The sequence below is a fragment of the Pseudoalteromonas sp. H71 genome, assembly GCF_001468485.1.
Taxonomy (GTDB): domain Bacteria; phylum Pseudomonadota; class Gammaproteobacteria; order Enterobacterales; family Alteromonadaceae; genus Pseudoalteromonas.
Map to the genome: position 1 here is coordinate 39,185 of NZ_LODI01000002.1, position 57,671 is coordinate 96,855.

53 protein-coding genes, 2 tRNA genes and 1 pseudogene (1 of these 56 cut by a window edge) are annotated in these 57,671 nt (G+C 40.6%); 26 read left to right on the forward strand and 30 right to left on the reverse strand.

What is annotated here, in order from left to right; genetic code table 11:
* Nucleotides 1–2 precede the first annotated feature (2 nt).
* Nucleotides 3–77 (forward strand) — tRNA-Gln (locus ATS71_RS02325).
* Between the two features lie 145 nt (nt 78–222).
* On the opposite strand, the gene ATS71_RS02330 is transcribed toward ATS71_RS02325, so the two are convergent.
* Nucleotides 223–1,404, reverse strand: coding sequence for an FAD-dependent monooxygenase (locus ATS71_RS02330; RefSeq protein ID WP_058403555.1), 1,182 nt, complete (start codon nt 1,402–1,404; stop codon nt 223–225).
* A 244-nt stretch (nt 1,405–1,648) separates the two neighbouring features.
* Here ATS71_RS02330 and miaB point away from each other — a divergent pair, with 244 nt between their 5' ends.
* Genes miaB through lnt form a run of 5 tightly spaced genes read left to right on the forward strand, consistent with a single transcriptional unit; the run spans nt 1,649 to nt 7,108 of the window.
* Entirely contained in the window at nt 1,649–3,097 is a 1,449-nt protein-coding gene (miaB, locus tag ATS71_RS02335) for a tRNA (N6-isopentenyl adenosine(37)-C2)-methylthiotransferase MiaB (protein WP_058403369.1), read from the forward strand.
* A gap of 51 nt (nt 3,098–3,148) precedes the next feature.
* Nucleotides 3,149–4,207 (forward strand): PhoH family protein, encoded by a 1,059-nt coding sequence (locus ATS71_RS02340; RefSeq protein WP_058403370.1) that lies wholly within the window; start codon nt 3,149–3,151, stop codon nt 4,205–4,207.
* Nucleotides 4,208–4,211: 4 nt separating this feature from the next.
* Entirely contained in the window at nt 4,212–4,670 is a 459-nt protein-coding gene (ybeY, locus tag ATS71_RS02345) for an rRNA maturation RNase YbeY (protein ID WP_058403371.1), read from the forward strand.
* 22 nt (nt 4,671–4,692) lie between these two features.
* The gene (gene corC / locus ATS71_RS02350) at nt 4,693–5,577 is read left to right on the forward strand and encodes a CNNM family magnesium/cobalt transport protein CorC (protein ID WP_058403372.1); all 885 of its coding nucleotides are present in this window, start codon (nt 4,693–4,695) and stop codon (nt 5,575–5,577) included.
* Nucleotides 5,558–7,108 (forward strand): apolipoprotein N-acyltransferase, encoded by a 1,551-nt coding sequence (gene lnt, locus ATS71_RS02355; protein WP_058403373.1) that lies wholly within the window; start codon nt 5,558–5,560, stop codon nt 7,106–7,108. Before corC ends, lnt begins: the two co-directional genes overlap by 20 nt.
* 66 nt (nt 7,109–7,174) lie before the next feature.
* Here lnt and ATS71_RS02360 read toward each other — a convergent pair whose 3' ends face one another.
* The 3 genes from ATS71_RS02360 to ATS71_RS02370 are packed head-to-tail and all read right to left on the reverse strand — an operon-like array spanning nt 7,175 to nt 9,621.
* Nucleotides 7,175–7,666, reverse strand: a complete 492-nt coding sequence (locus tag ATS71_RS02360) for a hypothetical protein (RefSeq protein WP_058403374.1) — start codon at nt 7,664–7,666, stop codon at nt 7,175–7,177.
* A gap of 54 nt (nt 7,667–7,720) precedes the next feature.
* The gene (locus tag ATS71_RS02365; protein WP_058403375.1) at nt 7,721–8,569 is read right to left on the reverse strand and encodes an alpha/beta hydrolase; all 849 of its coding nucleotides are present in this window, start codon (nt 8,567–8,569) and stop codon (nt 7,721–7,723) included.
* A 41-nt stretch (nt 8,570–8,610) separates the two neighbouring features.
* Complete coding sequence (locus ATS71_RS02370; RefSeq protein ID WP_058403376.1) at nt 8,611–9,621, reverse strand: RDD family protein; 1,011 nt, start codon at nt 9,619–9,621, stop codon at nt 8,611–8,613.
* A 220-nt stretch (nt 9,622–9,841) separates the two neighbouring features.
* Between ATS71_RS02370 and ATS71_RS02375 the strand changes: the two genes are divergently transcribed.
* Entirely contained in the window at nt 9,842–10,366 is a 525-nt protein-coding gene (locus tag ATS71_RS02375; RefSeq protein ID WP_058403377.1) for a CIA30 family protein, read from the forward strand.
* A gap of 49 nt (nt 10,367–10,415) precedes the next feature.
* On the opposite strand, the gene ATS71_RS02380 is transcribed toward ATS71_RS02375, so the two are convergent.
* From ATS71_RS02380 to ATS71_RS02390, 3 genes are all read right to left on the reverse strand, one after another.
* A complete protein-coding gene (locus tag ATS71_RS02380; RefSeq protein ID WP_058403378.1) occupies nt 10,416–10,892 on the reverse strand; it encodes an FKBP-type peptidyl-prolyl cis-trans isomerase in 477 nt (158 codons plus the stop codon).
* Nucleotides 10,889–13,333, reverse strand: coding sequence for a Lon protease family protein (locus tag ATS71_RS02385; protein ID WP_235591399.1), 2,445 nt, complete (start codon nt 13,331–13,333; stop codon nt 10,889–10,891). The genes ATS71_RS02380 and ATS71_RS02385 overlap by 4 nt, the downstream gene beginning before the upstream one ends.
* A 76-nt stretch (nt 13,334–13,409) precedes the next feature.
* Nucleotides 13,410–13,868, reverse strand: a complete 459-nt coding sequence (locus ATS71_RS02390; RefSeq protein WP_010555995.1) for a zinc ribbon-containing protein — start codon at nt 13,866–13,868, stop codon at nt 13,410–13,412.
* Between the two features lie 290 nt (nt 13,869–14,158).
* Here ATS71_RS02390 and leuS point away from each other — a divergent pair, with 290 nt between their 5' ends.
* The 13 genes from leuS (at nt 14,159) to lipA (ending at nt 26,926) form a co-directional block, all read left to right on the forward strand.
* Nucleotides 14,159–16,747 carry a leucine--tRNA ligase gene (gene leuS / locus ATS71_RS02395; RefSeq protein WP_058403379.1) on the forward strand — a complete coding sequence of 863 codons (2,589 nt, stop codon included), beginning with the start codon at nt 14,159–14,161 and terminating at the stop codon, nt 16,745–16,747.
* A gap of 1 nt (nt 16,748) precedes the next feature.
* Complete coding sequence (locus ATS71_RS02400) at nt 16,749–17,240, forward strand: LPS-assembly lipoprotein LptE (RefSeq protein WP_058403380.1); 492 nt, start codon at nt 16,749–16,751, stop codon at nt 17,238–17,240.
* Nucleotides 17,240–18,277 (forward strand): DNA polymerase III subunit delta, encoded by a 1,038-nt coding sequence (gene holA, locus ATS71_RS02405; RefSeq protein WP_058403381.1) that lies wholly within the window; start codon nt 17,240–17,242, stop codon nt 18,275–18,277. Before ATS71_RS02400 ends, holA begins: the two co-directional genes overlap by 1 nt.
* A 24-nt stretch (nt 18,278–18,301) precedes the next feature.
* A complete protein-coding gene (nadD, locus tag ATS71_RS02410; protein ID WP_058403382.1) occupies nt 18,302–18,937 on the forward strand; it encodes a nicotinate-nucleotide adenylyltransferase in 636 nt (211 codons plus the stop codon).
* A gap of 54 nt (nt 18,938–18,991) precedes the next feature.
* A complete protein-coding gene (gene rsfS / locus ATS71_RS02415) occupies nt 18,992–19,309 on the forward strand; it encodes a ribosome silencing factor (RefSeq protein ID WP_006793397.1) in 318 nt (105 codons plus the stop codon).
* A gap of 37 nt (nt 19,310–19,346) precedes the next feature.
* The gene (gene rlmH, locus ATS71_RS02420; RefSeq protein ID WP_058403383.1) at nt 19,347–19,817 is read left to right on the forward strand and encodes a 23S rRNA (pseudouridine(1915)-N(3))-methyltransferase RlmH; all 471 of its coding nucleotides are present in this window, start codon (nt 19,347–19,349) and stop codon (nt 19,815–19,817) included.
* An 8-nt stretch (nt 19,818–19,825) separates the two neighbouring features.
* Nucleotides 19,826–21,706, forward strand: coding sequence for a penicillin-binding protein 2 (mrdA, locus tag ATS71_RS02425; RefSeq protein ID WP_058403384.1), 1,881 nt, complete (start codon nt 19,826–19,828; stop codon nt 21,704–21,706).
* Nucleotides 21,703–22,809: a rod shape-determining protein RodA gene (gene rodA / locus ATS71_RS02430; protein WP_058403385.1), complete on the forward strand. Its 1,107-nt coding sequence runs from the start codon at nt 21,703–21,705 to the stop codon at nt 22,807–22,809. The genes mrdA and rodA overlap by 4 nt, the downstream gene beginning before the upstream one ends.
* On the forward strand, nt 22,809–23,573 hold the full coding sequence (locus ATS71_RS02435) for a septal ring lytic transglycosylase RlpA family protein (RefSeq protein ID WP_058403386.1): 765 nt from the start codon (nt 22,809–22,811) through the stop codon (nt 23,571–23,573). The genes rodA and ATS71_RS02435 overlap by 1 nt, the downstream gene beginning before the upstream one ends.
* Nucleotides 23,574–23,673: 100 nt before the next feature.
* The gene (locus tag ATS71_RS02440) at nt 23,674–24,834 is read left to right on the forward strand and encodes a serine hydrolase (protein ID WP_058403557.1); all 1,161 of its coding nucleotides are present in this window, start codon (nt 23,674–23,676) and stop codon (nt 24,832–24,834) included.
* A gap of 178 nt (nt 24,835–25,012) precedes the next feature.
* Nucleotides 25,013–25,291, forward strand: a complete 279-nt coding sequence (gene ybeD / locus ATS71_RS02445) for a DUF493 family protein YbeD (protein ID WP_006793392.1) — start codon at nt 25,013–25,015, stop codon at nt 25,289–25,291.
* Nucleotides 25,292–25,310: 19 nt separating this feature from the next.
* Nucleotides 25,311–25,964 (forward strand): lipoyl(octanoyl) transferase LipB, encoded by a 654-nt coding sequence (gene lipB, locus ATS71_RS02450; RefSeq protein ID WP_058403387.1) that lies wholly within the window; start codon nt 25,311–25,313, stop codon nt 25,962–25,964.
* On the forward strand, nt 25,961–26,926 hold the full coding sequence (lipA, locus tag ATS71_RS02455) for a lipoyl synthase (RefSeq protein ID WP_004585911.1): 966 nt from the start codon (nt 25,961–25,963) through the stop codon (nt 26,924–26,926). Before lipB ends, lipA begins: the two co-directional genes overlap by 4 nt.
* A gap of 84 nt (nt 26,927–27,010) precedes the next feature.
* Here lipA and ATS71_RS02460 read toward each other — a convergent pair whose 3' ends face one another.
* Entirely contained in the window at nt 27,011–28,288 is a 1,278-nt protein-coding gene (locus ATS71_RS02460) for a VCBS domain-containing protein (RefSeq protein WP_058403388.1), read from the reverse strand.
* Between the two features lie 218 nt (nt 28,289–28,506).
* Between ATS71_RS02460 and ATS71_RS02465 the strand changes: the two genes are divergently transcribed.
* Nucleotides 28,507–28,749: an RNA recognition motif domain-containing protein gene (locus tag ATS71_RS02465; protein ID WP_058403389.1), complete on the forward strand. Its 243-nt coding sequence runs from the start codon at nt 28,507–28,509 to the stop codon at nt 28,747–28,749.
* A gap of 162 nt (nt 28,750–28,911) precedes the next feature.
* Here ATS71_RS02465 and ATS71_RS02470 read toward each other — a convergent pair whose 3' ends face one another.
* The 17 genes and pseudogenes from ATS71_RS02470 to ATS71_RS02550 form a co-directional block, all read right to left on the reverse strand.
* The gene (locus ATS71_RS02470; protein WP_058403390.1) at nt 28,912–29,127 is read right to left on the reverse strand and encodes a TIGR02450 family Trp-rich protein; all 216 of its coding nucleotides are present in this window, start codon (nt 29,125–29,127) and stop codon (nt 28,912–28,914) included.
* A gap of 192 nt (nt 29,128–29,319) precedes the next feature.
* On the reverse strand, nt 29,320–29,652 hold the full coding sequence (locus ATS71_RS02475) for a Na+/H+ antiporter subunit G (RefSeq protein ID WP_058403391.1): 333 nt from the start codon (nt 29,650–29,652) through the stop codon (nt 29,320–29,322).
* A gap of 9 nt (nt 29,653–29,661) precedes the next feature.
* Entirely contained in the window at nt 29,662–29,931 is a 270-nt protein-coding gene (locus ATS71_RS02480; RefSeq protein WP_006793386.1) for a K+/H+ antiporter subunit F, read from the reverse strand.
* Entirely contained in the window at nt 29,925–30,461 is a 537-nt protein-coding gene (locus tag ATS71_RS02485) for a Na+/H+ antiporter subunit E (RefSeq protein ID WP_058403392.1), read from the reverse strand. Before ATS71_RS02485 ends, ATS71_RS02480 begins: the two co-directional genes overlap by 7 nt.
* Nucleotides 30,461–31,978, reverse strand: a complete 1,518-nt coding sequence (locus ATS71_RS02490) for a monovalent cation/H+ antiporter subunit D (protein ID WP_058403393.1) — start codon at nt 31,976–31,978, stop codon at nt 30,461–30,463. Before ATS71_RS02490 ends, ATS71_RS02485 begins: the two co-directional genes overlap by 1 nt.
* Nucleotides 31,975–32,328 (reverse strand): Na+/H+ antiporter subunit C, encoded by a 354-nt coding sequence (locus ATS71_RS02495; RefSeq protein WP_058403394.1) that lies wholly within the window; start codon nt 32,326–32,328, stop codon nt 31,975–31,977. Before ATS71_RS02495 ends, ATS71_RS02490 begins: the two co-directional genes overlap by 4 nt.
* Nucleotides 32,328–35,120 (reverse strand): monovalent cation/H+ antiporter subunit A, encoded by a 2,793-nt coding sequence (locus ATS71_RS02500; protein WP_058403395.1) that lies wholly within the window; start codon nt 35,118–35,120, stop codon nt 32,328–32,330. The genes ATS71_RS02495 and ATS71_RS02500 overlap by 1 nt, the downstream gene beginning before the upstream one ends.
* A gap of 200 nt (nt 35,121–35,320) precedes the next feature.
* Complete coding sequence (locus ATS71_RS02505; RefSeq protein ID WP_058403396.1) at nt 35,321–36,430, reverse strand: hypothetical protein; 1,110 nt, start codon at nt 36,428–36,430, stop codon at nt 35,321–35,323.
* 1 nt (nt 36,431) lies between these two features.
* The gene (nlpI, locus tag ATS71_RS02510) at nt 36,432–37,310 is read right to left on the reverse strand and encodes a lipoprotein NlpI (RefSeq protein WP_058403397.1); all 879 of its coding nucleotides are present in this window, start codon (nt 37,308–37,310) and stop codon (nt 36,432–36,434) included.
* Between the two features lie 209 nt (nt 37,311–37,519).
* Nucleotides 37,520–39,631 (reverse strand): polyribonucleotide nucleotidyltransferase, encoded by a 2,112-nt coding sequence (gene pnp, locus ATS71_RS02515; protein ID WP_058403398.1) that lies wholly within the window; start codon nt 39,629–39,631, stop codon nt 37,520–37,522.
* Between the two features lie 515 nt (nt 39,632–40,146).
* On the reverse strand, nt 40,147–40,416 hold the full coding sequence (gene rpsO, locus ATS71_RS02520) for a 30S ribosomal protein S15 (protein ID WP_004585888.1): 270 nt from the start codon (nt 40,414–40,416) through the stop codon (nt 40,147–40,149).
* A 109-nt stretch (nt 40,417–40,525) separates the two neighbouring features.
* Nucleotides 40,526–41,465, reverse strand: a pseudogene (truB, locus tag ATS71_RS02525) (tRNA pseudouridine(55) synthase TruB).
* 14 nt (nt 41,466–41,479) lie between these two features.
* Entirely contained in the window at nt 41,480–41,920 is a 441-nt protein-coding gene (gene rbfA / locus ATS71_RS02530) for a 30S ribosome-binding factor RbfA (protein WP_058403399.1), read from the reverse strand.
* 109 nt (nt 41,921–42,029) lie between these two features.
* A complete protein-coding gene (gene infB / locus ATS71_RS02535; protein ID WP_058403400.1) occupies nt 42,030–44,687 on the reverse strand; it encodes a translation initiation factor IF-2 in 2,658 nt (885 codons plus the stop codon).
* A 25-nt stretch (nt 44,688–44,712) separates the two neighbouring features.
* A complete protein-coding gene (gene nusA, locus ATS71_RS02540; protein ID WP_008128091.1) occupies nt 44,713–46,212 on the reverse strand; it encodes a transcription termination factor NusA in 1,500 nt (499 codons plus the stop codon).
* Nucleotides 46,213–46,251: 39 nt separating this feature from the next.
* A complete protein-coding gene (gene rimP / locus ATS71_RS02545) occupies nt 46,252–46,707 on the reverse strand; it encodes a ribosome maturation factor RimP (protein WP_006793371.1) in 456 nt (151 codons plus the stop codon).
* Between the two features lie 282 nt (nt 46,708–46,989).
* Nucleotides 46,990–47,066 (reverse strand) — tRNA-Met (locus tag ATS71_RS02550).
* A gap of 503 nt (nt 47,067–47,569) precedes the next feature.
* Between ATS71_RS02550 and ATS71_RS02555 the strand changes: the two genes are divergently transcribed.
* Together ATS71_RS02555 and ATS71_RS02560 are read left to right on the forward strand one after the other, a co-directional pair.
* Nucleotides 47,570–47,920 (forward strand): globin, encoded by a 351-nt coding sequence (locus ATS71_RS02555; protein WP_235591400.1) that lies wholly within the window; start codon nt 47,570–47,572, stop codon nt 47,918–47,920.
* 491 nt (nt 47,921–48,411) lie between these two features.
* Nucleotides 48,412–49,968, forward strand: a complete 1,557-nt coding sequence (locus tag ATS71_RS02560) for a cryptochrome/photolyase family protein (protein ID WP_058403402.1) — start codon at nt 48,412–48,414, stop codon at nt 49,966–49,968.
* A gap of 67 nt (nt 49,969–50,035) precedes the next feature.
* Here ATS71_RS02560 and ATS71_RS02565 read toward each other — a convergent pair whose 3' ends face one another.
* Both ATS71_RS02565 and ATS71_RS02570 read right to left on the reverse strand, forming a co-directional pair.
* On the reverse strand, nt 50,036–50,482 hold the full coding sequence (locus ATS71_RS02565) for an Hsp20 family protein (RefSeq protein ID WP_010555978.1): 447 nt from the start codon (nt 50,480–50,482) through the stop codon (nt 50,036–50,038).
* Nucleotides 50,483–50,791: 309 nt separating this feature from the next.
* Nucleotides 50,792–51,319, reverse strand: a complete 528-nt coding sequence (locus tag ATS71_RS02570; RefSeq protein ID WP_058403403.1) for a redoxin domain-containing protein — start codon at nt 51,317–51,319, stop codon at nt 50,792–50,794.
* 301 nt (nt 51,320–51,620) lie between these two features.
* Here ATS71_RS02570 and ATS71_RS02575 point away from each other — a divergent pair, with 301 nt between their 5' ends.
* The 3 genes from ATS71_RS02575 to ATS71_RS02585 all read left to right on the forward strand — a co-directional run bounded on the left by ATS71_RS02575 (nt 51,621) and on the right by ATS71_RS02585 (nt 54,468).
* Complete coding sequence (locus tag ATS71_RS02575; RefSeq protein WP_058403404.1) at nt 51,621–52,115, forward strand: TlpA family protein disulfide reductase; 495 nt, start codon at nt 51,621–51,623, stop codon at nt 52,113–52,115.
* A gap of 127 nt (nt 52,116–52,242) precedes the next feature.
* The gene (locus tag ATS71_RS02580; RefSeq protein WP_058403405.1) at nt 52,243–52,506 is read left to right on the forward strand and encodes a GrxA family glutaredoxin; all 264 of its coding nucleotides are present in this window, start codon (nt 52,243–52,245) and stop codon (nt 52,504–52,506) included.
* Between the two features lie 159 nt (nt 52,507–52,665).
* A complete protein-coding gene (locus tag ATS71_RS02585) occupies nt 52,666–54,468 on the forward strand; it encodes a DEAD/DEAH box helicase (RefSeq protein ID WP_058403406.1) in 1,803 nt (600 codons plus the stop codon).
* 216 nt (nt 54,469–54,684) lie between these two features.
* On the opposite strand, the gene ATS71_RS02590 is transcribed toward ATS71_RS02585, so the two are convergent.
* The 3 genes from ATS71_RS02590 to ATS71_RS02600 form a co-directional block, all read right to left on the reverse strand.
* On the reverse strand, nt 54,685–56,241 hold the full coding sequence (locus ATS71_RS02590; protein ID WP_058403407.1) for an AbgT family transporter: 1,557 nt from the start codon (nt 56,239–56,241) through the stop codon (nt 54,685–54,687).
* Between the two features lie 145 nt (nt 56,242–56,386).
* On the reverse strand, nt 56,387–56,662 hold the full coding sequence (locus ATS71_RS02595; RefSeq protein WP_006793362.1) for a YfcL family protein: 276 nt from the start codon (nt 56,660–56,662) through the stop codon (nt 56,387–56,389).
* A protein-coding gene (locus ATS71_RS02600) for an ATP-NAD kinase family protein (RefSeq protein WP_058403408.1) crosses the window boundary here: on the reverse strand, nt 56,659–57,671 show its 3' portion. Its footprint extends 151 nt past the window's final position; only the last 1,013 of its 1,164 coding nucleotides appear in the window; its start codon lies off the right edge, out of view; its stop codon occupies nt 56,659–56,661. The genes ATS71_RS02595 and ATS71_RS02600 overlap by 4 nt, the downstream gene beginning before the upstream one ends.

Genomic DNA, 57,671 nt, shown 5'->3' on the forward strand with positions numbered 1-57,671 from the left:
GTTGGGATATCGCCAAGCGGTAAGGCACCAGGTTTTGATCCTGGCATTCCCAGGTTCAAATCCTGGTATCCCAGCCAATTTTATAAAAGCTATCTCTATTTCCCCATCACTCACATAAACTTCATAAAAACATCAAGTAAAAATTAAAAACATATAAATTAGTCGCCTTATCACGTAAAAAAAAAGACTCATAAAAGAGCCTTTATATTACTTTACTGTTTTCTAACCAATTTCACCGCTAATTGCATATTTTAATACCCAGTTTTTTACCACTCCAGTACTGTTAGCCATTTTCAAAAATTGGCTACGCGCCCATTTTAGCGGCGCTATTTGGTTTGAAAAACCAAAGTAACAAGCATCCATCATACTCATCATTAATAAGTTGGCCTTTCGACGGGTGCGTTCGTACTCTTGCAGCGTTAACGCGCAACCAACGTCGCTTGCATCGTTCAATGCAGTAGCTAAAGCGACTACGTCTTGGAAACCCAAATTAACGCCCTGACCGGCAAGTGGATTAATGGTATGCGCAGCATCACCAACTAATACTAAACGACCACTAGAATACGTATTTGCATGCTGGCGGGTAATTGGAAACACAGCATGACTTTGTACTTCAAAATCACCAGCAAGCTTTGGAAACTGTTCAATAATATGGGCTTTTAATGCGCTAGGCGATAGGTCTTTAAATGCCTTGAGGGTATTTGCATCGTCGTACCAAATTAAATTAGCATAAGGTGCTTGCATAGGTAGAAAAGCCAGTGGCCCTGATGGCGTAAACTGTTGCCACGTTTTAACCTGTTGAGGTGCATCCAATTTAATCAGCACCCCCATACACTGCTGCTGATACTGCCAACCAGTTACACCAATATTTGCTTTAGTTCGCAATTGCGATTGTCCACCGTCGGCTGCAATTACTAAGCTCGCGGTATAACGTTGCTCGCCATAGACCAAGGTAATTGAGTCAGCATTTTGCTCTATTTTACTCACAGCCTGTTTTTGCTCGATGACTTCAATATCGTACTGCTCAAACTGCACCCATAAACTAGCTTGTATTAAACTGTTTTCGATTAAGTGGCCCAAATGCGAGGTATTAATGTCGGCACAATCAAATAACAAGTTATCGTCGCCGCGCTCGAAAGCTTCTAACTGTTGGTATGGTGCAATCCGGCCTTTTCTTAAAATGGGCATGGCCCCTAACTCATCAAGTAAGTTTTCTGAAAAACGATTAATAGCCGACACTCTTATATCAACCTTGTCATTACTCAAAATATGAGGCGGATCTATTAGGTGCTTTTCTATGATACGCACTGACTTTCCTTGTTGCGCTAACTTTATTGCCATTGCCGCACCAACCATGCCGCCGCCAACCACTATCACATTATTTTTAGTCATGTTTTTCATCATTTTATTAATACGTGAATCTATTTTTATTGTACCGTAACTCGCCGCTTTAGTGCGAGAGTATATAACTATCAAGCTATTAAACTCGTCTGAGTTTGATTTGAGATCACAAACATGAAAACTATACTTGGATCTGGGCGGGTATCCAGCTAAAATACGCGTCCTTTAAGTGAGCAAGCTTGCTCCTTAATTCTGTTTCAAGCACATATTTGTGCCATTATCGAATTGAACACGAGGCTAAATTTCAATGAGCAAAAAGCTGCATATCAAAACCTGGGGTTGTCAGATGAACGAATACGACTCTCAGAAAATGGCTGAACTTTTAGATGCCACCAATGGCTACCAGCTAACTGAAGATGCAACAGATGCCGACGTAATCTTACTTAACACCTGTTCAATTCGTGAAAAAGCACAAGAAAAAGTATTTCACCAATTAGGCCGTTGGAAGCTGTTAAAAGACGACAAACCAGAGCTGGTTATTGGTGTTGGCGGCTGTGTTGCCTCGCAAGAAGGTGACTCTATCCGCCAACGTGCACCATTTGTTGATGTTATTTTTGGCCCTCAAACACTGCATCGTTTACCTGAAATGATTAAGCAAGTGCAAGGTAATAAAGGCTCATCGGTTGTTGATATTTCATTTCCAGAAATTGAAAAGTTTGACCGCCTACCTGAGCCAAAAGCAGAAGGCCCAAGTGCATTTGTATCAATTATGGAAGGGTGTTCTAAATACTGTACTTTTTGTGTTGTACCTTACACCCGAGGCGAAGAAGTAAGCCGCCCAGTTGATGACGTACTTCTTGAAGTGGCACAACTTGCAGAGCAAGGCGTTCGCGAAGTAAATCTATTAGGCCAAAACGTAAACGCATACCGTGGTGATACTCACGATGGCGACATTTGCTACTTCTCAGATTTAATTCGTTTAATAGCAGCTATTGATGGCATTGACCGTATTCGTTATACCACCTCACACCCAGTAGAATTTACGCCAGACATCATCGACGTATACGCTGATGTGCCAGAGCTTGTCGATCACTTACACTTACCAGTGCAAAGTGGTTCAGACCGTATTTTAAACTTAATGAAACGTGGTCATACCGCACTTGAATACAAATCAACAATTCGCAAGCTGCGTAAAATTCGCCCTAATTTAAGCATGTCGTCAGATTTCATTATCGGTTTCCCGGGTGAAAGTAAAGCTGACTTTGAAGCTACTATGAACCTTATAAACGATATTGGTTTTGATATGAGCTTTAGCTTTATTTACAGCGCACGCCCTGGTACGCCTGCGGCCGATTTACCAGACGATGTAACTGAGCAAGAGAAAAAAGAACGCTTATACCTGTTACAAAACCGTATTACACAAATGGCACAGCAAATTAGCCGTCAAATGTTTGATACAGAACAGCGTATTTTGGTTGAAGGTCCATCTAAAAAGAACCCGATGGAATTACGCGGTCGAACCGAAAATAACCGTGTTGTTAACTTTGTGGGCCCACATACGGTGATCGGCCAGTTCGTTGATGTACGTATCACTGAAGCACTGCCTAACTCTTTACGTGGTGACTTAATTCGTACAGAATCAGAAATGAACTTACGACGTGATATCGCTCCTTCAGCTATTTTAACCAAAGCAGCGAGCAATGAGCCAAAACCAGAGACTGTTAACGAAATTGGCGTAGCTACTTTCGTTCCTTAGTCAATATACCCAGCGCCAGTAAATACTGGCGCCGTTCTATAGGAAGCAATTTTGAGTAATCAGTTAAAAACATTAGAGATTTATTTAGAACCTGCCGATAACAAACGCCTTTCTTCTTTATGTGGCCCGTTTGACGAAAACATCAAACAAATTGAACGTCGCCTCGCTGTTGAAATTATTCACCGCGATAACTTTTTTAAAGTAACCGGTAAATTAATCAATAGTGCCTCTGCGGTCGAAATCTTAAAAAATCTCTATGTTGATACTCAACCTGTACGCGGTGTTATTGGTGAAATAGAACCCGATAGTGTTCACTTAGCAATTACTGAATCTAAAGCCCTAGAGCAAGATGCTTCAAATAGTGCATACGGTAAAGAAATGGTTATTAAAACGCGCCGTGGTGTTATTAAGCCACGAAACGACAACCAAGGCCTTTACGTCGCCAATATATTAAATCACGACATTACGTTTGGTATAGGCCCTGCTGGTACAGGTAAAACCTATTTAGCAGTAGCTGCTGCAGTAGATGCACTGGAACGCCAAGAAATTCGTCGTATCTTATTAACGCGCCCTGCAGTAGAAGCCGGCGAAAAACTCGGTTTTTTACCTGGTGACCTAAGCCAAAAAATTGACCCATACCTTCGCCCCCTTTACGATGCACTGTTCGAAATGCTCGGCTTTGAAAAAGTCGAAAAACTCATAGAAAAAAACATTATTGAAGTGGCACCACTTGCTTACATGCGTGGTCGTACATTAAATGATGCGTTTATTATTTTAGATGAAAGCCAAAACACCACCGCAGAACAAATGAAAATGTTTTTAACCCGTATAGGGTTTAACTCAAAAGCGGTGATCACCGGCGATATTACACAAGTTGATTTACCGCGCGGAACACGCTCGGGTCTTCGCCATGCCATTGAAGTGCTCGACAATGTAGACGAAATTAGTTTTAACTACTTTAAGGCACACGATGTAGTGCGCCATCCTGTTGTTGCGCGTATTGTTGAAGCATACGAGCGTAACGATGAGAGCGAGCGTCTAAAGCGAATTGAAAAGCAAAAAGCAAAAGACGAGCTAGCTGCTCAACTTAACGCGACTACTAAAGAGTAATACTTTGACGACCGAACTTGATTTACAAATAGCCTGTGAGTTTGACAACCTCCCAAGTGAAGCCCAATTTACTTTGTGGGCCGATAAAGCCTTAAGCCAATATCGTGATGAGTCAGAACTCACCATAGTAATTAGCGACGAAGCGCAATCACAGCAGCTTAATAACGATTACCGTGGTAAAAATAAACCCACTAACGTGTTGTCGTTTGAATTTGAAGCGCCACCTGGAATAGACCTCCCTCTTGTTGGTGATTTAGTTATTTGCCCAGCCATTGTTTTGGCTGAAGCAGTGGAGCAAGAGAAGTCATTTCATGACCACTTTGCCCACATGGTCATCCATGGGTGCTTGCATTTACTTGGATTTGACCATATAAAGAGTGAAGACGCTCTGCAAATGGAAAGCATAGAAAAGCAATTACTTGCAGAACTAAATATAGCAGACCCATATCGGGACGAAATTTAAATTAACGGAGCAATTAGACGCAATGAGCGACGGTAACTCGCAATCTAGCCAGGGTTCTTCTGGCAAAACGTGGTTGGGTAGAATAACCCAAATGCTGCAAGGGGAACCCCAGAATAGAGAAGAGCTGGTCGAAGTGATTGCCGATGCGCAAGAACGAGACGTAATCGATCCAGAAACAAAAGAGATGATTGAAGGTGTGCTTAGCGTGTCTGAGCTTAAAGTGCGAGACATCATGATCCCGCGCTCACAAATGGTCACTCTTGAGATCGACAGCCCGCTTGAAGAGCTAATACCCATGATGGTCGACTCAACTCACTCACGCTTCCCTGTGGTGATTGAAGACAAAGATCACGTAGAAGGTTTTTTACTTGCTAAAGATTTGCTTCCACTTATCTTAAACAAAGACGAACATTTACCTTCAATTCGTGATTATTTACGCCCAGCCATGGTCGTACCTGAGAGCAAACGTGTTGACACCCTGCTTAATGAATTTCGTCAGCAACGCTACCATATGGCTGTTGTCATTGATGAATACGGCGGTGTATCGGGACTAGTAACCATTGAAGATATTCTTGAAACCATTGTTGGCGAAATAGAAGACGAGCATGACGAAGAAGAAGAACAACAAGATATTCGTCAACTTGCTAAACACGTACACGTGGTTCAGGCGTTAACGCCAGTAGATGACTTTAACGAACATTTCAGCACAGGATATAGCACAGACGAGGCAGACACCATTGGTGGCACGGTATTGCATGCATTTGGTCATATGCCTAGCCGAGGTGAAACTATAGACATAGACGGTTACCAATTTAAAGTAACCAATGCCGACAATCGTCGTATCTTGCAACTGCAAGTCACCGTACCTAAGGCTGATGATAACGACAGTGAAGAAACTGCTAACTAGACTTACCCTATTAGCAAAAGATATAAAATCATGGCTCGCATTTATTGCGGGCCTTATTTTAACTTTTAGCTACTCCCCTTTTGAAATTTGGCCTATTGCATTTATTAGTATTGCAGCTGTCATATTTTGTATCAATCCCAACAACACCGGAAAACGCCACGCTAAAAGTGCCGCTAAATATGGTTTTATATTTGGTTTAGGCTGGTTTGGTGCAGGTATTAGTTGGGTACATGTCTCTATTGCTACCTTTGGCGGTATGCCGCTTGTAGCCTCTTTGTCGTTAATGGCGCTATTGTGCGCCTATTTAGCGCTTTACCCCGCCTTAGCGTTTTATTTAACAACACGTTTTGCCACCAGCTCAAATAGCTTCGGTTTACTGCTTATTTGCTTTTTTGCCATCAGTGAATATTTACGGGGAGTAGTCCTTACCGGATTTCCGTGGTTAAGCTTTGGGTATACCCAAACCGATGGGCCATTAAATATACTGGCCCCTTATATTGGTGAATTTGGGCTAACCTTAGTGTGTATTGCCATTGGCTTTGCCCTATATCGGTTAACGCAAAAAGACATAAAGACCCCGCTTGTTACACTCATCATATTTACTGTTTTATGCATTGGTTCGCGCGCAACAAGCACAATTGAGTACTCTGGTAAATCAATGTCAACCTTAATGGTGCAAGGCAATATAAAGCAGCACCTTCGCTTTGAGCCTAGCGAGTTTTGGACCACCATGAGTAAATACCAAGACATGACACGCCCACATTGGGATGCTGACTTAATTGTATGGCCAGAAGCAGCAGTTCCTGAAATAGAAGCCCTTGCCGATAGCTACTTAGCTGGGCTTGATAGCGCTGCATCATTCAATGAAACCGCCCTTATTACAGGTATTGTCGACTACCAAATCGATACTAAAACCATATTTAATACACTGATAGTACTGGGTAACAAAGAGCGTGGCGACGAACATGGCCACTATCAATACTTAGGTAAAAATCGCTATCAAAAACACCAGTTACTACCGATTGGTGAGTTTGTACCGTTTCAAGATTTTCTGCGCCCTATCGCGCCTTTGTTTGATTTACCTATGTCGTCGTTTACCCGAGGCGATAGAGAACAAAACAACTTACGCGCTAATGGTTTTAACTTACTACCCGCTATTTGCTACGAAATAGTGTTTGCTGATTTAGTACGCGGTAACTACAAAAGCAACTCAGATCTACTTTTTACCGTAAGTAATGATGCATGGTTTGGTCAATCAATTGGGCCCTTGCAACATATGCAAATTGCCCGCATGCGCGCCCTAGAACTTCAACGCCCGCTGGTACGTGTTACCAACAATGGGGTAAGCGCTGTATACGACCCAATAAGCCACACACAACAAACCATGCCACAGTTTGAAGCCGCTATATTAAAAGCTGATGTAAAGCTGATACAAGGCGACAGTGTGTACAGCCAATACGGCAATGTGTTTGTGTGGAGTTTTGTGTTTTTGATGGGTGTTGTTGGATTTGGGGTTAGGTTTAGAAAATAAAATAAAGTTGATAGCTGTCAGTAGTCAGCTATCAGTTTGTATGTTGCCAAGGATATTTAGCTGACCTCAAACATTAGGATAGCTTCTTATCCATAAATCCGTACACCCTCTTTCGATGTAAATCTCTATCGTTTTCTCTATAAGTTGAGCTGTCATATCCATTAGTGCAGAGGTCCCCCCCAAAATTGCATTTTTCTCATAGATATAGCGACTTTCTATAAATGTACATCGATATTTTTCTATCAAGGTTAATAAGGTGTCACATGAAAATTTGTGCTTTATTGAACTTGGTAACGCATTAAATAGATGCACCAGATCATGTGCACTCTCTTTCTTATTGAGAACCTTTGAGTTAAATTGATATTTTTCGTTTATTAAACCGTTATTGCTTACTACTTTACAGTTAAAGCTTTTAAATAATATCTCCAAGGCTAACGCAGCGTTAGCAATTGAAATACTAATGGAGTGGGTCCACATAAGCTCTGATGACTTTAAATATAAATATGATGTTTCAATCATATGGGGCGCTAAAACCCATTCATACTTTTCATCGCTCATAACATTTCCTTTCAAGTATTACCTTCAATTTTTATACTTCATAAAAGTATACCTCTAATTACTTAGTAACTTTCTCAACCCATAATACCAACTAAGTGCAGCAACGGTGCCATGCGTCTCGCTTTCAAAATAACGCTGTGTTACTTTTAAATTTTTACTACGGTGATTGCTCAACTTTTCTGCAAACGCTAAACCCCATTGGTAATTTGTTTTGCCAATCTCACCAAACGCTTCGGCATTATTTGCAAAGGTAAAATACACATTCCCTGCCATCTCTTTGTTTTCAAGTTCGTTACTTTTAAAGTAGCGGTTTAGATAATTATTATCCCAGATATATGTAGCATCAATTATTAAATAATCTGTAAATAATGTGTGATTAGTCAAAAGTACATAACTTGCAAATAAGCCGCCAAAAGACTCACCAATTAATACGCGTTTAGTTGATGTGCGGTAAGTTTTATTAACATGTGGAATAAGTTCTTTTTCAAAAAATGCACTGTAGTTTGCAGCATTACCAATATTTTCAAACCTTTCTAGAAGTTTACCGTTAAATGTCCAATCAACATTGGTTGGGGTAAAATCGCGCTCTCTTATTACGTTTTTGCTGTTAGGAATAGCAACTATAATTGCTTGTTTTATTTGCTGCTCTAGCCTTTGTGTACTAAGTGCCTCTACTAGCCCGGCGACAGCTTTTAGATGTGTTTGGTCACCATCGAGCAAGTAAATAACTGGGTATACTTTATTAGAGTTTTCATTATAGCTGGGCGGTAAATAAACACTAAAGCTGCGTTGCTCACCTAAAATAACAGACTTAAGCTGATGCGCCTTGGCTAACACAATATTTTCTGACGAATACGCAAACGAAATAAAATACAGATTAATAAATACAATTAATAAATACAATTAATAAAGATTTCATAACCATCCTTGTAATAAAAGCAAAATTAACTTTTTATAGTCTCTTCTACCGTTTGCACATTTACAACTTGATTCACACTGCCTTGAATAACCACAGTCGCTGATATTTTATCTTGAATAGCTTGCCTGTGCGGATCCCAATATATCTGCATGAACCCTAATAGCCCAGTGGCAAAACCTGCACCGTAACCGCCGTATCGGCCAAAACAATCCAGCAAGCCTAGTGGTTCGCCATTTAAGGCAACAACACGTATGTTGCACACCTTTTTCCCGGGAGTTTGACCACGCCAAAGTAATGAGAATAGCGTAAAGTAAACAGCAGCCCAACCAAAACCCAAACCTAAGTCTTGAATAATACCTTTGCCCCACTGCAAAATACTGTGTGTAGTTGTTTGTGCCGGTTTTTCTTCTAATAACTGCAAAGGTTTTATTTCGTTATCCTCACTGAGCACTAATAATTGTAATAGTGCTTTAGCAAGTTGTGGGTTTTGTAGGTCGTCCATGTCTGCTAATTTGGGTACTTGCCCTATCAAATTATCAAGTGCATTTTGCTGACAAGGTTGCTCACAACGTTCGTCTGCTGTTTGCACAAAAAAAGTATTTACGTGCTGCTTTTCTGTGGAGGTAAGCTTAATCTCATCCTGGATTTTTAGGCCCTGAGCGGTTAAGGCTTGATCGACGCTATCGCCTTCTAGATAATCTATGCCAATTGAAAGCACCGCAAGAGCGCTTACAAATAAAATACCGGCGGCTGCTATTTTTAATATTCTTCGCCACACACTCGACATTTTAGGAAGGTATTGTTGTGCCGTCCCTTTATAGAATGCCATAGCCGCAACAAAGGCAATTAAAGTCGCGCTAAGCTTTGCAGCCATAAATATTAAGGCTACATCGATTACTATTGCTATAGCTCGCTTTATTGGCGTTGCTAAAGGTAAACCTAGTAGGGCGTTATCAATTTTAAACGCGTAAGGGGTGATGACTTCTCGAGTTTCGGTTTTAGATAGCGCTAATTGTTCTATTTCTTTTGCTTTCATTTTAATTCTTGTTATTAAAATAGGTAACGCGGTTAACTTACGCGCTTTTTATTTTTTGCTCAAGCTAATTCAAACCAAGGCCAGTTTATCTCTCAGAATAAAAATTTTTATTCTGAAAGTTTACAAGCTCTAGAATATTGTTAATAAATTAGTTTTATATTAAGTGAACAATTCATGTATTTAATCGTATTAGTTAACCAAAGCCTTTAGGAGCAACCCAATGACCACCAAACAACTATCATCTGTTTTTGTATTTAATGCTTTGCTGCTGAGCGCAGAAGTAAACGCCAATCAGCGTTGGTATGTGGTCAACGATTCGGTTATGGGCGGTGTATCTAATAGCCAAGTAAGTCATACAAAAGATGCTTTGATATTTGAAGGTAATGTATCGCTCGAAAATAACGGAGGGTTTGCTTCTATCCGCACTGAGCTAAATATACAAAGCCAAAACACACGTACTATTAATTTACGTGTTAAAGGTGATGGGCAAACCTATCAACTAAGGCTGCGTACATCTAACTACCTTGACGGGCCTGCGTATACACACTCATTTAAAACAATAGAAAATGAGTGGACTAACGTTAATTTTACACCAAGTGATTTTACACTTACTTTTCGTGGGCGTACGCTAACAGAGCAACCAGAAATTGATTTTAATGATATTAAGCAACTTGGTTTTATGATTGCAGGAAAGCAAGCGGGGAAATTTAAACTTGAAATAGCACATATTGAATTTGCAGATTAGTATAACTTGCTCACTCTAAATCGGTTCAAAGTGAGCAAGTACCGTATATTTATGACTCTATTGCAAGTAGTTCTACTTCAAAAATAAGCAGTGATGCAGGCGGAATACTCCCTACCCGCTTTTCGCCATAAGCTAGTTGATGCGGTATATAAAACTGAAATTTATCACCCGGACTCATTAATTGAAGCCCTTCGGTCCACCCTTTAATAACTTGGTGCAAACCAAAACTAATCGGTGATTTGCGCTCTACTGAGCTATCAAACACGGTGCCGTCGATAAGCGTACCGTGGTAATGCACATTGACCATACTTGTTGAACTGGGCGTGTTGCTGTTTTCTCCTTTGTGCAATACTTTGTATTGCAAGCCAGAGGCAGTCTCAAGTACACCGTCTACTTTAGCGTTTGCTACTAAATAGTCGCTTTCAATTTGCGCATTAGCAATCGCCTGTTGTTTGGCCTTTTTACTGTTTTTAAATATTAAAACGCACAAAATGGCGATGACAACTGCCAAAATAATGTTGATCATAACTCCCCTTTTTCATCTTCTGGTTTTTCATTTTCTAACTCATCATCTGCATCGTCTTCGTTGTCGCCATTAACAATATCAGCAATCTCCTTTAGACGCGCAAGTGCGATGCCATTTACTGAATTTTCAGGGTATTCATCGTCGATGAGGTCGCCTGCTTCAATATCCATCAGTAAGTTTAACGCCTGATCCACCGTCTCTACGGCGTATATGTTAAATTTACCTTGCTCTACGGCGTTGAGTATTTCGTCATCTAGCACTAAGTTTACTTGGTTTGATTTAGGAATAATAACGCCTTGCTCACCTGTTAAACCACGCATTTTACACAACTTAAAAAAGCCTTCTATTTTCTCGTTTACACCACCGATAGCTTGTACATCGCCATGTTGGTTTATAGAGCCGGTAAGCGCAATTGATTGGCTTATTGGTAAGCTTGTAATAGCCGAAATTAACGCGCAAAGCTCAGCTAACGAGGCGCTATCGCCGTCTATGTAGCCATAGCTTTGCTCTATTGCGATATTTGCGCTGAGCGTAAGGCTAAACTGCTGGGCATATTTATTACCTAAATAACCGGTAAGTAACATCACGCCTTTAGAGTGAATAGCTTTACCCAGCTCTGCTTCGCGCTCTACGTCTATTACGCCATCGGCGCCGGCGTATACCGTGGCGGTAATTCGCGCCGGTGTACCAAACGACGTATCACCAATATGCAATACCGTTAAACCATTTACTTTACCAATGGCTTGACCCGTTGTAGCAATTAACGTGTGGCCTTCTTTGATATCACTGAGCATATTTTCACTAATTTGACCGGTGCGATATTGCTTACCCTCAATGGCTTCATCAATATGGTGCGCATCAATAACCGTTAGCGTATCTTGTTTTGCGTAATAACTTGCCTCAGCCACCAGCTCTAACACATCAGCAAAACGCGCTGAGAGCTTATTATGATGCTCAGCTTGGCGATAACTAAATTTAAGTAACCTCACCATAGCCGCTTGCGTTGTAGTGCACTTGAGGGTTTTTTCGCAGTACTCAGTCACCTTAGTAATAAACTGATACTGTAACTTATCGCTACTTGGTAGGTAGTAATCAAAGTCGGCTAGCACCCTAAATAACTCAGCAAATTCTTCATCGTATTCACCTATGGTGTAATACAAATCGCGCGAGCCTAATAAAATAATTTTTACATCAAGCGGGATCAATTGTGGGCGAAGCGTAAAACTCGTACCTACTGTGCTGTCTTGATACGGCAAATCGTTTTTAATCTGGTGCATTTTAAGCGATAGCTTTAACCCATCCCATACTTGCGGGTTAGCCATTACTTTTTCAGCATCCATTATTAAGTAACCGCCATTTGCACGGTGTAATGCACCGGGCTGAATTGAGCGGTAGCTGGTGATTAGTGTACCTTGTGAAGTGGCATACTCTATTTTGCCAAATAAATTGCCAAAGGTGGGGTTGGGCTCGTATACCACAGGCGCTGCATCGTCTTCCTTAAACTCAACTAAAATATTGGGTGCAAAAAAGTCAGTAAGCATACCTTTACGATCAAAGTCTTCTTTATTTTCTTCGCTTTCGTCTTCGTCATCGAGCCATTCAAGTACAGCATCTATAATTTCTACACGTATGTCTTTTAAGTAACGAAGTACACCAATATGGGTGGCGTATTTATGTTCTAAGTCTTTTAGTAGCGGTTTTGTTGCTTGCTCAGCGGTCGACTTTTTAAGATTACGGAGTTTTTCTTTTGATTCGCGTTTCCAGCGTGGCAGCTCTATCAGCGCTTCAATTAACGCATCTTCTAGTTTTTCTATTTTCTCAAAAAACGCTTCGCGTAACTCATCTTCTAACTCTGCAAATTCGCTATCGCTCAATTGCTTGCCATCTATTAGTGGCGCAAACCCCACTGAGCTTTTTTCTTCAACCAGTGCAACGCTTTGTTCAAGTGCCGCTACTTCAACAGCGGTAATTGCGCTGTCGTAAGCATCATTAAACTCACGATCAATTGACTTTTTCTTACGTTGATAAGCAGGGTTATCAAATGCGGCTGGAAATGTATCGAGTACCTCGTCTAAAAACGAGTCTATGTCGTCACTTAACTGCTTGCTTTGCCCTGCTTGCATAAACAGCGCTATCGGCTCGCGGTGGTCGTCGTAGTTGTTAACATACAACCATTCGTTTGGCGTTACTCGACCTTTAGCATGTTGTTTTAGCTTGTCTTTTACTAATGTATAACGCCCATGTGCAGCTTCGCCCATAACGTATACGTTGTAACCAGGTAATTCCATTCCAAGCGAAAAGTCGAGCGCGCTTTGTGCACGTTGTTGCCCAATAAAATTGAGCTGCTCTGGATAGGGGTTATTCATGCACGTCAGTACGTGATTAGCAGAAATACTAGGTGCAAGCGTTGATACAGGTAGTGGCAGCAGTTTTTTCGTCATTCTAACTTCTTTATGTACCAGCATAATCGCTGGCTTTGGGCGTATTAAGTGGCCAGCAGCCACTTAATACATATGCTTAAGGGTGCAGCGCCTTACGACTAAAATAGATTCCATCACACTCAATACACGGTAAAATTTGTGTCGCGTGATAAACATCATAACTATGAGTGCAATTCTTACATACTAATGTGCCCATGGCTATCCATTCGCCTGCGTGATACACCCCATTGTGTTTAAAATCTTGGTTTAGAGATTGCCATTCCAGCTGAGTTTTGTCTTCTATATGCGAAAGCTCGAACCATAAAGACTCTTTAAGCTCTTGCCATGCAAGCGAGTTGTAGTGGGAGTCGTTCTCGCTAAGGTGCTCTATATCACGCTTTAGGTAATTGCGGTAAAGCTGATACTTTTCTTCACCTAAATTTTTAAGTGCTTGCTCTGATTCAACAAAACGAGTTACCGCATCTTTTACCTCGTGATCTTTTATGTCTTTTAGCCACGCGCTTAAATCACTAAGCCATGCTTTATAATCTGCCATTATGAACTCCTTCAAAATTGCTAATAAACGAGTTGGGTTGACGCAATATTTGTTAATAATTACTCAGACCACTAAGTGACATCTTATAGTGTGGTTAGAGAACTCTAAACTGAGCAAATTTCAATCCACAAAGGTCAACACGCCTAACGTTTAACATAGATAAGTATAGGTTAACCTGACCTGAAGGTTAGAATTTAGCAAAACGGTGTTTTTGACGCTGTGAATAGCACTTTATTTGGGTTATCCTATCGGCAATTTTTTATTAGTTTGCAAGAAGTCTGGAATCGTAGATGCAAGAGCAATATAACCCGCAAGATATAGAGTCAAAAGTACAAAGCTACTGGGAAGAAAACCAAGTATTTAAAGTCACTGAAGATGAGAGCAAAGAAAAGTATTACTGTCTTTCTATGTTCCCTTATCCGAGTGGTCGACTGCATATGGGTCATGTGCGTAACTACACCATTGGTGATGTTGTTTCTCGTTTCCAACGTTTGCAAGGCAAAAACGTAATGCAGCCGATGGGTTGGGATGCGTTTGGTTTACCAGCAGAAAACGCAGCTATTAAAAACAAAACAGCGCCTGCAAAATGGACCTACGAAAATATTGATTACATGCGTACCCAACTTAAACAATTAGGTTTTGGTTACGACTGGGACCGTGAAATTGCGACTTGTCACCCAGAGTATTACAAATGGGAGCAGTGGTTTTTCACTAAGCTTTACGAAAAAGGCCTAGTGTATAAAAAAATGTCAACGGTTAACTGGGATCCGGTTGATCAAACTGTACTTGCAAACGAGCAAGTAATTGACGGCCGTGGTTGGCGCTCAGGCGCTGTGGTTGAGCAAAAAGAAATTCCGCAGTGGTTTATTAAAATTACCGACTACGCTCAAGAGCTTTTAGACGATTTAGACAAGTTAGAAGACTGGCCTGAACAAGTTAAAACCATGCAGCGCAACTGGATTGGTCGCTCTGAAGGGTTAGACATAGAATTTACACGTACTGATAACAACGAAAAGTTTAGCGTATACACTACGCGCCCAGATACCTTTATGGGTGTAACTTACCTAGCCGTTGCAGGTGGCCACCCTATTGCACAAGAAGCCGCTAAAAACAGCGATGCAATTGCAATGTTTGTTGAAGAATGCAAAAACACCAAAGTAGCCGAAGCAGACATGGCAACCATGGAAAAGAAAGGCATTGCAACTGGCTTTTACGCCACTCACCCATTAACAGGCGAGCAAGTGCCTATTTGGGTAGCTAACTTTGTACTTATGCATTATGGCTCTGGTGCGGTGATGGCAGTACCTGCACACGACCAACGTGACTTTGAATTTGCAAATGCATACGGCTTAGATATCAAACAAGTTATTGCGCCAGTTGAAGGCTCAGACCTTGAAGTAAACCTAGAGCAAGAAGCATTCACTGAAAAAGGTGTATTAGTAAACTCTGGTGAATTTGACGGGTTAGACTTTTCAGCAGCGTTTAATGCGATTGCCGACAAACTAGAGGCGCTAGGTGTGGGTGAGCGTAAAGTTAACTTCCGTCTACGTGATTGGGGGGTTAGCCGCCAGCGTTACTGGGGTTCACCAATCCCAATGCTTAGCGATGAAGACGGCCAAGAACTTGCTGCAACAGAAGATATGCTACCAGTTCGCTTACCAGAAGACGTGGTAATGAATGGTGTTACATCGCCAATTAAAGCAGATCCAGAGTGGGCTAAAACCACAGTAAACGGCGTACCTGCTACTCACGAAACTGATACCTTTGATACTTTTATGGAATCGTCTTGGTATTACGCACGTTACTGTAGCCCGCGCTACGATGAAGGCATGTTAGACCCTGCAGCGGCTAACTACTGGTTACCAGTAAACCAATATATTGGTGGTATTGAGCATGCAATTTTACACTTATTGTACTCGCGCTTTTTCCATAAATTATTACGTGACTTTGGTTTAGTAAATTCAGACGAACCGTTTGATCGCTTACTTTGTCAAGGTATGGTACTTGCCGAAACGTTCTACCGTAAAGATGAGAAAGGTGGTGACATTTGGATTTCACCGAGCGATGTAGAAACCGAAACTGACGAAAAAGGCCGCGTAACTAAAGCATGGCATAAAGACGACGGTGAGCCAGTATTCTCATCAGGCATGAGCAAAATGTCTAAGTCTAAAAACAACGGAATAGACCCACAACAAGTCATTGCCCAATACGGTGCAGATACAGTGCGTTTATTCATGATGTTTACCGCACCACCAGAGCAAACACTTGAATGGTCAGACTCAGGTGTAGAAGGCGCGCATCGCTTCTTAAAACGAGTATGGAAATACGCGGTAGACGTTAAAACTGTTGGCTACCAAGCACTTGATAAATCGGCTTTGTCTAACCCGCAAAAAGTACTTCGCCGCGAACTACATAAAGCCATTGCAAAAGTAAGTGATGATGTTGAACGCCGTCAAACGTTTAATACAGCGATTGCTGCCATCATGGAGCTATCTAACAAGTTAATTAAAGCGCCACTTAACGATGCACAAGACATTGCCATTGCAAATGAAGCACTTGAAGCGCTTGTGATTATGCTTGCCCCTATTACGCCGCATTTATCTCACGAATTGTGGCAAGAGCTAGGTAAAGAAGGCAACATTTTAGATGCTGCATGGCCAACGGTTGACGAATCAGCCCTTGTTGAAGATGAAAAGCTCATCATCGTTCAAGTAAACGGTAAACTTCGCGCTAAGTTAACTGTGGCAGCGGATGCAACGCAAGAGCAAGTAGAAGCACTGGCTTTTGCAGAAGCTAACGTAACTAAATTTACGGATGGCGCAACCATTCGTAAAATTATTTACGTGCCAGGTAAATTACTTAACGTAGTTGCTAACTAATATGGCTTTATTTAACGCCATTAAAAACGGACTAGCCTTAGCGCTAGTCTGTTTTTTGTTGTCTAGCTGTGGATTTCACTTAAAACAAGCGTCAAGCCTGCCTGATAACTTAAAAGTAATAACGCTCATTGGCGATGATGAAAAATCAGCGTTATTTGAACAGCTACAAAAAGAGCTGTTAGCAAGTGGAGTCGAGTTTACCTCGTCATCTAAAAACGTAGCGCAACTGTATTTACGTAAAGAAACCATAGAACGCCAAACATTGTCGTTATTTAAAAATGGTCAGGTTGCTGAATACGAACTTGCCTATGGCGTATCGTATGTTCTAAAACATCCCAATAAAGATGCAATAGAAAAGCGCTTTGAACTATACCGAAATTATCAAGACGACCCCGATAACGCCCTTGCAAAAGCAAAAGAGCTAGAGCTACTAATTAACGAAATTCGTAAGCAAGCAAGTCGCCGCATTGTTAGAGAGCTGTCGCAACTGTAATGCGCTGTTACGCTAATCAATTACCCAACGAATTAAAAAAAGGCTTAAAACCTTTTTACTTAGTGTTTGGCGAAGAACCTTTTCAAGAAGCGCAATGCGTACAAAAAATACGCGATGCCGCCAAAGAACAAGGCTTTGATGAAGTTATTAAATTTACTTTAATGCAAGGGTTTGATTGGCAGGAAATAATCGCGCAATATCAAAGTATGTCGTTATTTAGCGCTCGCACTATTGTTGAGTTTGATCTAAACCAGCAAAAGCCCGGAGTCATTGGTAGTAATACCTTTAAGCGTGTAGTTGAGCTTGTTAACCCAGACACAATACTAATTATTAAAGGTGCTAAAGCCAGCCAAGAAGTACAACGTGGGGCATGGTTTAAAGCGCTCGACAAACAAGGGGTATTTGTACCTTGTTACCCTCTTACAGGCTCGCATGTGAAACGATGGCTTGATGAGCAATGCCAGCGCTTGGCTCTTAACATGCAAAACGATGCCAAATTAAGCCTTATCAATGCAACAGAAGGTAATTTATTAGCGTGTTTTCAGGAACTCGAAAAGCTTTCTTTACTCCACGGCAATGCACTTATTACCCAGCAATTGGTTATGCAAGGGCTATTAAATCAAGCCAAATTTGATATTTTTGATTTAAGCGATGCTTTATTAAATGGTCACGCTAAACAAGCGATTAAAGTGTTAAACAAATTAGCCCGTGATAACACCGAAGTAGTGAGTATATTGTGGGCAATTACAAAAGAACTCAACACCTTGTTGAATGTGCAACTAGGATTGTTAAATGGTGAGCCAATCGCCAACTTATTTAAACAAAACGCCATTTGGAAAAATCAACAAGGGCCTGTACAAAGTGCCGTTAATCGCCTAAACATTGCTGTGCTTGAGCAAATAAACAGTGACGTTGCTTTATTTGATGCAAGCTACAAACAAGGCAATTTAATAGCTCCCTATCAAGCACTTGCACATATTTGTATTAAGTTTTGTCAACCGCTCGAAATTCCTATGCCGTGTCACAGCCTTAATTAATCGCTTAACCTGTTGGACAATAAAATGATTGCTATTTTTGGTGGCACCTTCGACCCCGTTCATCTGGGCCATATTAATATGGCACAGCAATGTGTAAGCGCATTTAATTTAAGCACTTTGTATTTTATGCCTTGCGCGCTACCAGCTCATAAAGCGGCACCCGGTATAAGCACAGAGCATCGTGTTAATATGCTCAATGCAGCTATAAAATCGTTCCCTCATTTTGCACTCGATTTAAGAGAGCTAAATCGTAAGGGGCCGTCGTATTCATTACTTAGCCTGCAAGAGCTTCGAAGTGAACACCCTAATGAGCCTATATTATTTTTAATCGGTATGGATTCATTTAATACACTTGATAAATGGTTTGAATGGGAGGCAATTACTGAGCTTTGCCATATTGTGGTGTATCAACGACCATTACAACAGTGCCATGTTACTGGCAAACTCAAAGCATACATGCAACAGGCTCTAGTGGAAGACCCTGCTAGTGTTTTAAAGCATTCTGGCGGCAAACTTTATTTTTTACCCGGTAAAATGCTTGATGCGGCCTCTAGTACTATTCGTGATGACCTTAAAAAAAGTAACAAAAAGAATGAACTATTGCCTGATGCAGTGAGTCATTACATACAAATGCATCAGCTTTATCAAATTGATGCTTAAAAATGCCTAGCGTGTTAAAATATGCGCCATTAAATTTTATATTGAGACAAAACCTTGGATTCAAAACAACTACTCGCCTTTGCAATGGATAAAATTGACGATATGAAAGCCCGTGACATCGTTGACATAGACGTAACTGATAAATCAGACATTACCGATTACATGGTAATTTGTACTGGCACGTCTAAGCGCCACGTTCAATCAATCGCCGACCACTTAGCAAAAGAAGCACGTCATGCAGATTCAGAGCCGCTAGGCTATGAAGGCGAAAATGACGGCGAATGGGCACTGGTTGATTTAGGTGATGTGGTTGTACACGTGATGCAAACTGAAGCACGTAGCTATTACGATCTAGAAAAACTGTGGGGCTAACCACCCACTTATTAAAAGCAACGCTTGGAAGTTATTCGTGAAAATACAAATGATTGCTGTTGGCACAAAAATGCCAGCGTGGGTAGAAACGGGATTTGCTGAATATCAGCGCCGTTTTCCCAAGGATATGGCTTTAGAGCTAATTGAAATACCCGCCGGTAAACGTGGCAAAAATGCAGATATAAAGCGTATTTTACACATTGAGGGCGAAAAAACATTAGCCGCTATTCCTAAAGGCAATCGTATTGTTACACTAGAGGTTACTGGCAAAGCGCTGGATACTCACCAACTTGCTAAAAACATGGAAAAATGGCTACTCGATGGCCGCGATGTAAGCTTACTTATTGGCGGCCCAGAGGGACTTGCTCCAGAATGTATAGCTGCATCGGAGCAAAAATGGTCGTTATCAAATTTAACATTACCACATCCTTTGGTGCGCATTATTGTAGCAGAGAGCCTTTACAGAGGCTGGAGCTTAAATAACAATCATCCTTATCATCGCGAGTAACGCTTGCCATGTTAAAAAAAAGACCCACTATTCGTGACCACTCTGCTGAAGCTAATTTATTTGCGCGGAGAGCGTTTGTGGGTTTTGTTTTTGTACTGGGGCTAGTGGCTGTTTTAATTACTAACCTTTACAATATTCAAGTAAAAGACCACCAAGATTACCAAACCCGCTCTAACGACAACCGAATTAAAGTTATTCCTATTGCACCTAATCGCGGCTTAATTTACGACCGAAACGGTGTACTGCTTGCCGAAAATAAACCCGTTTACAATCTTGAGGTGATCCCCGAGGATGTTGACAACCTTGAAGAATCACTTGAACAAGTAAGCCACCTAATCGCTATTACAGAGCAAGAAAAACAAGACTTTCTAAAAGATATAAAAAACACGCGCCGTTTTAAATCACAAGTACTTAAAGCGCGCCTTGATGAAGCCGACGTTGCTACATTTTCGGTAAACCAACATAAATTCCCCGGTTTTAGTATAGAAGCCCGTTTAGCCCGTTATTACCCGTACGGCGACACACTGACTCATGCACTAGGCTATGTGGCAAAGCTAAACCGAAAAGAGCTAAACAAACTCGAACAAGAACAGCAAGCCACTAACTATCGTGCAACCCACGATATTGGCAAACTTGGTATTGAAAAATACTATGAGCAACTCTTGCATGGCCAAGTTGGTTCGCAACGTGTAGAGGTAAATAACCGAGGTCGTGTTATTCGTACCCTGAGCATGCTCCCCCCGCAGCCAGGTAGTGATTTAGTGTTAACGCTCGATATTGGCCTTCAACAAATAGCCCAACATGCACTTAAGGATATGCGCGGTGCGGTTGTCGTTATGGACGCAAAAGATGGCGGCATACTTGCGCTATACTCAAACCCAAGCTATGACCCAAATTTATTTGTACACGGTATTAGTAGTAAAAATTATAAAGCACTTCTAAACCCAGATCGCCCACTAATTAATAGAGCCACCCAAGGCCGATATGCTCCAGCATCTACCATTAAACCGCATATGGCTATTTTAGCACTTGAAGAAAACATGGTAACGGAAGGGACAACTATGTGGGACCCCGGTTTTTTTGAAATACGAAACGTAGAGCATAAATGGCGTGACTGGAAGCGCTGGGGGCACGGCCATGTAGATGTATACAAAGCTATTGAAGAGTCATGCGATACATACTTTTACGATACTGCATACCGATTAGGCATTACAAAAATCAGTAATTTTATGGCGAACTTTGGTTTTGGTGATCTATCGGGTATAGATATACACGAAGAAACCACCGCCATATTGCCTTCAAAAGAATGGAAAGAAAACAGATTTAAAGAGTCTTGGTGGCCTGGCGATACAATTTCTGTAGGCATTGGCCAAGGATATTGGACCGCAACACCCATTCAAATAGCTAACGCAACCAACATACTCGTTAACAAAGGGATTAATCATCCTCCCCACTTAGCGCAAGTGGCTAAAAAAGAGGACGATGTAACCCAAATAAATAATGAAGAAAAACCACCCGTTGTGTTAAACAACCCAGACAATTGGCGTATAGCTATTGATGCTATGCACAATACCGTAACCAAGGTAACAGGCACCGCTCATAAAGCATTTAAAGGTGTAAATTACGATCCAGCAGGCAAAACTGGCACAGCACAAGTTGTGAGCATTGCACAGGGTGAAAAGTACGATGCAGAATCACTAAAAGAACGACAACGCGATAATGCCATTTATGTGGGGTTTGCACCTTACAATAACCCTCAAATAGTTGTGTCTATTGTTGTTGAAAATAATGGTGGTGGCAGCACGGTTGGCGCGCCTATTGCCAGGCAGTTAATGGATTATTACTTTGCTGCTAACCCTGTTGAACTGGCAAGGAATAACACCCTATGACCGCCCTGCATGACAAGCGCTCTATTTGGATGCGTATGCACTTAGACTTGCCTTTACTTATTGCTATTTTACTCATGATGGCTGGAAGCATAACGGTTGTGTACAGCGCAAGTGGCCAAGAATCAGCCATGATGATAAGGCACATGACGCGGATGGGTGTGGCCATCATTGCCATGATAGTACTTGCACAAATCCCCCCTGCTACACTTAAAAGGCTCACTATACCTATGTACTGCGTTGGATTATTAATGCTGGTTGGTGTGTTGTTATTTGGCGTGAGCTCTAAAGGCGCACAACGTTGGCTTGATTTAGGTATAACCCGCTTTCAACCCTCTGAACTAATGAAGCTAGCAGTACCTATGATGGTAGCTTGGTATATTGGTCGCAAACATTTACCACCTCGACCACTACACTTAATTTTCGGCTTTGCGATAGTAATGCTGCCTACATTATTAATCAAAGAGCAGCCAGATTTAGGAACATCAATACTAATTGCAAGCTCTGGCATATTTGTACTTTTTTTATCTGGGTTGAGCTGGCGACTAATTAGCTTTTTAAGCGCGGCCGTTGCCTTAGCAGCTTGGCCATTTTGGCAATACGGTATGCATGCTTATCAACGCCAACGCGTACTGACATTCTTAGATCCTGAGAGCGATCCACTTGGCTCAGGTTATCATATTATTCAATCTAAAATAGCCATTGGTTCTGGTGGCGTTGAAGGTAAAGGCTGGTTGCAAGGTACACAGTCACAACTTGAGTTTTTACCAGAGCGCCATACCGATTTTATTTTTTCGGTATTAAGTGAGGAGTTTGGCTTATTTGGTGTTTGCGTTTTACTTAGCTTGTACTTGTTTATTATTGGCCGCAGCTTGTATATTGCAGTAAATGCACAAGACGCGTTTGGAAAGCTGTTAGCAGGCGCACTAACCTTAACTTTTTTTGTTTATATATTTGTAAACATTGGCATGGTATCGGGACTACTACCTGTTGTAGGCGTGCCATTGCCTCTGATAAGTTATGGTGGCACATCGATGATTACGCTAATGGCTGGCTTTGGTATTATTATGTCGATAGCAACAGATAAAAGGATGCTTTTAAAATAATGCAACGTTACGCTCAGACTCTCATAACCATTTTACTCGCTATTACTGTCAGTGCCTGTAGCAGTGGTTCGAGTGGGCGTTACCACATGCGTCATGATTCAGCCCCCCTGCGTGCGCCAACTGCGCTTGAAATGCAAGACGCTATAGTTACCGAGGTGCAAAAAAGTGCCAGTGCTTCTCGCCCCTACGAGGTACTCGGTAAACGTTACACCCCTATGCTTGACGAAACAGGTTATAAAGAAGAAGGCATTGCATCGTGGTATGGCCGAAAATTTCACGGCTACCACACTTCAAATGGTGAAATATACGATATGTTTGCCATGACCGCGGCGCATAAAACATTACCTTTGCCTAGTTTTGTTCGTGTTACAAACACGCAAAATGGTAAGTCAGTCATTGTACGCGTAAACGACCGTGGGCCTTTTCACGACGACAGAATTATTGACCTTTCCTATGCAGCCGCATACAAGCTTGGCTATTACAAACATGGTACAGCAAAGGTTAAGCTTGAAGCGGTTACGCTTCCTAGCTCTGCAGCTAATAAAACGTATATTCAAGTGGCTGCTGGCAGCACATTGGCAAATATTGAAGCCCTTGCACAGCGTTTACGCCAACAATACAAATTACCGACAAATATTGTTAAGAAAGACACTATTTATAGACTGCATTTAGGGCCAATAAAAAACGCGCAGCACGCAGAAAAAGTATTAAAAAAATTAAAACAAGATCAATTTCAAAACGCGTTCTTGCTTTACACTCAGTAAGACAAATACCCAAACTAGCCCAACGAGGCTCGCATCTCAGGGGTGTTTGGGTATAGAATGGCATAACGCGAATTTTTAACTTTAACCATTAATGAGTATGATGAAATCAATTAAACATAAAATCCTCAAAGGTGTATGTGGCTTAGTTTGTTCAGCCGCCGTATTTTCAGCCAGCGCCCAAATCATTCCGGCACCACCTCAAGTTAATGCAAAGGGTTATTTTTTAGTCGACTTTACAACCGGTAAGGTTATTGCAGAGGGCGAAGCCGATACTAAACTTGCGCCAGCAAGCTTAACTAAAATGATGACCAGTTATGTAATTGGTACAGAAATTAAAGTAGGTAACATAGCCCCTACAGATATGGTTACAATTAGCGAAAAAGCATGGGCAAAAAACTTCCCAGAATCTTCAAAAATGTTTATTGAAGTGGGTAAACAAATTAGTGTTGATGAGCTCAATCATGGCATTATTATTCAATCAGGGAACGACGCCTGTGTTGCTATGTCGGAGCACATAGCAGGCAGTGAGAGTGCTTTTGCCGACTTAATGAATGCACATGCCGCTAAATTAGGTATGAGTAATAGCCACTTTATTAACAGCCACGGGTTAGATACAGACGAGCACTACACAACACCTCGTGATATGGCCACATTAAGCGCAGCACTTATCAGAGATGTACCTGAAGAATATGCTATCTACAAAGAAAAATCATACACCTACAACGGTATTAAACAATATAACCGTAACTCGTTATTATGGGATGAAAGCCTAGACGTTGACGGCATAAAAACAGGCCATACTTCTGAAGCTGGTTACAGCCTTGTTACCTCAGCCACTAAAAATGGTATGCGCTTAATTGCTGTTGTTATGGGTACATCAAGCGAGCGCGCTCGTAAAGTAGAAAGCAAAAAACTACTTAACTACGGCTTTCGCTTTTTTGAAACAATTACACCTTACAAAGCGGGCGACAGCTTTGCAGAGCAGCGCATTTGGATGGGTAACAAAGAAAATGTATCGTTAGGCATTTTAGAAGATACACCTATTACTATTCCACGCGGTCAGCATAAAAACCTAAAGGCTAACTTTGAATTAGACAATACACTTGAAGCCCCACTAGCCAAAGGCACTAAAGTAGGCACCTTGTTCTTGCAACTAGAGGGTGAAGACATTGCACAATACCCACTAGTAACACTTGAAGAAGTGGAAGAAGGCAGCTTCTTTAGCAAAATCTACGACTATTTACGCTTACAAATAATGTAAACGTAAATATAAACCCACAGTTGCTGGGTTGTAAAAAAAGCGCCTCTGTTATGAGGCGTTTTTTTTTGCTTGAAAAATGCTAGAATGCGCCCCATATATGCAACACTGCTAAACGCCTATCTGTATTAAGCTTCGAGCTTTACATAGAGTTCACACTTTTGTATGAGGAGTCACTATCGTGGTTCAACCAGTTAAAAATACTAAATTTGATGAGTACCTAGAGTACCCTTGCCCATTTACATTTAAAATTATGGGTTTAGCCAATGTTAATTTAACAGATCAAATATTAGCAAAATTACAACCTATTGCTCCGGGTGATTACGCACCAAAAGTAAAGCCAAGCAGTAAAGGTAATTATGAGTCTGTAACGCTAGTGGCTACGGTTACAAGCGGGAAGCACATTGAAGAAATTTACAACGTGATCAGCAATATCGATGACGTACGTCACATGCTTTAAGCCATAATTGAGATTTGTTGTGAACGAAAACACCTTGATCGTACGCCAACTAGGTCGTCAGCGTTACATGCCAATTTGGCAAAAAATGCAAGACTTTACCGACACCCGAGATGACAGCACTCCAGATGAAATTTGGCTTGTAGAGCACGAAAGTGTATTTACTCAAGGCCAAGCAGGAAAAGACGAGCATTTACTCGCCCCAGGCGACATTGAAGTGATTAAAGTTGATCGCGGCGGCCAGGTAACTTATCACGGCCCTGGCCAACAAATGATGTATGTATTATTTAATTTGCGCCGCTTAAAAATTGGTGTGCGAGAGCTTGTAACCTGGCTCGAAGAGTGCATTATTGAGTCGCTTGCTGAATACGATATAAAAGCATACGCTAAAGCCGACGCACCGGGTGTTTACGTTAACGACAGCAAAATTGCATCATTAGGTTTGAGAGTTCGCCGCGGCTGCTCATTTCATGGTTTAGCATTAAATGTTAACATGGATCTAAGCCCGTTTTTACGCATAAACCCGTGTGGTTATGCCGGCATGAATATGGTGCAAACGAAAGAATTGAATGGTCCTCAAAACCTACAAAGCGCAGGTGAAGGCCTAGTAAAACACATGATAAAAAAGCTTAATGCAGCACAGGTTAAGCATACTGAAGGGTTTGAAAACGAATGAATAAACCAGTCAAAATGGAACCAGGTGTAAAACTACGCGACGCAGAAAAAATGGCGTTGATCCCCGTTAAAGTTTTACCAACAGAAAAAACCGAAATGTTGCGCAAGCCAGAGTGGCTTAAAATTCGCTTACCTAAATCAACTGAGCGTATCGATGGTATTAAACAAGCAATGCGTAAGCATGGCTTACATTCAGTATGTGAAGAGGCCTCGTGCCCTAACCTATCTGAGTGTTTTAACCACGGTACAGCAACCTTTATGATTTTAGGTGCTATTTGTACGCGTCGTTGCCCATTTTGTGATGTTGCCCATGGTCGCCCATTAAAACCTGATGCAGCAGAGCCAGAAAAGCTTGCACTAACAATTAAAGACATGAAGCTAAGCTACGTGGTAATTACCTCGGTTGACCGTGATGATTTACGTGATGGCGGCGCACAACACTTTGCCGATTGTATTCGCGAAATTCGCAAACACAATCCAACGATCACCATCGAGATTTTAGTACCCGATTTCCGTGGTCGTATGGACCGTGCGCTTGAAATTTTAATTGAAACGCCACCTGATGTGTTTAACCACAACTTAGAAACAGCGCCACGTCTATACAAACTTGCGCGCCCAGGTGCCGATTACAAATGGTCTTTAGAATTACTTCGTCGCTTTAAAGAAGCACACCCAGAAGTAAAAACTAAGTCAGGCTTAATGGTTGGTTTAGGTGAAGAGATTAGCGAAATAGAAGAAGTACTGCGTGATCTGCGTGCGCATAACGTAGATATGCTTACTGTTGGCCAATACTTACAGCCATCTAAGCATCATTTACCAGTTAAACGTTACGTGCCACCAGCAGAGTTTGATGCATTAAAAGAGTACGCGGATGAAATTGGCTTTACTCATGCAGCCTCTGGCCCGTTTGTTCGTTCAAGCTATCATGCTGACCAACAAGCCGCTGGTAAAGAAGTAAAATAATTACTTTTTATAACACATTAAAAAAGCCCTTAACAATTTAATTGGTAAGGGCTTTTTTGTGAGTGTTCTACATCCATCCTTCGGCTACTTTGTTAAAACACCTTTTTTAATCACAAAATCAGCAAATCGTACCTGCTCTTCTTCAGCGCGAAGGCTGTCGGTTTCTACTATTGAGCGATAAATTCCCCACTTAGGGCGAGCAAAGTCATCATCGCTAAAACCACGCCACATATCTATGTTTTGCTCGCTTATATTAAATAGCTCTTCGTTGTCACTTAAGCGGGTGAGGGTCATATCAAACTGACCTTCTTCGCTAAAGGTCGCTTGAACAAATACCGCTACCCATTCATCAGTAATAAGTGACCAATCGGTTTCTATGAGGTTTTTATCAAGCCCAGTACTGTTACCATTTTTGTCAAAACCTGCGCTATAACGCACCTGTAGTTGATTCCCTGTACTGTTTTTTTGCGCCCCAGAGAGCGTAATAATAGGCTGGTCGTCGTTCCCATTGGTGTTGTCGTTACTCTCGTTCCGAGCTTTTATTTGAAAAAAATGACTAAATTTGCTCGTTAATTCAAGCTCACTACTTACTTTAAACTTCCAACTGTATTGTACTGTTTCATTTTCAAAAGCAAGGGTTGTAGCAGGTGACTTGTCGTAAGCTTTTATTTCGTTGCGCTGCCTATCAGTCAACCCTTTATCTCTATCTTGGTCTTCATCGCGATGCGCTAAAAAAACAAAGTGGTTACCTACAATCGAGTCGGTATCTTCAATTATATGGGTAACACCTTCATGGTTACCAGCGTACATATCTGGCGACTCTATAGCCCCTTCGCTAAAAACAGTTTCTATTAGTGCATATGCGCTCAGCCCAGAATTAACACCGTCAGCTTTAAGTGTTGTTTCATCGGTTACTAAAAAATCATCAGCCGAGGCAACACCTACGATAGTGACAGTGATAGTTGCTTCAGTCCCATCGGCTGAACTGACTACTATTTCGTCAAGTAGAATTTCATTTTCATCTAAAGAATTAATATTTGCATGGTTAGTATTTAAGGTATAAAACCAACTACCGTCCCTTGTAAGGCTAAATGTGCCATAACTCGTTTGAGTATCTCTTTGAGCATTAAATACAGCCTCACTGGCTTGAGCATCAGATATAGAAAGCTCGCCAGTTACCGCACTATCACGGTCACTGTTAATACTGACTGAAGTTTCACCGCCTATTACAGCGTGGGTTTGGGCTGTCAAGGCAACACTTACTGGTTCGCCTTGTGAGCCCGAACTACCACAAGCGGCCAATCCGCAACATAAAAAACATACAATCACAATTTTTAAAATACCTAAGCGATACATTGGCATAATACCCCACACACAAAACATTGGTCATCTATAAATTTAAAATATAACTTACCAATTTTAAATTTAAATAACCATTTATTCATTACCAATTAACGCTATTGTTCTTAATGTTAAATTAAGTAGCTTAAATTGAGGAGTGTATGGCTGAGTAAAAATATAATTAGGTTAAAGCCAAATTACTTGAGATAATCAAGCTGAACCCATTATTTAGGTTAAATATGAAATTATTAGTTCGTAATTTGTCTCGCACAACATCAGAGCAAGACCTTCGTACGTTGTTTACAGCTCACGGTAAAGTGACAACTTGTAACTTGGTACTTGATAAAGAAACTGGCCAATCTAAAGGTTTTGCCTTTTTAGAAATGCCAAACGATATTGAAAGTAAAAGCGCGATTAAAGCACTTAATCAATCAACCGTTGATAAAAGTAAGATTCGCGTAAAATACGCAGATGAAAAATAGCCGCTTGCTATGCACTTTTAAAACCAGCTAAATGCTGGTTTTTTCAATTATTAGTATTGCTGTATTTTCAGCTCAAAATCGTACCTAAGTTTGCTACTTTTAGACTACGACAAGTGAACGTTTATACCCCAACCTACTATTTTATATTAGGTTTGTTAAAAGCTACTTCCAACCTTGACGCCATTTTTCAGTGTTTTTAAGGTCTCGCCAGCTAATGGGATATTGTTTTTTAGAAAACACCGACTCAGTAATACAGGCTATTACATTAGCATCTTCATCGTACTCTACTTCTACAATTACAAAATGCTTTTCTTTATTAATGGTAGGTGTTGCAGTCCATTTGCTATTAAGTAATTTTTTTGGATTGAGGTTATTCATAAAATTTAAAGCTTATTATTAATTTATAGAGCCTAATACGAACAAATATGCGTCTAAGCTCAATTAAAAAACCCTCATGAAAGCGTTAACTGGTTTGCCATTAGCAAAAAACCGAATAAATTTCTTTATTCGGTTTAATATCGATAACGCTTTGCTTTAACGTAAACTTAATAGTTTACTAATCAATAAAGCTTAATCATCCTCAATATTGTCCAGGCCTTTGGTGCCCTCTTTTGGTTTGAGTTTATGATGAATAGCCGACTTAATTAACATATAGCCACTAATTGGGGCCGTTATTAATAGAAATATAGTGATCAGTATTTCTTTAACACTTAAACCCGTTTTAGAGTTTGCAAAATACACCATAGCGGCAATTAACATACTTGCCATACCCAACGTTGTTGCTTTAGTTGGGCCATGTAAACGCATAAAAAAGTCTGGCAATTTTAATAAGCCTAACGAACCAATTAAAATAAACGTGCCACCAAATAACAATAAAATTGATACAACCCATTCGCTAATCATTTTGCCACCTTATTCAATTATATCGCCACGTAGTAAATACTTACATACAGCTACTGTACTTACAAAACCCAGCATAGCTATTAATAATGCGGCCTCAAAGTACAACCCTGTTCCCATGCTTATACTGTATAAAACAATGAGCGCAATAACATTAATGTACATAGTATCAAGCGCTAATACTCTATCGGGGATTGATGGGCCAATAATTAAACGCCATAAATTAAGCAGTAAAGAAAGTCCTATCATTGCGAAAACAATAAGTAATACAGTATCTAACATTGAAATATCTCCTTTAGTGGAGCTTCGTAGCGTTTTTTAATATGCTTGATAAGCTCAGCTTCGTCGTCAAGGTCAAGTACATGTATAAGCAAATAACGCTGCGTCATTTCCTCTCCCTCAGCTAACGACTCAGGAATAGGATACACCTCAGCACTTACAGTACCGGGAGTTAACGACACACTGCTTGCTAAAATTGTAATCGGCATATCGTGAGTTAAGTCTAATGGGACTTTAATAAATGCTGGGCGTAGTTTTTTGGAAGGCCCAACAATTAATAACGCAACCTGTAAGTTAGCAACAATAATATCGTAAAGTACAATTACAAATTGTTTAAGAGCTAGCCCTGGCTTTAAAATTAGCGGCTGAGGATCTCTAAATGAAAAGCTTAAAATAGGAATAAAAATAGCAAAAAATGTTGCCAGTACAATATGGCCAACCGACACACTATTGTTAAGCAACAACCATACTATAAACAAAAATAAACTACGAAATGGCGTTGGTAACCACCGAAAACGGGCTTGTAGTCTCATTACATGCCTCCTTTAAGTACAGCATTTATACCGCCGCTAATATCATGTAACTGCGTAGCAGCACCTACCATGTACTCGCTAATCGGCCCACCGAAAATAACTAACAGCGGCGAACAAGCAAGTAAACCTATTATTACTGTTACTTGTAATGGGTTTGCATCAGCGCAGTCTGCGCTTTCGCTGCGTTTATCTTTTCTTTCCCAAAACAAGCTTGTACCCGCCCGAGAAAGTGCCACTAACAGTGCAAAGCTTGTCACTAAATACACTGGCCAAAATACTAAGGCTTGCTCACTATTTAACGTCGATTTTAGTATCCATATTTTACCCACAAAGCCCGATAGTGGCGGCATACCTACCACAGTTAAGGCTGCTACAACAAAGCATGCCCCAAGTAAAAGCGGCTGTTTAACTGCGCGCCCACCAACAAGCCTATCAGCAACTTTACCGCGTTGCTTAGCAATTAAGTCAGCTAGTAAAAATAACGCAGCACTCACTAATGTTGAATGCACTAAGTAATACAACAACGCAGCCGTTGCATTTACATTTTGTAAAGCTACTAACGCGACTAAAGTACCCACAGACACTAAGACTAAATTAGCGGTTAACTTACGCAAATCTTGCGCAGCAATAGCGCCCATGGCGCCAACCACAATCGTTGCAATCGCTAATCCCCAAAGCCAAGGTTGTACCATGTGCTCAAGTGCACCCGCTTGTTCACCAAATATAACGGTGTAAACACGCAGCATGGCATAAACCCCCACCTTAGTCATAATAGCAAATAAGGCTGCAACAACAGGTTTTGCGCTAGCATACGTATTTGGAAGCCATAAATGTAGCGGCAACAATGCGCCTTTTAAAGCAAATACAATAAGTAGTAATAAACCGCCGGCTTTAGCAATAAATACATCGTCGCCATTAAGTTGTGATACCTTTTGCGCCATATCAGCAATATTCAATGTACCTAATACGCCATATAAAATACCTAAACCGATTAAAAATACACTCGAGCCCACTAAGTTTAGAATTACATATTGTAGTGCTGCACGTGTGTTTTGTTTGTCGCCACCGTGCATAAGTAATGCATACGATGCAATCAGTAAAACTTCAAAAAACACAAACAGGTTAAACAAATCACCGGTTAAAAAAGCGCCATTAACACCCAGCACTAAAAAATGAACCAGTGGGTGATAAAAGCTCCCTTTTTCATCATCGCCTGCACTGCCATATAAAATGGCCCCAAGCCCTAAAAACGAGGTTAGCGCTACGAGTAATGTTGATAGATTGTCGGCCACAAGTACTATCCCGTAGGGGGCTGACCAATCACCGATGGCATAAACACTAATGCCTGTGTTGTAAATATGTATTAATAAAAACACACTAACAGCAAATGTAATAAGCGCCATAGTATTTGATGCGTATCGACGAATTTGTACACTTTTACCGCAAGGTGGGAGTAACAAAATTACAGCTGCAAGCATAGGCAGTAAAATAGGTAACGAAGCTAAATGTTGGATCATTTTTGCTCCTTACTTGCTGCAGCTGATTTAACGGGGCTTCCATCAACGTGGTCGCTTCCTAAATCAGCACGTCCACGAATAGCCAAAATAACCACAAATGCTGTCATTGCAAAACCAATTACAATTGCGGTTAAAACCAAGGCTTGAGGAAGTGGATCGGCGTAATCTGCACCGGTACCAAGCACCACGGCTTTGTTTATAGTTAAACGCCCTGATGAAAATAAAAATAAGTTTACTGCATATGAAATCATGGTAAGACCCAGTACAACAGGAAACGTACGTGCTCTTAACAGTAAAAATATACCGCAGCTAACTAATACACCAACGCACGATGCGTATAATAGCTCCATTAAATATTCACCTCTTTTTTAGGGGCATCGGAAGTCATATTACCCAAACTAGCTAAAATCATTAATGTTGCACCTACAACTGTGAGGTACACGCCAAGGTCAAACACAATTGCACTAGCAAGTTCTGTTTTACCTACAAATGGAATATCAAAGTAATCGAACCACGTGGTTAAAAATGGTCTACCAAAAAACCAACTACCCACACCGGTAAACATTGCTATACCTATACCCGAGGCGATAATTTTACGGTAGTTGATATCAAAGCGCTCGGTGATCCAATTAGAGCCATGCGCCATGTACTGTAAAATAAAGGCTATTGACGTAACTAAACCAGCAATAAAGCCACCGCCGGGTAAGTTATGACCACGCAAGAATATATATGCTGATACTAACAATGCCAGCGGTAATAAACTTTGTGAAATACTTGCAAGTAAAATTGGGTATCGTTCACGCGCCCAAGGACGCCCTTCACTGTCACTAGCTGGCATAAATAGCGGAATACGCGATAACACTTTAAATATACCTAGTGCAGCAATGCCCAATACCGTTATTTCACCTAGGGTGTCAAACCCTCTAAAGTCGACCAGTATAACGTTAACTACGTTTGTGCCACCGCCACCCGTTTTAGCATTAGCTACAAAGTAATCAGAAATAGAATTTAATGGGCGCGTTAGTATTGCATAACAAATACTAGCAACTACGACACCAATAGTAGAAGCAATCCCTAAGTCGCGTAGCACTCGCAACGAGCTCGACTCTTTAGGCGTATGCTGCGGTAAAAAGAACAGCGCAAGCATTAGCAATATAATGGTGGCAACTTCAACTGTTAGCTGAGTTAACGCTAAATCTGGCGCAGAAAAACGAGTGAATAAGACCGACACCATTAAACCAACAATAGAAAGCATTAACAGTGCGACCATTCTTGATCTGTGCCAAATAACGGTGGCTATTGCCCCAATTATTAATAAACCAGCACCAATCGCATTATGCACATCAACAGGTGTGCGCGGCATACTGCCGGCTAATTGTTGCATTTCAAATAATGGCCAACCTGCACAAAGTAATACCACGCCCAGCATAATAACTAAGTAACGCTGTAAAGAACCGTTTTCAGTACTGTTAATTTTACTTTGACACCATGCAACGACACTCAGCACGGCACGCTCAAAGGTTTTTTTAGCATTGAGTGTGGGTAATGACGCCTGAAATTGAAATAAATATTTGCGATTTACGTAAATGAACAAACCACCAACAACAGCCATTGCACTCATCAGTAACGGCAAATTAAAACCATGCCAAATTGTTAATTTATACTCTGGCATCGCCTCCCCTAATACTGCTAATGAAGCTGCAGATAAAATACTATCAACAGTAAAGCTTGGGAAAATACCTACCAAAATACACAGTACAACCAGTATTTCTATTGGCACTCGCATATAGCGTGGAGGTTCATGCGGTGTTCGCGGTAAATCTATTGGGTCACCGTTAAAAAATACATCGTGAATAAAGCGGGCTGAATAGGCAACTGCAAATGCACCAGCCACCGTCGCAAGCACCGGTATTAACCATGACATAGAGCCAAGTACTTGCTGATGGAGTGTTTCGGCAAAAAACATTTCTTTAGATAAGAAACCATTGAGCAGAGGCACGCCCGCCATAGCTGCAGCAGCAACCATAGCAAGGGTTGCAGTATAAGGCATAAACCGCCACATACCATTGAGTTTACGCATATCACGCGTACCAGTTTCATGGTCAATAATACCGGTTGCCATAAATAGCGAGGCTTTAAATGTCGCATGGTTAATTATATGAAATATGGCTGCCACCGTTGCAAGCTCGGTATCAAGGCCAAGTAATAGCGTGATCAAACCTAAGTGGCTAATTGTCGAATATGCAAGTAACCCCTTTAAATCGTGCTTAAATAACGCAATGTAAGCACCAAACAGCAGGGTAGCTAAACCCGTTAAACCAACTAATAAAAACCACATCTCGGTCCCAGCTAAAGCTGGATAGAAACGCGCAAGTAAAAAGATACCTGCTTTAACCATTGTTGCTGAGTGTAAATAAGCGCTAACAGGCGTAGGCGCAGCCATGGCATGGGGTAACCAAAAGTGAAACGGAAACTGAGCCGACTTAGTAAATGCCCCCAGCAATACTAGAACAAGTGCTAATTCGTACAAATCATGGGATTGTATAATGGCTTTGCTCGCTAAAATAACATCTAAGTCGTAACTGCCAACAATGTCCCCTAACAACATTAACCCGCCAAGTAGTGCTAAACCGCCTGCACCCGTTACAGCTAGCGCCATTCGCGCGCCCTTACGCGCTTCAGATTTATGCCACCAATAGCTTATCAATAAAAAAGAACTGATACTGGTCAATTCCCAAAATAACCATAGTTGTATAACGTTATTAGACATAACAATACCTAGCATTGCCGTCATAAATAACATTAAGTAGCTATAAAGCTTAGCCATTGAGTCATTAGCGCTGAGGTAATAACGTGTATATACAATAACAAGCAAACCAATGCCTAGTATCATAAACATAAACAAGAGGCTTAAACCGTCTATACGAAGCGATAAATCAAGCCCAATAGATGGGATCCACGCTAATGAATAGCGAATAGTTTCACCAGAAAGAACCGCAGGCGCGTGGTATAAAGTAATAGCCAAAGCGGTTAACGGTGCAAGCACAGTAATAAATGTACTTTGATTGCGAGAAAGTTTGCCTGTGAATGCAGAAATAACACTGCCAATCAAGGATAACAAGGGTATCCAGAGCAAAGTCATAATGTAGGGCCTTTTATAATCATAAGTTTATCAGGGCGCCACTTTTATACATTAAGTGATGCTTTTACTGCCTGTTTTTAAACGACATTAATGGTAATAGTTATACTCAATAACACATATTTTGTCTATAAAAAGCGAAGCATGTTGAGTTAATTTAAAGAGGGAAAATAGGGACTTAAAAACCTATGGTTATAAACATATTAACGCTTAATTTTATCTATATGTGCCAACCAAAGGGCCCTGTATTGATCAGAAAGCGTGATCTGCTGATATTCTAGAATTGACCAGTCTTTACTTGGTTTGTAGGCTACACCGCCAATCTGGCAGCTTTTACTTTTATGCCAACCATTTGGTGATTTTTCACCTTTTTGTGCAATATACAAGTTAGGAGCAACTAAACCTCTCCTTTTACACAACCACGCTTGCTTAGACTTGGGTAAAATATATTCATCTTCAAAGCCATTAAAGTGCATTAGCTCGTGCAAAAAAATACCATAATTAGCGCCTGAATTTAATTGCATAACGCCACGTCTAACATTAGCACTTCCATATTTGGGCATCATCACAACAAAATCAAATTCTCTTAAAAGCTGTTTATTTATTAACGCTGATTGCCAATCACAATTAGCCGCTTTGCTCATGCTATTAGTGCATTTTAAAGCACCTGCCACATATACTGGTTTACTAAAACAAAAAGCGCCCCGTCTTGGTTCAGGTTTTTTATTATAGGTTTTTATTAATGCCGACAACTTATAAAGTCCACTTCGATGATCGCTCATCGTTAAAACATTAAACTGGCATTTTTGATTTGCCAAAATATTAGAGTCTAACGATAAAAACTCCAATGAATGTAAAAATGGCTTAGGGATCTGTGTGTGAATAACACCATTGTGTAAATTAAAATGATTTAATACAAAACCAGGCTTAAGGTACCCTAACGTGTTTAATATATTAAGATCGCCCCATTGCTCAGTAGCGAGTAGTTGCTCCGATAAGTTAGTAATCTGAGCATTATTTATATTGGGTAAACTTGCCCACCAAAATAATTTAGCAGCTTTGATCTGTTTTGCCTTGAGCAGATGTAAAGAATACTCGTATTGCGCAGTAGGAATTTGATGCCTAGCAAGTAGGCCAAGGGTGTTTTTAGGCAGCTTATTTATACGTGCTAAAAAGTAGTGTGGAAATTGCCAATATAATTGCAGCGGATTGGCCTTGGCATTTAAAACCTGCCAAAAACCAATACCGCCATAACTGTTACTCGACCCTGCTATTGATAAGCTAAAAAGTAACGCGATTGTTGCTCTTAACACACTAACTTGCGTCTGCTTCCATTAACAGCTCAAGTTCTAAACGTGCATATTTGTATTCAATAAACTCATGAACGTTTGTAGACAGTGCCAATCTAAAATAATCCGCAGCGACATAGGTATCACCTGCAGCTTGATGTAGTTTAGCTAAGTAAAAATAAGCTTCGCACAAACGTTGTGCATATTCTTGCTCTGACTTAACGCCATCGCTAACGCCAGATAAAAATGCATGCTCACTCATATCACCCGCAAAAAGTGAAATTAGCTGATAAGCCCATTGTGAGTCATCAAGCGCTTTAGAATTGGTTTTTAGTTCGGCGAGCGCTGAGTCTTTATCTAATTTAGCTTGTGCTAAATAAACCCACAACACACGGTAAGGATCATTGGGAGAACGCGCTAAAAATTGGCTAAAATCGGTCTTTGCAATACTAGGCCTATCGCCATAGTACAATGCAATGCCCCGGTTTAAATAAGCATACTCATGTTCTTCATCCAGCTCTAAAGCAGAATCAAAAAGCTCATACGCTTTTTCGTATTGCTGCATTAATGTATGTTGAATACCTAAAAAATTATAAACTTCGGCTAAGTCTGGCTTAAGCTTTACAGCACGGTTGAAGTCAATACGCGACAATGTCGTCATACCTAAGCTGTCAAACAGTACTCCCCGATCATAATATAATTTAGCTTGTTGCTCGGGTGTTAAATCAGCTCTGTTGAGTAACTCAGAATAACGCGCTATGGCTATTTCACTGCGAAAATCAGACGCTAATGGTGCTGTAAAAGGCACATTCACCACTGGTGTTGGTTCTGATTGAGTTGTTGTTTGGCAAGCGCTTAAAGACAAAATAGCAAAAGACGCCAAAGCAATGTGTTTGAATATCATTAAAATCCTTAATACCAAGGTTGGTAGCTCTAAGACTGACGACGACCAATTTGGTTCATAATCACATATACACTGTATATCATCGTAAGTAATCGAACCTCCTTGAATAATCTTTGTTTAAATTCAAGTTCCTCATTAAAGCATAAAAAAAGGGGCTAAACAGCCCCCTTTTATATTATCCAGTAAATATCTGGATTAAGCATTAGCAATTACGCGTCAGTTGGCGCATCAGATTCCATTGCTTCTTTAATACTTAGACGTACACGGCCTTGGCGATCTACTTCTAGTACTTTAACTTTAACTTCTTGACCTTCGCTAAGGTGGTCAGCAACGTTATTAACGCGCTCAGTACTAATTTGAGAAATATGTACTAAACCATCTTTACCAGGAAGAATGTTTACGAACGCACCAAAATCTACGATTCGTACAACTTTACCTTCGTAAATAGTACCTACTTCAAGTTCAGCTGTTAGTTGCTCGATACGGCTGATTGCATTTGCAGCACTTTCACCGTCAGTAGCGGCAATTTTAATTGTACCGTCGTCACCAATCTCAATCGTTGTACCTGTTTCTTCAGTAAGCTGACGAATAGTAGCGCCACCTTTACCGATAACTTCAGCGATTTTCTTCTGTGGAATTTTCATTGTGTAAATGCGTGGAGCAAACATTGAAAGCTCTTCAGAAGGAGCAGAAATAGCTTCGTCCATAACTTCTAAGATGTGTAAACGTGCTGCTTTTGCTTGTTTAAGCGCAATTTGCATGATTTCTTGCGTGATACCTTCAATTTTAATATCCATTTGAAGTGCAGTAATACCTGCAGCAGTACCCGCTACTTTAAAGTCCATGTCACCTAAGTGATCTTCATCACCTAAGATGTCAGAAAGAACAACGAATTTCTCGTCTTCTTTTACTAGACCCATCGCAATACCTGCAACAGATGCTTTAATTGGCACACCTGCGTTCATCAGTGCCAGTGAAGTACCACATACAGACGCCATTGAAGATGAACCGTTTGATTCAGTGATTTCAGATACTACACGGATTGAGTAAGGGAAATCTGTTAGCGTAGGCATAACTGCTGCAATACCACGCTTAGCTAGGTTACCGTGGCCGATTTCACGACGCTTAGGAGAACCTACAAAACCTGTTTCACCTACACAGAATGGAGGGAAGTTATAGTTAAGCATAAAGTGGTTTTTGTGTGTGCCAGTCAAGTCATCGATTAACTGTGAGTCACGCTCTGTACCAAGCGTAGCCGTAACTAATGCTTGAGTTTCACCACGTGTAAAGATAGCAGAACCGTGAGTACGCGGTAATACGCCAGTCATTACGTCTAGTGCGCGGATCATATCTGGTTCACGACCATCGATACGCTTTTCGCCTGCAGCGATACGGCCACGAACAATTTTCTTCTCAAGTGAACCGAATACCTTACCCACTTCTTGCTTATCAAGCGTTTCGCCTTCAGCAAGCTCGCTTGATAGTGCTTCGATAACTGCATCTTTAGCTACGCCAAGTGCTTCTTTACGCGCTACTTTATCAGTGATACGGTAAGCTTCGCCTACTTTATCAGCAGCAAGTTCAGCTACTTTCTCTTCAAGAGATACGTTTTTCTCAGGTGCAGTCCAATCCCAAGTAGGCTTGCCTGCTTCTGCTTTAAATTCGTTAATAGCGTTGATGATAGCTTGAGATTGCTCATGGCCATATACAACAGCGCCTAGCATTACGTCTTCTGCAAGAACGTCTGCTTCAGATTCAACCATAAGTACCGCGTTATCTGTACCCGCTACTACTAAATCTAGTTGGCTTTCTTCAAGTTCTTTTAACGTTGGGTTAAGAACATATTCGCCACCAATGTAACCAACACGCGCAGCACCAATTGGACCACTGAACGGGATGCCAGAGATAGCAAGCGCCGCAGATGTACCAATCATTGCAACCATATCAGGTTGGATCTCAGGGTTAACAGACACAACCGTTGCAATAACTTGTACTTCGTTAACGAAACCATTTGGGAAAAGTGGACGAATTGGACGGTCAATAAGACGTGCTATTAGTGTTTCACCGTCGTTTGGACGACCTTCACGCTTAAGGAAACCACCTGGGATACGACCTGCAGCGTACATACGTTCTTGGTAGTTAACTGTTAGTGGGAAAAAGTCTTGGCCAGGTTGTGCTTCACGCTTACCAACAACAGTTACTAAAACTGACGTGTCGCCAATGCTTGCTAAAACTGCACCATCTGCTTGACGCGCAATTGCGCCTGTTTCTAGAGTTACAGTGTGTTGACCTAGTTGAAATTCTTTTATAATTGCTTGCACTTAAAATATCCTTTAAATCTAAATAAGTGTTCCATCAAAGTACCAATTACAGTACATAATTGTATTCAGTTGGAAATCAATTAAGTACTACAATTGGCAATGATGTTATTAACTGTAGATAAACCTTTTTATCTACGCGCATAGTATATACCAAAGCCACGTAAAAATGCGAGTCTAGCAAACAGTTTATAGTATGTATGTTTATCATCTAAATGGGTTGAATTAACGAGAAAAACTGCGCACAGCTTTATAGAAGACTTTTATACTAATCCGCTTAATAAAGTGATCTATTTTAAGAGTGGAAAAACGTGTAAATAACTAAGCAAAAAAATTGCTATTAAGTTGTTCTCAAAATAAATTTTTAACGCGAATAGTGACACGTTTAGCCCCGCAACATGGTTAAGTATTATTGCGGATTGGTGTAAATATTATGGCCAGTTACTAGTCGATGTTATTTTCTAAATTTCAGGCACAAAAAAAGGAGCTATAAAGCTCCTTTTCTCGTAATCAAGTTCTTAGCGACGTAGGCCAAGCTCTTGGATTAACGCAGTATAACGCGAGATATCTTTACCTTTAAGGTAATCAAGCAATTTACGGCGAGTGCTTACTTTACGAAGCAGACCACGACGTGAGTGGAAGTCATGCTTGTGATCAGCAAAGTGACCTTGAAGCTTGTTGATATCAAAAGTAAGTAATGCTACTTGTACTTCAGGTGAACCAGTGTCGCCTTCAGCACGTGCGAATTTAGCAATGATATCGATTTTTTCTTGATTGCTTAGTGACATAATAACTCCAAAAATTAAATTTAAAAGGTGTCTTAGCCGATCACTAATTCAGCCAAAACGATTAAGCGGGCGTATTCTAACAAGTATAAGAATAACTACAAGTTAAACTTTACTCTGCCTGCTGATTAGATAGGCCGCGCTTTGATTTTAAATGCCCGTCAGGATTTTTCTCACCAGTGCCTATAAACACGCCATCTGCTAAGACTTTTATCGCACCGTCTGGTAATTCTTTACCTAGCACCACAGCTTGACCATGGCTAAATGCAATGCCCTGCTCTTCACTTATCTCTACAACAGGTAAATCAACTAATGCTGTATCCATGGGTAGAAGCAGTTCATCAAGGTAGCTTGATGGCAAAATTTCTTCGTCTTTCGCTTTAGCTAATAACGACTCTAGTTGCTCGAGCGATACCATTTTCTCTGCAGGATAATGCCCAACAGCTGAACGGTGAAGCATAATTACATGAGCACCACAGCCTAAATTTTCACCTAAGTCATCAACAATAGTACGAATGTAAGTCCCTTTAGATACATGGGCCGTCATTTGTACTTCATTATTTGCTTCATCAAACTCATCAAGCGTTAAACTAAACACATTTATTTTTCTGCACTTTCTTGGAACTTCAATACCTTCGCGGGCATATTTATACAAAGGTTTTCCTTCGTATTTAAGTGCAGAATACATTGATGGATACTGATTCACCTAAAAACGCTGCAATTTCTTTTTTCAGCTGTTCTATAGTTACATTTACATCTCGTGTCTGAACTATTTCACCATCAGAGTCTGATGTTGTTGTTCTTTCACCTAATTTAGCGCGCACAACATAAGTTTTGTCAGTATCAAGTAAAAACTGGGTAAACTTAGTTGCCTCACCAAAACAAATTGGCAGCATACCAGTCGCTAGCGGATCAAGCGCGCCTGTATGCCCCGCTTTTTGAGCAAAATATATACCTTTTGCCTGTTGTAATGCTTTATTTGACGAAATGCCTTGCGGTTTGTTTAACAACAAAATCCCATCTATTGCACGGCCTTTACTGCGTCTTGCCATCGCTACATGCCTTCTTAACTGTCTTTATCGCCTGCTTGCTCGATATTGTCATCGTTATTTTGCGCTTCATCAACACTGTCTTCATTGACATGTTTTGCGTTATCTTCTCTGATGATTGTGTCCACTAAGTTAGAGATACGCATCCCTTCCATTAATGAATTATCAACCACAAACTTTAGCTCTGGCATAATACGAGCACGAATACGCTTACCTAGTAACGAGCGAATATAGCCTGTTGCTTCGTTAAGAACTTTTGCGCTTTGCTTAGCTGCATCTTCATCTTTTGTATTGAACACTGTGATGAAAATTTTTGCATAAGATAAATCGCGCGATACTTCTACCGCAGACACTGTCACCATGCCTAAGCGCGGATCTTTAATTTCGCGTTGTAAAATCACAGCAATTTCCTTTTGGATTTGCTGGCCAACACGATCAGTGCGAGAAAACTCTCTCATGAAATTTGTCCTAAAAATGTAACTTATTGAAATTTAATAATAAGCTAATTAAGTTATAGATACACAAATGGGGGCTAAGCCCCCATTTATTAGTTTAGTGAGCTAACAATTATAAAGTACGTTGTACTTCAACTGTTTCAAATACTTCGATTTGGTCACCAACACGTACGTCATTGTAGTTCTTAACACCGATACCACATTCCATACCGTTACGCACTTCTTGAACATCGTCTTTAAAGCGACGAAGTGACTCAAGTTCACCTTCGTATATAACCACGTTATCACGTAGTACACGAATAGGCGCGCTGCGCTTAATAATACCTTCCGTCACCATACAACCGGCAATTGCGCCAATTTTTGGTGATTTGAATACGTCACGAACCTGAGCAAGACCGATAATTTCTTGCTTAAATTCTGGTGCAAGCATACCTGACATCGCTTGCTTAACTTCTTCAATTAAGGCGTAAATAACGCTGTAGTAGCGTAAATCTAAGTTTTCAGAGTCAATCACTTTACGTGCAGATGCATCAGCACGTACGTTGAAACCTACAACAATTGCGTTAGAAGCTGCAGCAAGCGTTGCGTCTGTCTCTGTGATTCCACCAACGCCAGAACCTACTATCTTCACTTTTACTTCGTCAGTAGAAAGCTTAGTTAGTGAATCAGAAATTGCTTCGATAGAGCCCTGTACGTCCGCTTTAAGTACCACGTTAACTTCTGAAACGTCACCTTCTGCCATGTTAGTAAACATGTTTTCAAGTTTCGCTTTTTGCTGACGTGCTAGTTTAACATCACGGAATTTACCTTGACGATATAATGCAACTTCACGCGCTTTACGCTCATCTTTAACTACCGTTGCTTCATCACCCGCTGCCGGAATACCAGACAGACCTAAAATCTCTACTGGGATAGATGGACCTGCAGACTTGATGTCTTTACCGTTCTCATCGCGCATTGCACGAACACGGCCATACTCAAGACCACACAATACAATGTCACCTTGGTTTAGCGTACCTGACTGAACAAGAATAGACGCTACTGGACCACGGCCTTTATCAAGACGCGATTCAATTACAACACCTGCAGCCATACCTTGGCTTGGTGCAGTAAGTTCTAATAGCTCAGATTGCATAAGTACAGCTTCAAGTAGTTCATCAATACCTAAGCCAGTTTTAGCTGAGATATGAACGTACTGCGTGTCGCCGCCCCATTCTTCTGGAATAACGTCTAGCTGTGCTAGTTCGTTTTTAACGCGATCTGGATCTGCGCCTTCTTTATCCATTTTGTTAACAGCAATGATTAAAGGAACACCCGCTGCACGAGCATGCTGTACCGCTTCTTTAGTTTGTGGCATTACACCATCATCAGCTGCAACAACTAGGATTACAATATCAGTCGCTTTAGCACCACGAGCACGCATTGATGTAAACGCGGCGTGACCCGGTGTATCTAAGAATGTGATCATGTTGCCGTTAGTTTCAACGTGGTATGCACCAATGTGCTGCGTAATACCACCGGCTTCGCCTGAAGCAACTTTAGCTGAACGAATGTAATCAAGCGTCGATGTTTTACCATGGTCAACGTGACCCATAACAGTAACTACTGGAGCACGCGGCTCAGACTTGCCATCTTCGTGGCGGTCATTTAGTACTGTTTGCTCTAATTCGTTTTCTTTAACAATGATAACTTTATGACCCATTTCTTCTGCTACTAGTTGTGCAGTTTCTTGGTCAATAACTTGGTTAATCGTAACCATGTCACCCATTTTCATCATTGTTTTTACAACTTCAGCGCCTTTAACAGCCATACGTGATGCAAGCTCAGCAACTGTAATTGTTTCGCTAATACGCACTTCATTTTTAACATCAGCCGTTGGTTTTTGGAAACCATGCTGTAATGAAGCAGGTGCTTTTAGCTTACCTTTTTTACCTTTAGACGCTGCAAACTTATCTTTTGCTGGCGCTTTTTTCTTCTTCTTCGCACGGCGTGAGCCTTGCTCTTCGCGAGCATCAGCTACATCTTCTGCTTCACGTGCGTAAGTTGAAGTCGTAAGGTGGTGATCTGCTGTTTCTTCACGCTTCTTACGCTCTTCTTCTTCTTTCTTCCAACGAGCTGAATTTTCTTCAGCTAGTTTTCTTGCTTCTTCTGCCTGACGTTTCGCTTCTTCTTCAGCTTTCTTCAATGCGGCCTCTTCTGCTTCTTTTTGCAGACGCTCAGCTTCGATGCGATCTTTCTCAGACTTAGCACTTTGCTCTGGGGTCATCTGCTTTTGTTTCGCTTTACGCTCAGCATCAGCTTTACGTTTAGCTTCTTCTTTGGCTTTACGATCAGCGTCTTCTTTCGCTTTACGTTCTGCCTCTTGTTTTGCCTTTAACTCAGCGGCTGCTTGTTCAGCTTTTTGCTGCTCTTCAAGACGCGCTTTTTCTTCAGCGGCTAAGCGTTGCTGCTCTTGCTCTTGTTCCATTGCGCTTTTCTTCACGTAGGTACGTGTTTTGCGAACTTCAACTTGAACTGCTTTCGCTTTACCTGTAGAGCCAGTCACATTTAGTGTGCTTTTGCTCTTACGTTGTAAAGTCATGCGTGCAGGGCCTTCAGAGCCCGTGCCACCATGTGACTTGCTTAAATGATCAAGTAACGTTGCTTTTTCTGCTTCAGTTACATTATCAGTTGCCTGCTTAGTGATACCCGCTTGCGAAAATTGCTGTAGCAATTTATCAACAGTTGTACCTATATCGCCGGCTAGTTTTTCAACATTTACTTCTGCCATAGTGTGTAATACCTCCGTTAATAAATTACTCGTCTGCAAACCAACAAATATTTCGTGCAGCCATTATAAGCTCACCTGCTTGTTCAGATGAAAGCTCTGTGATATCAACTAATTCGTCAATACCTTGTTCTGCCAAGTCTTCAAGTGTTACAACACCTTTGCTTGCCATTACAAATGCTAGGTGACGCTCTAACCCTTCAAGCGCAAGTAAGTCTTCAGCTGGCTCTGCGCCCTCTAAGCTTTCTTCTGTTTTAAGCGCTTTTGTTGTTAATGCATCTTTAGCACGTGAACGTAAAACGTCCACAGTCTCTTCGTCAAGACCGTCGATTTCTAAAAACTCAGAGGCTGGCACATAGGCAACTTCTTCAAGCGTTGAGAAACCTTCGTTGATAAGTAGTGTTGCAAACTCATCATCGATATCTAAATTTTCAGTGAATAAGTTAAGTAACTTATCTGATTCTGCTTCATTTTTAGTACGCATTTCGTCAACTGTCATTACGTTTAGTTCCCAACCAGTTAACTGGCTTGCTAAACGAACGTTTTGACCATTACGTCCAATGGCTTGTGCTAGGTTATCGGCTTCAACTGCGATATCCATTGAGTGAGTGTCTTCATCTACTACTATAGAAGCAACTTCAGCCGGCGACATTGCATTAATAACAAATTGAGCTGGGTTGTCATCGTAAAGTACAATATCAACACGCTCACCACCAAGCTCAGACGAAACAGCCTGAACACGGGCACCACGCATACCTACACATGCGCCAATTGGATCAATGCGCTTGTCATTAGATTTAACCGCGATTTTAGCGCGTGAACCAGGATCACGCGCAGCAGCACGCAGCTCAATCATTTCTTCGCCAATTTCTGGCACCTCAATGCGGAATAACTCCATCAGCATTTCAGGTTTAGAACGCGTTACAAATAATTGTGCGCCGCGAGCTTCTGGCTTAACTTCATATAAAAGACCACGAATACGGTCGCCTGGGCGGAAGTTTTCGCGTGGTAACATGTCGTCACGGTAAATAACGGCTTCTGCGTTGTTGCCTAAGTCAAGTACGATTGAATCACGCGTTGCTTTTTTAACAACACCTGTTACTAACTCACCAACCTGATCTTTATATGCGTCAACCACTAAAGCACGCTCAGCTTCACGTACTTTTTGTACGATTACTTGTTTAGCCATTTGTGTGGTGATGCGGTCAAATTTGATTGAATCAATTTGCTCTTCAACAAAATCACCAAGCTGTAAATCAGGCTCTTCAACCTGCGCAGCTTCCAAAGTTATTTCGCTGTACGGGTTTTCTAATGACCCATCTTCTAAAACTTCAGCAATCTGCCAGCGGCGGAACGTGTCGTAATCACCTGTTTTACGGTCAATTGATACACGTACTTCAATTTCACCATCGTGTTTTTTCTTTGTCGCCGTCGCTAGTGCGAACTCTAATGCTTCAAAAATCTTTTCTTTTGGAACCGCTTTCTCATTGGAAACGGCTTCAGCAACCAATAATATCTCTTTTGCCATGGGTAATGCCTCGCTTGCCCTATTCCTTCGCACTCGAATTTAAAACTTTGCGATTAAATTCGCACGTTCTATATTACTAAGCATGATCAAATGCTCTACACCATCGCTTGACAGTGTGATCATATCGCTGCTAACTGCTATTAAGTCGCCTTTAAAATTTCGACGACCGTCTTGTGGAAGCTTAGTACGCACGCGTACTTCCTCTCCTTGCGCCTGCTCGTAGTGATCTTGTTTGAATAATGGACGATCAACACCAGGAGACGACACTTCCAAATCATATTCATTTGTAATTGGGTCTTCGACATCTAATATCGCACTAATTTGGCGACTAGCGTCCGCACAGTTATCAACTGAGATCCCATCCTCATGAGCAATATATACTCTTAAGGTAGAATGGCGACCCGCTTGTACAAATTCAAGACCATGTAACTCAAAGCCTAACATTTCTACCGCAGGCGTTAACATGGTTACTAAATCTTGTTCAAGTTTTGTCACGAAAATCCTCCATACAAACAAAAAAAGGGCTTATAGCCCTAAAATACTGAGTTTAAATTTTAATTTAATGACAACCGCCATAAATTAAGAAAGGTGCAGATACAACAACGCCCCGAACCAAGCGGGGCGTCACACCAATAAAGCATAAAACTGTGTGGCCTAGGGCCGAGCTTGGTTGCGAGTCAGTAAATGACCAAATTAAACTGCATTAGCTTAAACGCAAAACGCGCATTACGTAGAATGCGCGATATAAAATAATAAGTTTACACTTATTAGTAGAATTGGTTGCGGGAGCCGGATTTGAACCGACGACCTTCGGGTTATGAGCCCGACGAGCTACCAGGCTGCTCCATCCCGCGCCAATAGATATCAAACCTTGATTTAATATCGCTGTTAGTTGTTTTAAAACAGACTAAACAATGGCCGCTATTATAGGGATGTTGGGGATGATTAGCAACCATAATAACGAATAACTTTTTAAATATTGTGCTCAAAGACGCTAAACAAAATACTCATTATACCTATTAAAGGTATAGAGCTATTCTCGTTGATGTATGATTTACAGTTTAAACAGAGCAAATACAGTAAAAACGAATCAATAACCACTCTCATTTTTATTTTTAAATGTATAAAACTCAAAAAGTTATTTCATAATTAATACTTTTTCATCAAAAAAACGTGTGATTTTTGTTACGCAAACTATAATAATAAAAAAGAATTATAAAAATAAGTTTTTCCTTTCTGTGAGGCTATGATGAATTCACATAAATCCGTTTTGTTAAAAAGTCTTGGTATCATAAAACCAAACTTTCACGCATTTACTGCACGATTCCACAAAAAGCTCGAGCAATCTAATGTATCAATGAAGATACCGAGCGCTGAGCAATTTAACGAAAAAAGTTACATTTTATATTGTACCTTAGAGCGCATAATCAAAAATATAGATAACCCATCATCTGTTGCGCCATTTTTGAGTCATCATTTACAGTTTTTAAAAAAATTAAATATTCAGCAAAGTGATATAAAGCCCCTTACAGATATATTTTATATAACTTTAGTAGAGCACTTGGGTCGACTATTTAAGGAAGATACCCATTTAGCATGGCGTAATGTTCTGACCTATTTTGAACGCTTTACGAATGACACACTGTTTAATGTCTCTAATGTGGTTTGCTTAAGCGAACTTATGCAACAAAAGCGAAGTAATAATTAAAGTAGTTTTAGGGTCTGTTGACCTTTTAAGATTGAATTTGAAGCAGTCTGTTTGGTATTCAGGCAAGGCAGAGCTTGTGTAGTGCTGTTATTCCCCATAAATTGGCGATAACGAAGCATTAATGCCAAACAGGCGCTGCCCGAGGGGGGCTTCCTAAAGGCTATTCACGCTTTGTTGCCTACATGGACGCAAGTAGGGGCGTGAGCAGGACGCAGAAGCTTTGCTCGGTCTTTACTTATACTTACATGAATGAAAGCCAGTAGAATAAAGCAGGAGCAGTTATCGACTGCCCACTAGGTTAAACACCTCGCGCCGCGATTACCCCCCTAGTCTGAACAAATCTCAACCCTAAAAGATCATCAACCCCTAATTAAACCCTCTAAAATTGATTTAATAATATAAATAGAACGTAAATTGTAAATTAAGTTGTTAAAAAACAGCGATCGGTTAGGCAAATACCTACGTATTAATTTTCATTTTTTGGCTTTATTATGGCGGCTTATAAAACGCTAAGACTCATTTTAGGCGACCAACTCAACCCTTCTCATTCTTGGTTTAAAAATAAAGACGATGACGTCGTTTACCTTATTGCAGAATTAAAACAAGAAACCGACTACGTTAAACACCACATACAAAAGCTGTGTGCTTTTTTTAATGCAATGGAAAACTTTGCAACTGCGTTGAAATCAGCAGGTTTTAATGTCTTACACTTAACACTTGACGACACACATCAGGATGAAAACCTACCTGCACTGCTGAATCGTATTGCAAAAGAATATAACTGCACTTCTATAGAATACTTATACCCGGACGAATTTAGGTTAAAAAAGCAATTGGCTGATTTTGAAAAATCAAACGCAATAAATGTGTCAGCATATGACTCTGAACATTTTTTACTGCCTTTTGGCGATATTAAAGATCGATTCAAAAAAGATAAGCACGTAACTATGGAGCACTTTTACCGTGCTATGCGTAAGCAATATGATCTGTTGATGGAAGGCGATAAACCAGCTGGCGGTAAATGGAACTACGACAGCAATAATCGCAATAAATTTTCTAAGCAAGACTTAAAATCTATCCCAGAGCCTAAATTATTTAAAAATGATGTGAGTCATATCATTACTCGTTTAAAAAAGCATGATGTAGCTTATTTCGGTGAAATAAATGTAGAGAAACTCGAATGGTCGACCTCTCGTAAGCAAGCCAAAGAATCTCTTGAATACTTTTGTAAATATTTACTTGTCAATTTTGGTAAATTTCAGGATGCAATGACAGATCAAAGTAAAGACAATACCAGTCTTTACCATAGCAGGCTCTCTTTTGCCCTAAACACTAAACTTCTTCACCCCTTGTATGTAATCAAACGTGTAATATCTGAATTCAAGCAACGGCCTGACGAAATATCACTTTCACAAGTTGAAGGGTTTACCAGGCAAATACTCGGTTGGCGAGAATACGTTCGTGCTGTTTATTGGGTAAACATGCCCGACTACGCGACTAAAAATCAACTAAAAGCCAATAATAAGCTACCTAAATATTTTTGGGATGGTAATACAAAAATGAACTGTTTGAGCCACTCGTTAAAGCAGAGCTTAGACACCGCCTACGCTCATCATATTCAGCGCTTAATGATTATTGGTAACTTTTGTTTACTCAGCGGGATAAACCCTGATGATGTTGATAACTGGTACTTAGGTGTCTACATAGATGCCATTGAGTGGGTTGAAATGCCCAACACACGTGGAATGAGCCAATTTGCAGACGATGGAATTATTGCTACCAAACCTTATGCTGCAAGTGGTAATTACGTCAATAAAATGAGCGACTACTGCAAAAATTGTCAATACGACGTGAGACAAAAAATGGGGGATAAAGCTTGCCCACTGAACAGTTTATATTGGCGTTTTATGCAAACACACCGCGAAAAACTAGAGAAAAACCCACGCATAGGCATGGTTTATAGAAATTGGGATAAGCAAGACGATGAATTACGCGAAGAGACACTTAATCAAGCTACACACTACATAAATAACATTGAGTCTTTATGACACAAAAAAGCCGCCTCAAAAGAGGCGGCCAAATAATCAGGGGAAAATAATGTTGTTAATAACGAGGTTAGCTGTCTTCTAGTAGTCGACCTTGGCCAATCTCAATTTTACGCGGCTTTAAAGCTTCTGGTATCTCGCGCTTTAGCTCTATTGTTAGCAAGCCGTTTGCTAAGTCGGCGCCAAGTACTTTAACATGGTCTCCTAGCTGAAACTTTCTCTCAAAGTTGCGTTCTGCAATTCCTTGATGAATAAACTTACGTTCTTTGTTTTCATCTTTATTAGCTTTTATACCCGCTACTTTTAATGTGTTATTTTCTGACTCAATGCTTAGCTCGTTGTCGCTAAATCCGGCAACAGCCATAGTAATTTGGTATCTGTCTTGATCGAGTGCTTCAATATTGTAAGGAGGAAAGCTCGGCTGTTTGTCTGTATTCGCCGCAGCATCCATTAAAGACGCTAAATGATCAAATCCAATGAATGAACGATAAAGTGGTGATAAGTCTACTGTACGCATAATAATATCCTCGTATTTAAGCGATATTTTGTTTGCACTTTTCATTTGAACAAGCGCTAACAAATATAAATTAATAATATAAATTTCAATTGTTTAAGTTTAGTTTAGGACCCATCAGGCGTCCTACTAAACTATATATGGACGGTAAAAATATTTTCAAGTAAATAAATTAAAATATTTAAAAAAATTCCTCATTTTATAAACTAGTGAAATTAGTAACCCATTTTGAGGCATTAAAAAGTCAAATGCTTTTAATTCCTCAAAATGGTTGTTCAGTATTGTAGATTAGCGCTAAGTATTCATCGCTAATTAGTGTGTTAATGTGCCACGAATTGGATAATCGTTTTCGCGAATAAACTCAATACCAGCCAACAAATCATTTAAATCAGGGCGTGAAAAAGGTGCATTTGATTTATCTAGTATCTGAATTTGATCATGCTCGTTAATTACAAAAATAGCAGGTTCAGCAAATGGGTGATCGGTTTCTTTTTCACTGCGTGGTTCACTAATATACAAACCTAAATCCGTCATTTGCGATAAAGATAAGCCACTGTAAAGAGGAAAGTTAACCTGTAAATCATTTAGATGCTCGGTTAATTGTGCATGGCTGTCGCCACTAACGGCTGCAATCTCTACCCCTGCATCTTTAAATTTATCTTTCATTTTAGCAAGTGCATTAAGTTGTTTAGTACATAGTGGGCAGTGCTTTCCGCGATAAATTACTATCATTTTCCAGGGTAAAACTGTCTGTCGAGCCGAAACGTCAGCAAGGTTATTATCATTGTCTTTAACATTAAGTGAAGGCATTTTCATTGCTGGTTGTAAATAATTGCTCATGATCTAGGTCTCCTTTGCCAGTTAAAAAACATACTCTATATCTGCATCTCAAATATAGAACTTAGGGTTAAATTTATAAATTCAACTGTTAAAATGTAACCAGAAAGTCATTACCGTTTTCTGCTGAACCTTTTCACTAGAAGCATATTTTGTGTAAAAGAGTAAGTTTAAAATAGATGCTTTATTGGCAACTGGGCTTGATACACAAGCAAACGCTAAAGCTCTGCCTATCAAATAAAAGTGGCTGCTTAGCATTTATGTTAGGGTTGGCTTTTAATTATAAATAGGTCAGATAAAATCAATGGCATTAATACGTAGCACGTTAATAAATTTAAGTTTAGCAATACTCGTGTTTTACTTAGCAAGTGCCTACCAAACGCGTAATTTACTTGAAACAAACCACACTCCTGCCCCTTATTTTAACTTGCCTGTTTTAAATGAAAGCGGCGAGCGGTTTAGCATCGCAGAGCTTAAAGGAAATACAACTATTGTGTATTTTTTTGCTCCTTGGTGCTCGGTATGCCGATATAGCATGCCCAACTTAGAAAGCACGTTAATAGACTCTGACATTAATGTAATTGGTATTGCCCTTGATTATAAAAATGAGCAGCAGGTTATTCAATTTATAGATGACCTAAACCTTAATATCCCTATACTACTGGGTAATCAATACACCCAATCAAATTATAAAGTAGGCGCTTTTCCAACTTATTACGTAATAGATGCAAATTTACAGATAACGGCACACGCAATGGGCTACTCAACCCAATTAGGAATAGCAGCAAGAACGTGGTGAGTTAAGCCGTTCATAACTCGCTCAGCTTAATGTCCATTGTAATAATAGAATGGCACAATCACTTTTTTGCGCTTTATTATATTTTTTAATCATTTAAACTAAAGTCAATCAAATAAAGGAGAGCACCATGCTTACAGTAATTTTTGGCCGTGAAGGCTGCCCATTTTGTGTTCGTGCCAAAGATGTTGCAGAGCAACTTGCTAACGAGCGCGATGATTTTAAATATCGTTACATCGACATTATAAAAGAAGGTATAAGCAAAGCAGATTTAGAAAAGTCAGCCGGTAAACCTTGCCCTACTGTTCCACAAATTTTTGTTGATCAAAACCACATAGGCGGTTTTACCGAATTTGAAGCTTACGCAAAAGAAAATCTAGGCTTGTATAAGTAATCTTGTATCAAATTTGTTAACCAGTTTAATAATCCAATTATTCGACTGGTTAAATTTCAACCAACATCAAGCACATACAAATTAGTTTCAATTTATACAAGCATTTGCCTCGCTAATCCTATATAATGCGCGCCTCTTTAAATTCGTTGAGGCGTATTAATGTCAGAACCAGTCACGTTTGAATCTCTAAATCTTTCTCCTGCAATTTTGAAGGCAGTTGAAGAGTTGGGTTACAAGACACCATCTGAAATCCAAGCTCAATGTATACCGTTATTGCTAGAAAGAAAGGACGTACTGGGACTAGCACAAACGGGTACAGGTAAAACCGCAGCATTTGCACTGCCGTTACTAAACAATATTGACCCGTCTGTGAAACAGCCACAGATCCTTGTACTCACACCTACACGTGAGCTTGCGATCCAAGTTGCTGAGGCATTTGAACAATATGCAAAAGGTACTCGTGGTGTTGAAGTATTAGCACTATACGGTGGCCAAAGTTACAGCATTCAATTAAGCGCACTTCGTCGTGGCGCTCAAATCATTGTTGCTACACCGGGTCGACTAATCGATCACATAAACCGTGGCACTATCAAGTTTGACGCTCTTCAGGCACTTGTGCTTGATGAAGCCGATGAAATGTTACGTATGGGCTTTATCGATGATGTAGAAAGCATCATGGAAAAAACACCGCGCGAAAAGCAAACATGTCTTTTCTCTGCGACTATGCCTAAGCAAATTCAAAACATCAGCAGCAAGTATATGAATAACCCTGAACAGGTTCATATCTCTGCGCGTAACTCGACAGTATCGTCTGTTGAGCAAGTGTTTTGGAATGCAAGCGTACATAAAAACAAAGCGATTGTTCGCTTTTTAGAAGCTGAGCAATATGAAGGTGCTATTGTTTTCGTTCGTACACGTAATGACACAGTTCAACTTGCTGAGTTGTTAGAGCGCGAAGGTTTCTCTGCTGCTCCACTTAACGGTGACATGAACCAGCAAGCACGTGAACGCACGGTTGATCGCTTAAAAAGTGGTATGCTAAATGTTGTTATTGCAACAGATGTAGCAGCACGTGGTCTTGATGTTGACCGTTTAAGCTTAGTTATCAACTACGATATTCCACAAGATTCTGAAGCCTACGTTCACCGTATTGGTCGTACAGGTCGTGCTGGTCGTACTGGTAAAGCAATTTTATTTGTTAAGCATAACGAACGTTACTTACTTAAAAATATCATTCGTCATACTAAGTCTGAAATTGCACAGGTTGAATTACCTACAGCTAAAATTGTTGAAGAAAAACGTATCGCTGCGTTACAAGCAAAATTAAGTATTGCGCTTGAAAACAAAGACATTACGTTCTTTAACGACGTTGCTACTAACATGGCTGAAAAACTTGACCTTCCTCTTGAAAGCTTAGCGGGTGCTTTACTGTGTTTAGCGCAGCAACAGTCGCCAATCAAAGTTGAAGAAGTTAAAATTCAACCACGTGAGCGTAACGAACGCAGCCCACGCAATGACCGTGGTGATCGCGGACGTCGTAACGAACGTGGTGGTGAACGCGCTGAGCGTAAACCTCGCGAGCGTAACAGCCGTGATGCAGGCCCTATGGATACTTACCGTATCGAAGTGGGTCGTGAGCATGGTGTTCAGGTTAAGAACATCGTTGGCGCAATCGCTAATGAAGCTGATATATCAAGCAAGTTTATTGGTGATATTCGTCTTCACGATCAGCATAGTACGGTTCAATTACCGCAAAACATGCCTAAAGATGTACTAGATCATTTCCAAAAAGTGTTTATTTGTAAACGCCCAATGGGTATGACAATTACACAAGATCAAGGCCCATCTGAGCCACGTGGCGAACGCCCATCTGGTGATAGAAAACGTAACGATGGCCCACGCGGTGATAAGCGTAGCGGACCTCGTAAAGAACGTCGCCCAGTTAGCTTTACCGCTAAGTAAGCAACACGTCTTTATTAAAAAAACCTTGCCACGACAGTGAGCAAGGTTTTTTTATGTCTTGAGTTTAAGTATCAGGCAAGCCCAATCGCTGCAAAAGCAAGCCACTATTATCTTCTAAACGCAGCGTCTCTAAACCCCTCAGTAAATAATTCACTTAAAATAAAAAGGCCTAACCAATGAATGGTGAGGCCTTTACTTTATTATGGTGATTGTTTTTTACGGCGCTACAGCTGGATAAACGTAACTTGCATCTAACCCTAACGGAATACCCAATGCCCAATAACCAAGTAAAAATAAACTCCAACCAATTAAAAATGCGACCGAGTATGGCAGCATCATCGCTATTAGCGTACCAATGCCGGTACTTTTAACGTATTTTTGACAGTAAACTACAACCAACGGAAAGTAAGGCATTAGTGGTGTAATAATATTAGAGCTAGAGTCACCAACACGATAAGCCGCTTGCGTTAAATCGGGGGAAATACCTAGTTGCATTAACATAGGCACAAACACCGGACCTAGTAAGGCCCACTTGGCCGAACTAGAGCCAACAAATAAATTTACAAATGCGGTTAAAAATATAATGCCTACCACCGTTACCGAACTTGGTAGTGCCATGGCTTTTAATAACTGCGCCCCTTCGATAGCAAGTAAAGCCCCTAAATTTGATTTACTAAATGCGGCAATAAATAATGCACAGAAAAAGGCCATTACAATATAATAAGCCATACCGCCCATCGCTTTGCTCATAGCATCAATCATGTCTTTAGAGCTTTTAAATGTGCCAACTGTGAAGCCATATACAGCGCCTGGGATCCAAAATAATAAAAAGATCAACGGCACAATAGATTGCATTAAAGGTGAACGGAAATTAGTTAATGAGCCATCGCTACTGCGCATTGCAGAGTCAGCAGGAGCAGAGACATAAGCAAGAAGAGCAATACCAGCAATCATCACGCTGCTTGCTATAAAAAATGCACGTTTTTCATCGCTACGAGCATCTTCAAAAACAGGTAAATCTTCACTGTTTCCATCAAGCGGCGTATTTTGTAAACGAGGCTCAATAATTTTATCGGTAATATACCAACCAAGTAATACAATAAACATACTTGAAGCAGACGCAAACGCCCAGTTATTTAATGGGTTTATCGACATATCAGGGTTAATAATATGGGCAGCACTTTGCGTAAAGCTTTGTAGTAGTGGGTCTATTCCTGATGGAATAAAGTTGGCGCCAAAGCCACCACTTACACCGGCAAATGCCGCTGCAATCCCCGCTAAAGGGTGCCTTCCTGCTGCATAAAAGATTACGCCAGCTAACGGTATCACCAACACATAACCTGCATCAGTCGCTGTGTGACTTACAATAGCAACTAAAATAATAGACGGTGTTAACAGCTTTTTAGGTGTTACTTTTAACATCAGCTTAAGGCCAGTATTAATAAAACCTGAGTGCTCAGCTACACCCACACCTAACATAGCTACAAGTACCACGCCCAAAGGAGCAAAGCCTGTAAACGTTTTAACCATAGAAGATAAAAACGTGGCCAACGAATCGCTGGCAAGCATATTATTGATGATAATCGCTTCGCCAGTACGCGGATCGATTGCATCAAAACTTACGCCAGAGAACCACCACGACAAACCCCATATCAATAGCATGGCAAATAAAAATATAATTGCTGGATCGGGTAATTTATTACCAACCCGCTCAACTACATTCAAGAAGCGCGCAACTACTCCTGAAGGTAAAGCATCTTGATTATTATTCATTGTATTTCGCTCATTAAAATTTATTTAAGTAACAATATCGCATTAATACGCAACAGTAAATTAACGTAAAAAGCTATTTTAGGAACGTTAAACAAAAAAAGCACGATTACCTAAGATAATCGTGCTTTTTTTATTCATTTGGCTATTAAGCGAGCGCTTTTACTTCTTCCCATAAGCGAACAACTAATGCTTTGTCTTCTTCGTTAAGTTCACCGTTACGGTAAGCTTTTACCAAGCTTTGCTCTACTGTTTCGTTTAGCTGCTCAATACTAATAGTAAGTTGCTCAACTTCAGCATAGCCTACAGCTAGATCAAAATGACCCCGTAAGTAGCCGCCTGCAAATAATTCGTCATCCGTTGCTTTGATCACTAAATCGTCATAATACTGTTGGGCCGCGTCAATATAGTTTACTAAGGTCACTTGTTCATCTCCTGATTTTGTATAGCACCCGTTTCATCTTGGTATTGGTGCCCTACTGCATACATAATATGGTCGTTAAATCCGGTGGTTACTTTCATGTAACCTGTTAATTCATCGTCTAATTCACTGTCGCCTGTGTCACAAATTAATGGGCGACCATTCAGCGCTTGTAATTTAGTTTTTGTTGCAACAACAATAATATTTTCTTTGCCAATAGCACGGATCAGAGCAGGGCTTAATTGCTGATTCCCACGACCAAAAATATGCCCTTGCCCACCGATTAAAGTGATCACAAGTTTTGTATTTTGCTCATGGGTAAGTTCTAGTAACTCAGCGGCTGTTAAATCTTGGGCTATAAGTGTTTGGTCTTTTATTAAATCAACACCTAGCAAAGTGTTCTCAAGACCCATTTCTTCCATTATAGCTTCAACGGTTGAGCCACTACCCATAATGTAAAGTGTTTCTTCGTCCATTTCGCTCACTACGTGGGCCGCTATATCTGAAAGTACTAATTCGTCAGTTTCTTTACCGCCATTTTTAACGGCTTGCACATAACGTACTTCTCTAGGTATTTGCATCTCGCCAAAACGTTTTGCTTTTACCGTGCCTTGTCTAAAGGCATCTTCATCAATATCCATTATATCGGCATCAGCCAAAGTGACTAACTCGCCATTTACCAGCATTTCAACAACACGCCCGGCGGCTTTAGGCGTAATAGCATAGACGCCAGAATGGATTTTACAGCCTGCGGGAATTCCTAGTACTGGAGCGGTGTCTTCAATAGCATGACACACATTACGTGCGGTGCCATCGCCTCCTGCAAACAACAATAGGTCAACACCGGCATTTTTTAATAGCTTTGCAGCCTGCTCCGTGTCATCTGGTGTAGTTATCGTATCGGTGTTGTAAACAATTTCTACGTTAAAGCCTAGAGCTTTTGCAGTGTGTTCGCCCATATCGCCATTTACAGTATAAATTGTAAGGCATTCTTTATACGGAAGCAGTACTT

What these genes read in the sequence shown, in the direction of transcription:
- ATS71_RS02330 (WP_058403555.1), bottom strand. Translation starts at nt 1,404, where the DNA reads ATGATGAAAAACATGACTAAAAATAATGTGATAGTGGTTGGCGGCGGC.
- miaB (WP_058403369.1), top strand. Translation starts at nt 1,649, where the DNA reads ATGAGCAAAAAGCTGCATATCAAAACCTGGGGTTGTCAGATGAACGAA.
- corC (WP_058403372.1), top strand. Translation starts at nt 4,693, where the DNA reads ATGAGCGACGGTAACTCGCAATCTAGCCAGGGTTCTTCTGGCAAAACG.
- ATS71_RS02360 (WP_058403374.1), bottom strand. Translation starts at nt 7,666, where the DNA reads ATGAGCGATGAAAAGTATGAATGGGTTTTAGCGCCCCATATGATTGAA.
- ATS71_RS02370 (WP_058403376.1), bottom strand. Translation starts at nt 9,621, where the DNA reads ATGAAAGCAAAAGAAATAGAACAATTAGCGCTATCTAAAACCGAAACT.
- ATS71_RS02375 (WP_058403377.1), top strand. Translation starts at nt 9,842, where the DNA reads ATGACCACCAAACAACTATCATCTGTTTTTGTATTTAATGCTTTGCTG.
- ATS71_RS02380 (WP_058403378.1), bottom strand. Translation starts at nt 10,892, where the DNA reads ATGATCAACATTATTTTGGCAGTTGTCATCGCCATTTTGTGCGTTTTA.
- ATS71_RS02385 (WP_235591399.1), bottom strand. Translation starts at nt 13,333, where the DNA reads ATGACGAAAAAACTGCTGCCACTACCTGTATCAACGCTTGCACCTAGT.
- ATS71_RS02390 (WP_010555995.1), bottom strand. Translation starts at nt 13,868, where the DNA reads ATGGCAGATTATAAAGCATGGCTTAGTGATTTAAGCGCGTGGCTAAAA.
- leuS (WP_058403379.1), top strand. Translation starts at nt 14,159, where the DNA reads ATGCAAGAGCAATATAACCCGCAAGATATAGAGTCAAAAGTACAAAGC.
- ATS71_RS02400 (WP_058403380.1), top strand. Translation starts at nt 16,749, where the DNA reads ATGGCTTTATTTAACGCCATTAAAAACGGACTAGCCTTAGCGCTAGTC.
- holA (WP_058403381.1), top strand. Translation starts at nt 17,240, where the DNA reads ATGCGCTGTTACGCTAATCAATTACCCAACGAATTAAAAAAAGGCTTA.
- nadD (WP_058403382.1), top strand. Translation starts at nt 18,302, where the DNA reads ATGATTGCTATTTTTGGTGGCACCTTCGACCCCGTTCATCTGGGCCAT.
- mrdA (WP_058403384.1), top strand. Translation starts at nt 19,826, where the DNA reads ATGTTAAAAAAAAGACCCACTATTCGTGACCACTCTGCTGAAGCTAAT.
- rodA (WP_058403385.1), top strand. Translation starts at nt 21,703, where the DNA reads ATGACCGCCCTGCATGACAAGCGCTCTATTTGGATGCGTATGCACTTA.
- ATS71_RS02435 (WP_058403386.1), top strand. Translation starts at nt 22,809, where the DNA reads ATGCAACGTTACGCTCAGACTCTCATAACCATTTTACTCGCTATTACT.
- ATS71_RS02440 (WP_058403557.1), top strand. Translation starts at nt 23,674, where the DNA reads ATGAAATCAATTAAACATAAAATCCTCAAAGGTGTATGTGGCTTAGTT.
- lipA (WP_004585911.1), top strand. Translation starts at nt 25,961, where the DNA reads ATGAATAAACCAGTCAAAATGGAACCAGGTGTAAAACTACGCGACGCA.
- ATS71_RS02460 (WP_058403388.1), bottom strand. Translation starts at nt 28,288, where the DNA reads ATGCCAATGTATCGCTTAGGTATTTTAAAAATTGTGATTGTATGTTTT.
- ATS71_RS02465 (WP_058403389.1), top strand. Translation starts at nt 28,507, where the DNA reads ATGAAATTATTAGTTCGTAATTTGTCTCGCACAACATCAGAGCAAGAC.
- ATS71_RS02470 (WP_058403390.1), bottom strand. Translation starts at nt 29,127, where the DNA reads ATGAATAACCTCAATCCAAAAAAATTACTTAATAGCAAATGGACTGCA.
- ATS71_RS02475 (WP_058403391.1), bottom strand. Translation starts at nt 29,652, where the DNA reads ATGATTAGCGAATGGGTTGTATCAATTTTATTGTTATTTGGTGGCACG.
- ATS71_RS02480 (WP_006793386.1), bottom strand. Translation starts at nt 29,931, where the DNA reads ATGTTAGATACTGTATTACTTATTGTTTTCGCAATGATAGGACTTTCT.
- ATS71_RS02485 (WP_058403392.1), bottom strand. Translation starts at nt 30,461, where the DNA reads ATGAGACTACAAGCCCGTTTTCGGTGGTTACCAACGCCATTTCGTAGT.
- ATS71_RS02490 (WP_058403393.1), bottom strand. Translation starts at nt 31,978, where the DNA reads ATGATCCAACATTTAGCTTCGTTACCTATTTTACTGCCTATGCTTGCA.
- ATS71_RS02495 (WP_058403394.1), bottom strand. Translation starts at nt 32,328, where the DNA reads ATGGAGCTATTATACGCATCGTGCGTTGGTGTATTAGTTAGCTGCGGT.
- ATS71_RS02500 (WP_058403395.1), bottom strand. Translation starts at nt 35,120, where the DNA reads ATGACTTTGCTCTGGATACCCTTGTTATCCTTGATTGGCAGTGTTATT.
- nlpI (WP_058403397.1), bottom strand. Translation starts at nt 37,310, where the DNA reads ATGATATTCAAACACATTGCTTTGGCGTCTTTTGCTATTTTGTCTTTA.
- rpsO (WP_004585888.1), bottom strand. Translation starts at nt 40,416, where the DNA reads ATGTCACTAAGCAATCAAGAAAAAATCGATATCATTGCTAAATTCGCA.
- rbfA (WP_058403399.1), bottom strand. Translation starts at nt 41,920, where the DNA reads ATGAGAGAGTTTTCTCGCACTGATCGTGTTGGCCAGCAAATCCAAAAG.
- infB (WP_058403400.1), bottom strand. Translation starts at nt 44,687, where the DNA reads ATGGCAGAAGTAAATGTTGAAAAACTAGCCGGCGATATAGGTACAACT.
- nusA (WP_008128091.1), bottom strand. Translation starts at nt 46,212, where the DNA reads ATGGCAAAAGAGATATTATTGGTTGCTGAAGCCGTTTCCAATGAGAAA.
- ATS71_RS02555 (WP_235591400.1), top strand. Translation starts at nt 47,570, where the DNA reads ATGAAGATACCGAGCGCTGAGCAATTTAACGAAAAAAGTTACATTTTA.
- ATS71_RS02560 (WP_058403402.1), top strand. Translation starts at nt 48,412, where the DNA reads ATGGCGGCTTATAAAACGCTAAGACTCATTTTAGGCGACCAACTCAAC.
- ATS71_RS02565 (WP_010555978.1), bottom strand. Translation starts at nt 50,482, where the DNA reads ATGCGTACAGTAGACTTATCACCACTTTATCGTTCATTCATTGGATTT.
- ATS71_RS02570 (WP_058403403.1), bottom strand. Translation starts at nt 51,319, where the DNA reads ATGAGCAATTATTTACAACCAGCAATGAAAATGCCTTCACTTAATGTT.
- ATS71_RS02575 (WP_058403404.1), top strand. Translation starts at nt 51,621, where the DNA reads ATGGCATTAATACGTAGCACGTTAATAAATTTAAGTTTAGCAATACTC.
- ATS71_RS02580 (WP_058403405.1), top strand. Translation starts at nt 52,243, where the DNA reads ATGCTTACAGTAATTTTTGGCCGTGAAGGCTGCCCATTTTGTGTTCGT.
- ATS71_RS02585 (WP_058403406.1), top strand. Translation starts at nt 52,666, where the DNA reads ATGTCAGAACCAGTCACGTTTGAATCTCTAAATCTTTCTCCTGCAATT.
- ATS71_RS02590 (WP_058403407.1), bottom strand. Translation starts at nt 56,241, where the DNA reads ATGAATAATAATCAAGATGCTTTACCTTCAGGAGTAGTTGCGCGCTTC.